The organism is Rathayibacter sp. AY2B3 (genome assembly GCF_002931755.1).
In the GTDB taxonomy this organism is placed as follows: Bacteria; Actinomycetota; Actinomycetes; order Actinomycetales; family Microbacteriaceae; genus Rathayibacter.
The window spans coordinates 1-56,174 of sequence record NZ_PSUG01000005.1 but is presented as its reverse complement, the minus strand read 5'-3'; the positions used below and the strand labels follow the sequence as shown (position 1 = coordinate 56,174).

Below are 56,174 nucleotides of genomic sequence, written 5' to 3'. Positions count from 1 at the left end.
GGGCGCCGCCCTCCGTCCGGCTGATGTCCGAGAAGACCGGAGCCGCGACCGCGTGCGCGAGGAACACGGGCAGAGTGCCGATCGTCACGGCGACGGAGTAGAGGCCGGCCTGGTGCGAGCCGATCAGCGGCAGCATGATCACCTGATCGAGGCGCTGGTAGGCGGCGTCCGACGCCTGCGCGCCGTAGAAGGTGACGGAGCCGCGCACGAGCGGCCGCCAGGGCGCCGGAGCGGCTCCGCGCGGGCGGTCGAGCAGGGAGCCGATCAGCGCGGTCATCACGGAGCCGGCGAAGTTCGACCAGATCACGCCGGAGACGGTGATCGAGTCGAGCAGGAACAGCACGACGATCCCGCCGACGTAGACCAGCGGCTGCGTGGCCTGGAGCAGCGCGACCGCTCCGAAGCGGCGCTGCGCCCCGACGACGCCGATGTCGATCATCCAGCAGACCATGAGCGGAGTACCGGTGATCGCGACGAACACCGCGATCGTGGCCGCCTCGTCGAGCGCCGAGAGGAGGGTGGAGGTGAGCAGCCAGGCGATGAGCGCGGCCGGGATCGCGGTCAGCAGCGCGAGCCGCCGGGCCGTGCGCACCGCGCCGAGGTCGCCCGCCGCGGCGAGCACGCGCCGGCGGATCTCGAGGGGCATGCCGAGCGCGAGGACGATCGGGATCAGGTACATGGAGGCGAGGGCCGCGGCCGTCTCGCCCCGTCCGCTCGGGCCGAGGGCCTGCGCGATCAGCGGGGCGCTCACCAGGCCGAGCGCCGCCACCGAGAGGCGGCTCGCGAGCATGGTGATCGGGGAGTTCAGGAGGCGCAGCAGCCCGCTCACGAGGCCTCCGCGGCTCGGGCGCCGACAGCGGCGAGCAGCCGCTCCTCGAAGCCGTCGAGAGCGAAGGTGCCGGTCTCGTCGTGGACGGTCAGGTGCATGCTGTCGCGCATCGGCGCGACCTCGACCCAGACGCCGAGCGGGAAGCGCAGGTGGGCGGGCATCCCGCCGACCATGGTGTCCGGCTCGATCCGCGGCAGCAGCTCCTCCGGGACGGGCACCTCGGTCGAGGGCAGGGAGACGTGGATCTCCCACGGCACGCGGGGCGTCCCGCGCGGCGGGCGGAGGGGCGCCAGCGGGTGCTGCACGAGGGTCTTGACGCTCAGCAGCGCGCTCGCCAGCAGCCAGGTCGCGGGGAGGCCGGACCTGGTGGCCGCGGACAGCCGCTCGAGGAGCGAGGTCGCGGACCAGTCGTCGGCGCGGAGGCGGCCGAGCGGGAGGGAGGGAGAGAGGTTGCCGCCGACCTCCGTGCCCTTCGCGACCCAGCGGCGGCCGTCGACGGGGACGACGACGCGGAAGTCGAGGCCGTCGGCGGCGCAGTCCTGCAGGCAGCGGAGCACGAGGCTCGCGGTCTTGAGCGACACCGGCGGGCGGGCGGGGCGCCGGCCCTCGCGCGCCTGCTCCGGGGTCGCGGCGATCGCCCGCAGCGTCTCGGGGCCGAGCACGGCGGTCACGAGGCGCGCGCGGCGGTCCGACTCCTCCTTCGAGAGGGTCGCGTCGAGCTGGTAGCCGGTGCCGGTCGCGGCGGTCAGGGTGCGGAAGGTGTCGCGGGCCTTCCTGGCGCCGGCGAGACCGGTGAGCTCGAAGCGCTCCACGACCTCGCGGAGCGGTGCGGCGGCGAGCGGCTTCCGGGCGGTGCCGTCGGCCCCCGGAGCGCCCAGCTTCTCGATCACGAGCGCCACGACCGCGGTCGCCCCGGTCCCGTCGAAGAGGCTGTGCGGGAAAGTGAAGCCGACCGTCGCGCCGTCGAACAGGATCCGGAGCGGCAGCTCGCCCGGCGCGAACTGCGAGGCCAGCAGGCGGTGCGCCAGGTCCTCGCGCTCGAGGGGGCCGTCGACGACCCGCACCGCGCGCTCGGCCGCGTCCAGGGCGGCCGCCACGTCGATCCGGCGCCACCCGCGGAGCCGGGTACGGCGCCGCAGGAGCACGGCGCCGCGGGGCGAGAGGAGGACGTCGCGCAGCGCGGTCCGCACGCGCTCCGCCGTCACGCCCGTCAGCGGGCCGACGTGGTAGCCGATGAGGAGGTCGTCGTAGCCGAGGTCGCGCGGGGCCCTCACGCCCGGCTCCTGCTCGCTCCCGCGCCGGCCCGCTCGGCGATGACGCTGAGCAGCGAGCGCTCGTAGCCGGCGTTCACCTCGGCCCAGGAGTAGGAGTGCACGGCCCGCAGGTGCCCGCGGTACGAGAGCCGCTCCTGCTCGATCGGGTCGTTCAGCACGGCGAGGACGCCCTCGGCGATCGCGTCCGGGGTGGGAGCGACGAAGCGCCCCGCCTCCTGGAGCACCTCACGGTTGAAGACGGTGTCGCGGGCGACGACCGGGGCGCCGCAGGCCATGGCCTGCACGAGCGCCGGGTTGGTGCCGCCGACGCTGTGCCCGTGGAAGTAGGCCCCGGCGTGCTGCCAGAGGGAGTGGAGCCGGGTGTCGTCGCTGACGTGGCCGAACCAGTGCACCCGCGCGTTCTGCTGCGCGAGGGCGCTGACCGCCTGGTCGATCGGGCCGCCGTAGCCGGACGAGCCGACGATCACCACGTCGTGGGTCCGCGCGATCCGCTCGGCGGCCTCGATGAACTCGGGCACCGTGTTCTCGGGGACGAAGCGCGCCACGATCAGCGCGTAGCCGCGGTGGGTCAGCCCCGGCTCGACCGGGTGCTCCGGCGGGACGTCGCCGCCGTAGGGGATGACGTCGCCGTCGCGGCCGAACTCCCGCTTCCAGCGCGTCTCGATCGCCGCGGCGTCGTAGACCATGCGGTCGCCGTGACGGGCGGTCCAGACCGCGCCCTGGTGGAAGACGAACTTCGCGAACCGGCCCCACTTGGCGCGGTCCCACTCGATGCCGTCGACGTTGACGACGGTGGGGATGCCGCGCTGCCTGAGGATCGGCAGCCAGAAGCCGTTGGCGCAGTTGAGCACCAGGGCGACGTCGGGCTTGCGCTTGGCCGCGTCGAGAGCGGCCGTGAGTCCGTAGGAGAGGGTGCTGAGCGACTTGCTCTCGACACCCCGCGTCTGCCGGGTGATCACCCGCTCGTCGCGGTCCGGGTCCCGGAGAGCCGTGGTGCCCGGCCTCCCGTAGACCGTGACCTCCCATCCCTGCTCGGCCAGATATGGCGCGAGACGTCGAACCGCTGTCTCGAATCCCCCGTAGTAACTGGGATAGCCCCGCGTGCCGATAATGGCGATCGACCTGCCCATGTCCCGGTTCTCCCTTTGTCGTGCTTCGCCTCGACACAGGCGATCGCCGTATCGGATCTGCTGTCGCAATACCAGGCGTATGCGACGGTGCACAGCATTCATTCGACGGCCTACTCGCACCCCCGAAGGCGGGTATCGGCGCTCATACTAGCGGCGAACGTACCGCCGTCCGCCACCGCTGGAGGGACAGGATCGCGACACCCATCAGGAAGAAGATCGAGAGGATCAGGACAGTCATCCCGATGATGATCCGGTCCCCGCCGGAGAGTTCCGGGTCGAGGAACTCGTACACGTAGCGCGAGGTGAGAGCGCCCCGGACGAAGGTGTAGGCGAACCACAGGACGGGGAACACCATCACCGCCCAGACCAGCCGGAGGTCGACCGGGCGGGCGCCGGGGACGGCGAGCAGATCGACCAGCGCGAGCGCCGGCACGAGCACGTGCAGCACCACCGTGCTCGGGTTCAGCTGGGCCGGGTCGCCGAGAACGGTGGGCCCGTAGATCACCAGGAACAGGCCCGACATGCTCAGCAGCGTGGCGGTGTTGAGGGTGCGGATCGCGGTGACAGATCGCGACTCCCCGTGCGCCGCGGCGCTCCTCCTGCCCCCGGATCTCGCGGATCTCCAGGCGCTCCGGCCCGCGATCGCGAAGGCGGCCACCGAGAGGATGTTGGTCAGTGCGGTGACCGAGCTGAGGAAGTCGGCGGTCGCGTCGGTGCCCACCTGCGTCTGGGCGACCACGACCGCGTTGAGCACCACGACCGCCCCCAGCGCGGCGACGGCCCAGCGGACGAGTGCAGTGCGGCGTCGAGCTCTCATGGGGCCCTCTCCTCGGTGCGGCGGCCCTCGGGCCGGTACTCGTGGGCGTCCGGTGCAGGAGTCCGTTCGCTACAGTCGGGACGTCCACGAGAACCCATTCCCAGACAGGGGTCGAATGCCCGGCACAGGTTCGCACCGAGGATCCCTACGGGTCCTGCTCGATGGTAATTGGTGGATTCGCGGCCCGATCTCCAATCGTGAGGTCATGCGAGAGATCACCTTCTCCTGGGCGAGACTCTTTCCTGAGGATTCACTTGTCATTGCCGTCCCCCTGACGGGGGTGGAGACGGCGAGACGGGAATTAGCGGGACTCGCCCGGATAGTGCCGACAAGACTCCGGCCGCAGGGGATCAGCGCCGTTCTCGAACTCGCCCTTCTCTCTCTCCGGCTGCGTCCGGACATCACACTGGCGCACAACTTCACCCCCCTGACGGGGCGGTCCGCGGTGTTCATCCAGGACTTCCTCTTCCTCACGAATCCGGAGTGGTTCACCCGGAGGGAGCGCGCCTACTTCTCGCTCATGCCGCTCAGCGTCCGCCGCGCCGATGTGGTCATCGCGAGCAGCGTCGCGGAGTCGCGCCGCATCGTCCGCACGTCGGCCGCGACGAGCGCCGTGCCCGTCGGCCTCGGCCTCAACCGGGCGTTCGCCGCCGCGGAGCCCGTGGCGCCCGCCGGCGTCGACGGCCTCGACGGATTCCTCCTCGCCGTCGGCCGCCTCAACGCCCGCAAGAACCTCGCGACCACGATCGAGGCCGCTCTCGCCTCGGGGGTGCTCTCCCCCTCCTTCCCGCTCCTCGTCGTCGGCGAGGCCTCCGGCGTGCGCACCGAGTTCCCCCCGGCCGTGAGAGCCGCGCTCGACGACGGCTCGGTGCGCCTGCTCGGGCGGATCGAGACGGAGGAGCTGCGCTGGCTCTACGAGAACGCCGCGCTGTTCCTCTTCCTCACCCTCGACGAGGGCTTCGGCCTGCCGACCCTCGAGGCCCTGGCCTGCCGCACGCCGATCCTCGCCAGCGACATCCCCGTGTTCCGCGAGATCCTCGGCGAGCACGCCCGCCTGGTCGACCCGCGCGACGTGCCGGCGATCGCGGCGTCGATCCGCGAGCTCGTCGCCGACCCGCCGGAACAGCTCGATCCGGCTCCGGTGCTCGAGTACTACAGCTGGGACGCCGTGGTCGCCCGGCTGCGCGCCGCGATGGTGGCGGTGCTGCCGTGAGCGGGCCGTCCGTGTCGATCGTGATCGTCACCTACAACAGCATCGGCGTCATCCGCTCCTGCCTCGACGCGCTCGCCGGCCGCGACGAGAGCGTCGAGATCCTGGTGGTCGACAACCTCTCGCGCGACGAGACCGTCGCCGTGCTACGCGCCGAGTACCCGGACGTCCGGGTCGTCGAGAACACCGAGAACGCCGGATTCTCGCGGGCCGTCAACCTCGGCGCCGCCCACGCCACCGGCCGCCACCTGCTGCTGCTGAACCCGGACGCGCAGATCTCGGCGGAGGTCGTCGGCTCGCTCGCGTCACTCCTCGACAGCGATCCGACGATCGGCGCCGTCTCCCCCCTCCTCGAGAACGAGGGCGAGGACGTCGTGATCGTGGCCGCCGGCCACGCCCCCACGGTCCGCCGGATGCTCCTGCACCAGACCGGCCTCTCCCGCCTCGGCCGGCGCTTCCCCTCCTTCGAGGGCCACTACCTGTTCGCTGCCGACCTGCACGGCAGGCCGCGCGACGTCGACTGGGTGAGCGGCGGCTGCCTGATGATCCCGCTGGCCGTCTGGGACCGCATCGGCGGCCTCACCGACCGCTGGTTCATGTACGCCGAGGACGTCGAGATCTGCCTCCGCCTGCGCGCCGAGGGCCTGCGCGTGGTCCTGGATCCGCGCCTGCACGCCCTGCACGCGATGGGCGGCTCCTCGAGCGGCGTCGACGGCCGCGTCGGCACCGCCTGGATCGTGAACCTCTTCGACCTCTACGGCTGGCGGATGGCGCGCTCGGACCTGCAGCAGCAGTTCTGGCGGGCGGTCGTGCTCGCGGGCATGGCGTCGCGGATGCTGGTGTACCGGCTGTCCGGGCTGCGATCCGGGCGCGCCGCGGCGTCGGCCGGCCAGCTGCGGCGCTACGGGATCTACCTGCGCGCGCTGCGGGCCGCCCCGCTGACGCGCGACCGCGAGCCGCTCGCCTGACGACCCCGCTGCGCCCGGAGCTCCCCGCGCGCACCCCCGGCCCGCGATCGATCCGTCACGAACGGTCGCCTCCGGCCGCGCGTGGCGACCGTTCGTGGCGGATCGGATCCGGCACTCGCGGAGCGAGACGCGGCGGCGCGGTCGGCCGAAGGATGCGCGGGTGGCGCGCTGCGTGCGCCACAAGCCGGCCGGTCTCCGCAGGGGTGCGGCGCCCTGCGGTGGAACAGCCTTGTCCCCGACATGGCGTCAGCACTACGGTCGCGGGCATCACGTCCGCCGTCCTCGTGACCGCCGTCGGTGCGGGGCAGGAGGACCCGGTGGGCGTGATCCGGTGGGAAGCGACGGGCCTCGGGTCCACCGGCTCCCGCTCGGCGGATCACCTCGGCGGGGCCCGGATCGGAACGGCGATGAACGGACTCCTCCCGGCGCGGACGGCAGCGACCGGCGGCGTGGCTCCTCGCAGCCGGACGACCGCTCCCGGCCTCCGCTCATCGGCGCCTTTCTGATGTCGGAGGAGGAAGGGACTCGCCGCCTGCGCCCCTGGCTCCTGTTCGGGGCTGTCCTCGCCGCCGCACTCGTCGTCCTCTGGCTGCTGATGACCGCGTTCCCCGCGTCGTCGGACCGGCTCTTCCTGATCGGCAGCCCGATCCTCATCCTGGGCGCCGCGCTCGGAGCGAAAGGGCTGCAGCGGCGGGGTACCGGGCGGCGCGAGGAGGAGCCCTAACCGGGCCGGTGGCCGTCCTTCGGCGGCTCCCGCGACCGGGTGTGGCGCCCGGACGCGGTCTACGGACGCGCGATCCGGCAGCGGGCACGGAGAAGGGGGCGGCCGCCCCGGGTCGAGCCCGGAACCGCCGCCCCCTCCGTCGCCGCTACTCGCCGGTGCCGCGGTACGCCACCCGGAAGGTCTCCCGGGTCCCGTCCGGTGCGGTCGCCGTCACGCGGAACGAGCCCGACGGCACCCGCGAGAGGTGCGTGTCGACCGAGACCGTCTTCGTGCGGCCCGCCGCGAGCGAGGTGACCTTCAGCTCACCGAAGGCCGTCGGGATGCTGAGACGGACCGGCGTGCTCCCCTCGTTCGTCGTGGTGGCGGTCAGCACGACCGAGCCGCCGCGCTTCACGCCGGTGATCGTCACGTCGACGTCGACCCGGGTCGCCGGGGCGACGACGGTGACGGCGGGGAGGAGCCGGCTGACGCCTCCCGAGACCGCGGTGATCGAGACGGCACCCGTGCCGGGACCCGCCGTGGCCGCGGGGAGCGGAGCGGAGCCGTCGGCGCCGGTCGTCGCGGCCGCGGTCGTGCCTCCGTCGGCGAAGCGGGCCGGACCCTCGATCGTGTAGGCGACGTCCGCGCCCGCCACCGGCTCGCCGGCCGCGTTCGCCGCGGTGACTCCGAGGCCGATGATCGCCGCTCCGGTCTCGACGGTCTGCGCCGTGCCCGCGGGGGTCAGCGAGGCGACCGCCGCGGGGTCGGTGAACATCGACGGCGTGAGCGGAGTGACCGTCAGGCCCTCGAGGCGCGCCGTCCCTCCGGAGGAGAGGAGCGAGACTCCCGTGCTGCTCGGATCGGGGAAGACCTGGTCGGTGATCGTCGCGCGGCCGCCCTGCGCGAACGTCTCGACAGAGGCGTGATCGACGTAGAGCTCGAGGTGCAGCTTCCCGTCGTCGAGGGCCACCGGCGCGGTCTCGACCGACGGGAAGTCGGCGTCGAAGCCGACGTCGCCCGAGCGGGTGCGGTCGACGCTCAGCTGACCGGACGCGACGTCGTAGGTGATCGGCGTGCGCTGGGAGCCGTCAGCGGAGTTGCGGACCGAGAGTCCGAAGGAGTCCGCGTCCCCGGCGCCGAAGGTGGCGTCGAGCTTGTAGACGCTGCCCTCGGCCGCGGCCGGGAGTGCGGTCTCACCGTCGGCGATGTCCGTGGCGCCCAGCGTGAACGCCTCGTCGCCGCGCTCGAGGGCCGCGGTCTGATCGACGACCTTCTGCACGAGCTTCGGGGCGCCGTCGACGGTCTCGAGGGCGAGCTCGCGCGGGAGCGCCATCGCTCCCCGCCAGGTTCCGGTGGGGACGGCCTCGCCGTACTGCCAGTTGTTCATCCACGCGATCATGATCCGCTTGTCGTCGGGCGCGTTGTCGAAGGTGACTCCGGCGTAGTAGTCGCGGCCCCAGTCGAGCCAGTCGTAGTCGACGAGGCGGCTCTGCGCGGGCTCGCCGGACAGCATGAACTGGTCGGCGAGGACGTGGCCCCAGCCGGCGCGGTTGTTGTCGACGACCTGCAGGTGCGCCGTGCGGCCGGCGAGGTCGGCGACGTCCCAGCTCGTCCAGTCCAGCGACTCGCTGTCGCTGCCGGTCGCGGTGCGGACGATCTCCCCGTCGACGACGAGGTTCACGCTCGTCTCGTTCGAGCGGACCTGCGCCGGAGCGTCGGCGAGCACGATGTGGTCGACGGTGAGGTGGCCCCAGCCGCCGGTCGCGTCGTCGACGACGACGATCCGCGCCGCCTTCCCCTGGTAGGCCGAGACGTCCCAGCTCTTCCAGTTCAGGGCGCCGTCGTTCGTGCCGGCGGTGGTCTGCACGACCTCTCCGTCGACGACGAGCTGCACCTCGAGGGTCTGGGGGTCGCCCTCGGGGCGGAAGCCGCCGCCGACGAGCATGCTCACGTGGCTCCTGTCGATCGTGAACTCCGGCGAGGTCAGAGTGCCGAGGTTGTCGTCGCCCTTCGGTCCGCCGTCGAAGGTGTTGATCCGCTTCTGGCCGAGGAAGAACTCGCCGCCGCTGGTCGAGGGGTTGGTGCCGCCGGCGAGGTCGCCGGTCACTGCCCAGCCGTTGTCCGCGAGGCCCTGCTGGTCCGGGAACTCGAAGCCGTCGAAGAGCAGCTCGCTCCCGGCGGGCGGGTCGTTGGCGAGCTGCGTGCCGTCGACGTGCGGGTGGTTCCCGCCGCCGACGAGGAAGTTCAGGTGGTCCTGGTCCACCGTGAAGTCGGGCGACTCCATCGAGCCGACCGGCCAGTCGCCGTCGTTGAACCCGTTGATCAGTCCCGTCCCGGCGAAGCCGGTGACGGTCTGCTGGCCGTCGATCGGCCCGGTGGCGGGAGTGGAGGCGAAGGGCCCGTTCTTCCAGTTCCCGGGCTCGTTGTCCACGGTCCAGCCGTTGTAGGTGCCGTCGTCGAAGCCGGCGAGGGTCGTGCCCTCGGGGAGGGTGTCGGAGCCGACGGTCGACTCCGAGGTGAACGTGGTGCCGTCGAAGTCGCCGACGAAGTACTGCCCGCCGGAGCCGCCGCCCACCGCTCCCGGGTTGAGGTTGACGACCATCACCCACTTGACGTTCGTGGGGTCGCCGTCGACCGCCAGCGGGAAGAGGTCGGGGCACTCCCAGACGCCGCCGGTCGCGTTCGCCGGGCCGAACTCGCTGAGCTCGGTCCAGTTCTTCAGGTCTGTCGACTTGTGGAGGAGGACCTTGTGGTCGTCCGCCTCGACCGTGACGACGACCCAGTAGGACGACTCCGGGGTGCCGCCGTCGTACCAGAACACGTGCGGGTCGCGGAAGTCGTTCTGGTCGCGGTCGATGACGGGGTTGCCGTCGTACTTCGTCCAGGTCTGCCCGGCGTCGGTGCTGTAGGCGAGGGCCTGCGCCTGCTCCCCCGTCTTGTAGGCCGCGGTGTACATCGCGACCAGCGGCGGGTTCTCGGCGGTGCCGAATCCGGAGGTGTTGTCCTTGTCGACGACGATCGAGCCGGAGAAGATGTCCGACTCCGCGTCACCCGGGATCGCGAGCGGCTGCTCGGTCCAGTGCGTGAGGTCGGTGCTGGTCGCGTGGCCCCAGCTCATGTTCCCCCAGCGCGTGCCCTGCGGGTTGTACTGGTAGTAGAGGTGGTAGACGCCCTCGTAGTAGACGAGACCGTTGGGGTCGTTCATCCAGTTCTTCGTCGGCGAGTAGTGGACGGCCGGTCGGTAGGTCTCGGCGGCCGCGTCGAGTGCCGCGGCGCGGTCGAGCGGAGCCGCGGAGACGGCGGGGACGGAGAGCCCGCCGCCGACGAGGCAGAGCGCGGCGGCGACGGCCACCAGGCCGCTGCGCCGGGGGAGCGAGCGATGAGGAGAAAGCACGGAAGAACGCCCTTCGTTGCGCGTGTCACGAGTGACAACGTTGTCAATTGCTGGGCAATCTACGGACTGTCCTCCGGACAATTCAAGAGAGGCCTGCGAGAAAGATCAGATCCCGTCCCACCGCTTCTCAGTCGGGGCAGGGCACCTCGCCGGAGCCGCGGGCGATCAGCTCGGTGGGGATCACGAACGTCTGCGCCGGGTCGTCCTCGCCGTCGAGGCGGAGGAACACCCGCTCGGCGGCCGTCCGCCCGATGACCGCGGGGTTCTGCGCGATGACCGAGACGGCGGGCTCGAGCAGCTCGGCCAGGGGGATGTCGTCGAAGCCGATCAGGGCGACCCTTCGGTGCGCGCCACGACGGCGGAGCGCGGCGAGCACGCCGATCGTGATCAGGTTCTGCCCGCCGACGATGGCGGTCGGCGGCACCTCGAGGTCGAGCAGAGCGGTCGCCATCTCCTCCGCCGCGTGCTCGTCGTGGGCGCCGTGGCGCACGTACGCGGGCGGCACCGGCAGGCCGAGGCGGCTCATCTCCTCGAGGAAGCCGCGCTCCCGCTCCTGCGCGGTGAAGATCTCGGGCCGGTCGCCGAGGAACGCGATGCGGCGATGCCCGAAGGAGGCGAGGTGGCCCACCGCGCGGGCGATGCCGGCGGCGTTGTCGGTGATCACCGCGTCCGCCGTGATGCCCGAGGGGATGCGGTCGACGAACACGGCGGGCGTGCCGCGGTCGACCTCGACGCCCAGGTAGGCCTGGCTGGGCGCGACCGTGGTCAGGATGAGCCCGTCGACGCGCCGCGAGACGAACGCGTTCACCGAGGAGCGCTCGCGGGCGGGGTCGTCGTCGAGGCTCGAGGCGAAGACCGCGACACCGCGCTCGTTCGCGAGATCCTCGACGGCACGGTGGAGAGCACCCGAGAAGGGGTTCGCCACGCTGCCGACCAGCAGGCCGAGGGTGTTGGTGCGCCCGTTGGAGCGGCGGAGGTTCCCGGCGTGCAGATCCGGCTGGTACTGCAGCTGCGAGGCGGCGGCCTGCACCCGCTCGATCGTGGCGGCCGACACGTTCGGCTCGCCGTTGATGACCCGGGAGACCGTCTTGATGCCCACGCCGGCCAGAGCGGCGACGTGCTTCATGGTCGGACGGCGGCCTGCACCGGCGCCGCTTCGATCTGACAACGATGTCACGGTCTGGTCTCGCTTTCTGGAGGATCGCTTGACCTTAGCGCCAGCAACCCGATAGACCTACCTCTGACATCGTTGTCGGGAGGCTGCTCCCGCCTTATGAACAGGACTTTCAATGACGAACCGTTCCCCTCGCCTCACCCGGTACATCGGCCTCGGCTCCGTCGCGATCCTCGCGGCCCTGGGCATGACCGCCTGCTCCAGCTCCGGTCCCGGCTCGTCCGACGCCGGCTCCACCGCCGGCAGCGGAGACGGCGTCGGCGTCACCCTCATCGTCAAGACGACGACGAACCCCTTCTTCGTCGCGATGGAGGACGGCGCCAAGGAGGCGGCCACCTCCGCCGGCGTGAACCTCACGCTCGCCGCGGGCAAGGAGGACGGCGACGAGGACACCCAGATCCAGGCCATCGAGAACGCGATCTCGAAGGGCGACAAGGGCATCCTGATCACCCCGAACGGCCCCTCCGTCGTCGACGCCATCCAGAAGGCGCGCGACGCCGGTCTCTTCGTGATCGCCCTCGACACCGCGCCCGACCCCGCCGACGCCGTCGACATCACCTTCGCCACCGACAACTTCAAGGCCGGCGAGGCCATCGGCGAGTGGACCGCCGCGCAGCTCGACGGGAAGAAGGCGACCATCGCGATGCTCGACCTCTTCGACGACAAGGTCGTCTCGGTCGACTACAACCGCGACCAGGGCTTCCTCACCGGCATGGGGATCGACGTCGCCGACGACCAGACCAACGGCGACGAGGCGAAGACCGGCAGCTACAGCGGCGGCGACTACGAGATCGTCGGCAACGAGGCCACTCAGGGCGCCGAGGACGGCGGCCGCACCGCCATGGAGACGCTCCTGTCCAAGAACCCCGACGTGAACGTCGTCTACACGATCAACGAGCCCGCCGCCTACGGCGCCTACCAGGCCCTCCAGGCCGCGGGCAAGGAGAAGGACGTCCTGCTCGTCTCGATCGACGGCGGCTGCGCCGGCGTGAAGAACGTCAAGGAGGGTCTCATCGGCGCCACCGCGCAGCAGTACCCGGTGAAGATGGCCCAGCTCGGCGTCGAGGCGATCGCCCAGCTCGCCGAGGACGGCACCAAGCCCAGCACCAGCGAGGGCCTCGACTTCTTCGACACCGGCTCGCAGCTGGTGACCGACACCCCCGTCGACGGCCTCGACAGCATCACCTCCGACGACGCCGCCGGGATCTGCTGGGGCGAGTAGCCCACCGCGGACGGGGCGCTCCGGCGCCCCGCCCTCCTCCTCCCGCTCCCAGCGACTCCAGAAAGGCCATCGTGGCTCAGAAGACCACCGACCCGAATCCGCCGACCTCCGCACTCGACCTCGCGAGCGAGTTCCTCGACCGCCGCACGCCGCTGGACCGCGTCCGCGGAGTCCTGCACCGCTATCCGGCCGTCAGCCCGGCGGTCGTCCTCGTCCTGGCGGTCATCGTCTTCGGGCTCCTGAACGACCGCTTCCTCGACCCGTCGAACCTCTCGCTCATCACGCAGCAGGTCGCGGTGGTCGGCACCCTCGCCGTCGCGCAGACGCTGATCATCCTCACCGCCGGCATCGACCTCTCGGTCGGCGCGGTCATGGTCCTCACCTCGATGGTCATCGCGCAGACCGCGACCGAGAACGGGCTCCCGGCGGTCGTCGCCCTGCTCCTGGGCCTGATCGTCGGCCTCGCGGCCGGCGCCTTCAACGGCCTGCTCGTGACGAAGCTCCGGCTCCCTCCGTTCATCGTCACCCTCGGCACGCTCAACATCTTCGTCGCGCTGACGCTCCTCTACTCGAGCGGCTCGACGGTCCGCGGCACCGACATGCCGGCCCTGCTGCCCTCCACCGGCGGCACCTTCGACATCCTCGGCGTCCGCATCAGCTACGGCGTCCTGCTGATGCTCCTCGTCTACATCGTGGTCGCGTTCATCCTCGGCAAGACCGCCTGGGGCCGGCACGTCTACGCGGTGGGCGACGACAAGGAGGCCGCCCGCCTGGCCGGCATCAGCGTGAACCGCGTCCTGATGAGCGTCTACCTCGCCGCCGGCGCGATCCTCGCCATCGGCGCATGGATCCAGATCGGCCGCACCAACGCGGCGAGCCCGAACGCCGGAGCCGACCTCAACCTCGACTCGATCACCGCGGTCGTCATCGGCGGCACCAGCCTCTTCGGCGGGCGCGGCACGGTCTGGGGCACGCTCCTCGGCGCCCTCATCGTCGGCGTCTTCCGCAACGGGCTCTCGCTCGCCGGGCTCGACGTCCTCTACCAGACGCTCGCTGTCGGCGTCCTCATCATCGTCGCCGTCTCGGTCGACCAGTGGATCCGGAAGGTTCGCAAGTGACCCTCATCGATGCCGCGGGCACCGCTCCCGCCGCCGCCCGCACCCCCGTCCTGCAGGCCAAGCGCCTCGTCAAGACCTTCGGCCGCGTGGTCGGGCTCGACGGCGTCAGCCTCGAGCTCTACCCCGGCGAGGTCCTCGCCATCATCGGCGACAACGGCGCCGGGAAGTCGACGCTGATCAAGTGCCTCACCGGCGCCGAGATCCCCGACGAGGGGGAGATCCTCCTCGACGGCCGCCCCGTCTCGTTCAAGCGCCCGCAGGACGCCCGCGGCGCCGGCATCGAGACGGTCTACCAGAACCTCGCCGTCTCCCCGGCGCTCGACGTCGCCTCGAACCTGTACCTCGGCCGCGAGAAGCGCAAGAAGGGGATCCTCGGCTCCGTCTTCCGGATGCTCGACACCGCCGGAATGCGCAAGGAGGCGCGCGCCGAGCTGACCGAGCTGGGCATCTCGACGCTCCAGGACGTCACGGTCCCGGTCGAGAACCTCTCCGGAGGACAGCGCCAGGCCGTGGCCGTCGCCCGCGCCGCCGCGTTCGGCTCGAAGGTCGTCGTCCTCGACGAGCCGACCGCCGCCCTCGGCGTCCGCGAGTCGAACCAGGTGCTGCAGCTCGTGCGCAACCTGCGCGACCGCGGCATCCCGGTCATCCTGATCAGCCACAACATGCCGCACGTCTTCGACGTGGCCGACCGGATCCACATCCAGCGCCTCGGCAAGAAGGCCGCGACGATCACCCCGCAGTCGCACTCGATGACCGACGCGGTCGCGATCATGACCGGGGCGGCGACGGCATGAGCGCCCGCATCCTCTACGCCGAGTTCACGGCGAAGCCCGGCCACGAGGAGACGGTCGCCGGCATGATCGCCGACCTCGCCGTCCTGGTCCGCCGGGAGCCGGGGAACGTCGAGTTCACGCCCTACCGCCGGGAGGACGATCCGGCCCGGTTCTTCGTCTACGAGGTCTACCGCGACGAGGACGCCTTCCAGGCGCACATCTCGGCCGACTACGGAGCCGAGTTCAACAGGGAGCTGGGCCCGCTGATCGTCGAGCCGCACTCGCAGCTCACCTGGCTCGTCGCGGTCTGATCCGCCGCAGAAGCGCACCGTCTCTCCGGGGGCGGTGCGCTTCCGCGTGCCTCGGCTTCTTCCACGCCGACGGGAGCGCCCTCGAGTCCCCCGGCAGCGACCGGATGGTCCGCGTCTCCCGCGAGGACCTGGCGGCCGTGCTGCACGCCGTGGGCGTGGCGGTCGGGGCCGAGAAGACCGCGAGCATCATCGGCGCCGTCCGCGGCTCGCTGATCGACACGCCCGTGACGGACGCCGCCACGGTGGCGGCGGCGGCCATCCTCGCCACCCTCTGAGCGCCGGCCGTCGCTCCCCACTGTCCAGAAGTCGTCGCACTCGACGCCGAATGCGACAACTCCTGGAGGGTCGAGGAGGACGGCCGGCCCGAGACCTCAGAAGTTGTCGCACTCGACACCCGAGTGCGACAACTTCTGGAGAGTCGAGGAGCGGCCGTCCCGCAGCGGCCCGCGTCAGGGCTGCGTGAACGCGACCTTCTGCACGCCGGTGCGCCCGTCGAGAGTCGTCGTCGTGATGCGCATGCTGTACGACCCGGCCGGGGCGACCGCGCCGTTCGTCAGGCGTCCGTCCCAGGCGAGGGTCTGCCGGCCCGCGAGGTGGCGGATCGACGAGGTCAGCTGCTTCGCGACTCCGCCGGACGCCGTGAGCACCGCGACGCTGGTCGTCGCGCCGTCGCCGGTCATCCAGTCGAGCGTCGTCGTGCCGCCCGGGCGGGTGATCCCCGGCGCCGAGACCACGAACGTCGGCGTCCGGCCGAGTGCCGCCGTCGCGTGAGCGTCGGCGACGGTCAGCGGCGTGCTTCCCGCGGTGGTCCGGATCGACGCCGTCGCCCCCGAGACCTGCACCGAGGCCGTCGACGGGCCCGCGGTGAAGAGCGCCTGCACCGTCTCGGTCGGCGTCTGCAGCACCGTCCCGTGCAGGTTCACCCCGTAGTCGGCCGTCACGTCGTCGATCGAGACCGTGCCGGAGGAGATGCCGGACATCGCCTTGTAGACGAACGCGTCCACGAGCTTCACCGGGTAGTCCCACACTCCGTCGCCGTCGCCGCCCGCGTGCGTGTAGTTGGCGTTCAGACCGTCCGAGAACAGCGTCATCTTCTGCCACGGCGAGCCGCCGACGTTGCCGACGAGGCCCTGGAAGGTCTCCCCGGTCGCGTCCTGCAGCTTCAGGTAGACGGGGCTGGTGCTCGCGTCGCCGCTGACCCGGACCGAGACCGCCGTGGGCGACCCGGGGAGGGTGCGCGAGGTGTGCAGCTGCGCGCCCTTCGAGGCGCCGGAGAAGTCGTAGGTCAGCTTCAGCGCGCCCGAGCCGGAGTAGCCGGTCGAGGTCGTGGCGAGCGAGGCGGACCCGCCGCCGATCGGAGCCACGGCCCATCCGCTCGTGGAGGAGAGGTCGTCGACCGTCACCGGGGAGGCGGAGGCGGTCGCGCTCGCCCGGCCGACCGCGGTGCCGGTCGCGAGGACCGCGCCGACCTCCTTCAGCGCCGCGTAGGCGGGCTTCTGCCGTCCGGAGCGCTCGGTCACCGAGAAGGTGTCCAGCGGCGCCTGCGGGTCGGGGCCGCCGACGAGGTTGTACCAGGCGATCGCCTCGATCCCGCGGGCCGCGGCGTCGAGGTAGGAGCGCGAGAGGTACGACGCCTGGTCGGCCTCGCTGGTGGCGCCGGTGCAGGTGGTGCACGTCGCCCAGCTGACCTCGGTGATCCACAGGCTCCGGCCCGGCGCGCTGCGGGCGAGGAAGTTCTGCGCCGCGTCGAGGTAGGTCGGGATCGCTCCGGTCTCGGGCGCTCCGTCGACCGTGTACGTGTGGATCGCGAGTCCGTCGAAGGAGTCGCCCGCTCCGGCCGCCAGCACGCCCGCCATGAACGGGTCGCTGAACTGGTCGAGCCCGCCGACCAGCACCGTCGCGGTCGGGTCCACGGCCTTGATCGCCGTGTAGGCGGCCTTCAGCATCTCGCCGTACTGGCCGGCCGTGGCGCCTCCGCGCCAGTAGTAGTCGGTGTTCGGCTCGTTCCACACCTCCCAGACGTGCACGCGGTCCTTGTACCGGGCCACGGTCGCCGCCGCGTACGCCGCGAAGTCGGCGTTGCTGCGGGGCGGGTAGTACTGCGCGTCCTCCGCCGCGGTGCCGGCCGGAGCCGAGGAGGCCCAGGGCGCCGAGTAGGCGAGCTTGGCGATCATGTCGACGTTGCGCGCCTGGCTGATCGCGACGGCCTGGTCGAACTTCGCCCAGTCGAAGAAGCCCTTCCGCGGCTCGACGCGCTTCCACTCGAACTCCTCGCGCGCCCAGCGCACCTGCGCGTCCTCGAGGAGGGCGGCCTGCCGGTCGGCCTCGACGGGCGAGTCCTGCTCGGTGAGGAAGCTGTTGATGCCGCTGATCGACGTGGGCGACGCCTCGGTGACGCGGGCGCTCACTCCGGTGAGGTAGGGGCGGGTCGCCGTGGCGGCTCCCGAGAGTGCGCCGTCGGCGGTCGTGTCCCAGGTGAGGCGGCCGGCGATGCTGCCGGCCATCGCGGCTCCGCTGTCGTCGGTGCCGTCGTAGGTCGCGGTGATCTCGCCCGCTGCGGCGGCGGTCCCGCCGAAGGTGCGGGTGCGGCCGGCGCTGTCGCGCAGCACCAGGGCGTAGTCGCCGGGCCCGCCCGCGGTGAAGCGGACGGTCGTGGTGGCCGCGTTCTCGCGCGAGAAGCGCGGGGCGCTCGCGGTCGGCAGCGTCCAGTCCTTGTCGAGCACGCGCAGGTCGTCGAGCACGACGGTGCCGGTGGCGGGGGCCGAGGCGCCGTTCCGCACCACGTTGATCCGCACCAGCGAGACCGGGTAGTCGAGCACGCCGTCGTCGTTGCCGAGGTGGGTGTTCGCGGCGGGCGACCGGAGGTCGATCGTCGCGGTCGTCCACCGGCTGAGGCTCATCGCGTCGACCCGGTAGAAGAACATCTCGCCGGTGGCGTCCCGCAGCTTGAGGAACACGGTGTTCCAGCTGCTGTCGCCGAGCAGGTCGACCTTGAGCGCGGTCGCGGGCTGCGTCAGCAGCGGCACCGGAGTCGTCGCGGTCTCGATCTCGGCGTCGGCGCGGGAGAGGTCGTAGGCGATCCTCAGCGCGCCCGAGCCCTCGGTGCGGGTGGCCGAGGTCGAGGGGGTGGCAGTGCCGGCGGCCTGCACCCAGTCGGTCCCGGCGGAGTCGAAGGACTGCGCGAGGCTCGCGTCCGCGTCGATCTCGGCGAGGGTCAGCAGGAGCGGGATCCCGCTGCGGGTGGCGTTCGAGGCGAGAGCGCCGTCGTCCGTCCCGTCCTGCGAGAAGACGCCGCTGACGTCGCCGCGCATGCGGGTCCCGGAGTCGTCCGAGCCGTCCCAGGTCAGGGTGACCGGTCCGGCCGCGGCCGCACGCCCGGTGATCGTCTTCACGCGCCCCTCCTTGTCGCGCAGCTCGAGCCGGTGGTCGCCCGGGCCGGCCGCGGTGAACGAGAACGAGGTGGTCGCCGAGGAACCGGGGGTGAAGAACGCGGTCGCGGCCGCCGGCAGCGACCAGCCGGTGGCGAGGGTGCGCAGGTTGTCGAGCACGACGGTCCCGGTGGCGGGCTGGCTGCCGTTGCGCACGATGATCACGCCGGAGAGCTTCACCGGGAAGTCGAGCACCTGGTCGCCGTCGCCGCCCTCGATCAGCGCGGCCGGGGCGGTGAGGTCGACGTCGATCGTCGCCCACGCCGTCGAGCGCATCGCGTCGAGACGGTAGGTGAAGGTCTCGCCCGAGGCGTCGCGGAGGCGCGTGTAGACGGTGTTGTAGGTGCCGTCGCCCTTGAGGTCGATCCGGAGCGACGAGGCCGGCTTCGCGATCACGGTCGCGGGGGTGCTCTGCACCGTCTCGACCAGGCCCGACGAGACGTCGTAGTCGATCCGCTGGGCGTAGGAGCCCTGGGTCTTCTGCGCGCTGGTGCGCGAGACGGCCGCCGAGCCCATCGCGACGCTCCAGCCCGACGCCGCGCCCTCGAAGCCCTCGACCACGCTGGTCGTCGACGGCTGCGCCGCGGCGACGGTCAGCAGGGTCGGAGTCGCCGAGCGGGTCCGCGTCGCGGCGAACTGCCCGTCCGGGCTCGAGTCCTGCAGGAAGGTGCTGCGGATCGGGCCGTCCATCTCCTGGCCGTCGTCGGCCTTGCCGTCCCACTGCACGGCGGTCTCGCCGGGCTCCGCGAGGGTGCCGGTGAGGGAGCGGCTGCGGCCGGTGCCGTCGCGGAGGACGATCATCCAGTCGCCGGCCGTGGCGGCCGAGAACGCGAGGCTCGCGACTCCGCCCTCCGACGGCACCAGGAACTCCGTGTCGGCGACGGGCATCGTCCACCGGCTGCTCACCGCGCGCAGGTTGTCGAGCACGAGGGAGCCGGTGGCGGACTGCTCGCCGTTGCGCACGACGGAGAAGCCGGTCAGCGTCAGCGGCATGTCCAGCACGGAATCGGCGTTGCCGCCCTCGGCGAGCACCGGGTCCTGGGTGAGGTCGATGGGCACCGTGGTCCAGGTGGTCTGCCGCATCGCGTCCATCCGATAGGTGAACGCCTCGCCGCTCGCGTCGGCGACGCGGAGGTAGACCGTGTTGTAGCTGCCGTCGCCCTTGAGGTCGACCTTCAGCCCCGTGACCGGGCCGGTGGCGACGTCGAGCGGAGCGGTGCGGGTGATGCCGGCCATGCCGTCGGTGAGGTCGTAGTCGACGGCGAGCGCGTCGATGCCCTCGGTGCTGGTCGCGCCGCCCTTCGCCTCGGCGGCGGAGGCGCGGCGCAGGGTGGCGGATCCGGTGGCCACTCCCCAGCCGGCGTCTCCGCCGTCGAAGGCCTCGACCACCGAGGTCGCGTCGGGGTCGTCGGCCGCGGCCAGGGTCAGCAGGAACGGGACGCCGGTGGTCGTCGCGGCGCCGAGGGAGCCGTCGGCCGAGTCGTCCTGGCGGAGCACCGCGCGCACGTCGCCGGTCATCGCGGCTCCGGAGTCGTCGCGTCCGTCCCAGTCGACGGCGACGGGACCCGCCGCGGCGGCCGTGCCGGTCAGGGTGCGCGAGAGGCCGGCGGCGTCCGCGAGCCGCAGCTCCCAGTCGCCGGCCGCGCCGGCGTCGAACGAGAGCGCGGCGCTCTGCCCGGCGGCGAGATAGGTCGACGCGGCGACGGGGAGGGTCCAGCCGGTGGTGTCCGCGCGCAGATCGTCGAGGGCGAAGGTGCCCGCGGGCGGCTGCTCGCCGTTGCGGACCACGAGGACGCCGGCGACGGTGAGCGGCGCGTCCATGACTCCGTTGCCGTCGCCGCCGTCGCGGGCCGCCGGCTCCGCGGTCAGGTCCACGGTGAGCGTCTGCCACTGGGTCGAGCGCATCGCGTCGACGCGGTGGACGAAGGTCTCGCCGCTCGTGTCGCGGAGCCGCAGGTAGACCGTGTTGTACGAGCCGTCGCCGCGGAGGTCGACGGTCAGGGCCGAGGCCGGAGCGGGGATGACGGGCGCCTCCAGCGGCTCGAAGCCGAGCTCGGCGAGCCCTCCGGTCACGTCGTACGAGACCTCGAGCGACGAGTCGCCCTCCGTGCTGTCGTCGGAGACGGCCGTGGAGGCCGTGCCGGTCACGGCCGTGAGCGCGGGCGAGCCGCTCTCGAAGCCCGTGACGGGAGTGGTGCCGGGAGCCGCGGCCAGCGCGGTGCTCGGCACCGTGAGCAGGCCCGCGACGAGAGCGGCGGTGACGAGGAGGACGGTTCGGGCACGGGACATGGGGCACTCCGCTGGGCGTCGGATCGAGGATCGAACGCTCGCCTGGGGGTGGTGGCGAGCCGGTCGCATCGACGACCTGCGCGTCACGCTAGGACCGGCTGAGGGGCTCCGAGGGGGCGCAGAGGAAAGCTCGATTCAGCCGCACTCGAAGAGGGGTGGCGGGCCGGGGCGGATCCCCTCGGGCGATATCACGAGGGCCGATCCGCGCGCCAGCCCTCGCAGAGAGGGCAGACGGGGTGCTGAGGGGAACGCTATCGGGTGCGGCGCCGGAACGCACGCATTCCTTCGTGCGAGTGCTCTCAGGTCCAGTCGAGGGCGGAGCGCTCGGCCCAGTAGCCGGCCGGATCCACGGCGAGCGCCGGGAGGTCCGCGAGCTCCAGGGGCCGCGCGCGCAGGTTGGCCCGCAGCTGCTCCGGAGTCGCCGCGCCGCTCAGCACGACGCCGGCCCAGGGCTGCGCGAGGGCGGCACCCAGGGCGACGGCGTCGGGCGCGGCACCGGCGTGCTCGATCGGGTGCGCGACGAGTCTCCCGTTGGCGAGGGCCTCCTTGACCACCACCAGCCAGCCGTCGTCGTGCGCCGCGGCGAGCGCCGGGCCCGCGGACTGCTCGAGCGGGTTCCAGGTGCTCTGGACCGCGCTGAACGGCGACTCCGGGATCGCGCGAGCGAGCTCGATCACGCGCGCCTGCTCGGGGCCGCTCGTCGAGAGGCCGACGCGCACTCCGGAGCCCGCGAGGCCGCGCAGGCGGTCCAGCAGCGGGCGGTCGGTGAGGGCCGGGCTCTCGGGAGTGATCGAGTGGACGAGGTAGGAGTCGGGCGCCGAGCCGAGCGCGTCGAGCGTGAGCGGCCACTGCCGGTCGAGCATCGCGACCGAGTGCTCCTTGCGCTCGTGGACCGGCGCGTCCATCGCCCACCCGCCGACGTACTCGTAGCCCCACTTCGACTCGATCGTGAGCTCCGCCCGCCGCTCCGGATGCCGGGCGAGCCAGCCGCCGAGGAACTCCTCCGCCCGCCCGTAGGAGCGCGCGGCGTCGAGGAAGCGGACGCCGGCGTCCCACGCCGCGTCGAGCAGCAGCTGCGTGCGCTCGCGCAGCGCGTCGACGCTCCGCTCGGCGGCGGGGCCGAGGTCGTCGTCGCGCCCGGCCGTGATGTACGCCGGCCGGCCCACGGCCGCCAGCCCGATCCCGAAGCGCTGCATCCCGCCCACGGTACGCCCGTCCCGGAGCCGCGGCAGCCGCTAGCGTCGAGCGGTGACCTCCGCCCTCGACCGCAGCATCCTCCGGCTCGCCGTCCCGGCGCTGGGCTCGCTGGTCGCCGAGCCGCTGTTCCTGCTCACCGACTCCGCCCTGGTGGGCCACCTCGGCGCCGTCCCGCTCGCCGGGCTCGCGCTGGGCGGCACGGTGCTGCAGACCATCGTCGGCCTGATGGTCTTCCTCGCGTACAGCACCACTCCGCGGGTGGGCCGGGCCCTCGGCGAGGGCGACGAGCGGAGGGCCGTGGCGGCCGGGATCGACGGCGGCTGGCTGGCCCTGCTCCTGGGCGCGGGCATCGCGGTGGCGGGCGCGCTGGCCGCTCCGGCCGTCGTGGCGCTCTTCGGCGCGGAGCCGGCGGTGGCCGAGGCGGGCGTGCGGTACCTGGCGGTGAGCATGGCCGGGATCCCCGCCATGCTCGGCGTCTTCGCGCTCACCGGGCTCCTCCGCGGCTTCCAGGACACCCGCACTCCGCTGGTGATCGCAGCCGGCGGATCCGCCCTCAACGCCGCTCTCAACGCCGTGCTGATCTACCCGGCCGGCCTGGGGATAACCGGCTCCGCGCTGGGGACGGTGATCGCGCAGTGGGCCATGCTCGCGGCCTACGCGGGAGTCGCGCTGCGGCTCGCCCGGCGGGTCGGCGCACCGCTGCGGCCGCACCTCGCGGGCCTGGCCTCCTCCGCGGGATCCGGCGGCTGGATGCTGCTGCGCACCGCGAGCCTCCGCGCGGCGATCCTGCTCGCGGTCGCGACCGCCACCTCGCTCGGGGCGGAGGAGCTGGGCGCCTTCCAGGTGGCGATGACGCTGTTCTCGACGGTCGCCTTCGCCCTCGACGCGGTGGCGATCGCCGCGCAGGCGCTGCTCGGCCGCCTCCTCGGCGCAGGCGACGCCGCCCAGGCGCGTGCGGTCACGAAACGCTGTGTGACCTGGGGAATCGGCGCCGGCGTGGTGCTCGGAGCACTGGTCACCGGTCTGAGTGGTGTCCTGCCGTACGTCTTCTCCAGCGACCAGGAGGTGCTGCGGCTGCTGCCCGCGGCGATCGCGGTCGTGGGCCTCACCGCCCCGCTGGGCGGCTACGTCTTCGTGCTCGACGGCGTGCTGATCGGCGCCGGCGACGGCCGCTACCTGGCGTTCAGCGGCCTGTCGAACCTCGCCGTCTTCGTCCCGCTCGCCCTGCTCGCGCCCGCCGCGCCCGCCGAATGGCGCCTCCTCGCGCTCTGGCTCTCCTTCGCCGTGGGCTTCCTCGGCGCCCGCGCGATCACCCTCGGCCTCCGGGTCCGCAGCGACGTCTGGCTCCGCTGACCCCGCCCTCCCCCCTGTGGAGAAGCCTGTGGACAACTCCGCTCAGCGCGGCGGAGCGCTCGTGTTCCCGCGGTGGAAGACGGCGTGGAAGCAGACCGCCTCCGCCTCCTCGTCGGCGAGGAGAGCGACCGCCGCCCGACCCGCCGCGCGGCCCTTCTCGACCGCCGGCTGCGCCATCGTCGTCAGGTCGTACTCGGCCGCCAGCCCGGGCACCTGGACGCCGTCGAAGCCGACCACCGAGAGGTCCTCGGGCACGCGCAGCCCGCGCTCCTCGGCCGCGAGGATCACGCCCGCGGCGAGCAGGTCGCTCTGCGCGACGACCGCGGTCGGCCGCTCCGCTCCCTCGAGCAGAGTGCGCCCCGCGGCGACCCCCTCGTCGACCGAGCTGGCGGCGGCCGCGACGACCGACGCCTCCGGGAAGACGTCCTGCACGCCCAGGAGGCGGTCGACCGGAGTGATGCTGGGGCTCGCGCGCCAGCCGGCCGGGATCGCGCCGCGGCGGCGGTCCTTCGCGAACGGGAGCGAGACCACCGCGACCCGCTCGTGGCCGAGGTCGCGGAGGTGCTCGGCCAGAGTGCGGCTGGCCTCGCGGTTGTCGAGCGAGATCACGGCGCCGCCCAGCTCCGAGAGGCCCTCGACCACGACGACCGGCACTCCCCGGCGGCGGAGCACGGCGACGGAGTCGTCGACCGACGGGCTGCAGCCGACCAGGATCATCGCGTCGACCGGGGCGGTCGCCAGCAGGCCCGCGCCGTCGCCCGTCTCGGTGAGCAGCAGGATCCCGGCGTCGACCCCGCCGAGCACGTCGGCGATCCCGTCGAGCATGGCGATCTTGATCGGGTCGCGGAACGCGTGCAGCATCCGCTCGTCCACGACGACCCCGACGATCCCCGAGCGGCCGCGGCGGAGCGAGCGCGCCCGCGGGTCGGGGCCGGCGTAGTCGAGCTCGGACGCCGCGCGCAGCACCCGCTCCTTCGTGGCCTCCGAGACGGGGCCGGAGCCACTGAAGACCAGCGAGGCGGTGGAGGGCGACACTCCGGCCCGGCTCGCGACGCGGGCGAGCGTCGGCCGGGGGCTCTTGCGGGGTTCCACGTTCCTCCTCGTGGGGGCGGCGCGCTCGTCGTCGGTTGACCGTCCCCGGGGTTCCGGATAGCTTAGACCGGCTCGCTTCGAATCGATTCGACCGTGCCTCTCGATCCGGTGTCCGGATCCCGCCCGCACCAGGAGAACCGCCATGACCTCGACGTCCGCGCTCACGCGCCCGCAGCTGGTCGCCTGGCGCAACGCCGTCTTCACGATCTTCGTCCTCAGCGGGATCTCGATCGCCACCTGGGTCTCGCGCACCCCCGCCATCCGCGACGAGCTCCAGCTCTCGACCGCCGGAGTGGGCCTGCTGATCCTCTCGATGTCGATCGGCGCGATCGTCGGACTCGCGTTCTCGACGCCGGTCATGGGCGCGATCGGCGCCCGGCGCGGCATGGCGCTCGGCCTCACCGTCTCGGCGGCGGGCCTCGCGGTGCTGGGCGTCTCGGCCGACGTCATCGGCGTCCTCCCCGCCGCCTTCGCCGGCATGGCGATGCTCGGCTTCGGCAACGGAGCGGTCGACGTGATGATGAACGTCGAGGGAGCGGCCAACGAGAAGGCCTTCGGCAAGACGCTCCTGCCGCTGTTCCACGCCTTCTTCAGCCTCGGCACCGTGGCCGGCGCGCTGATCGGCGCGGGCGCCTCCGCCCTCGCCGTCCCCGTCGCCGTCCACCTCGGCGCGATCGCCGTGGTGATCGCCGTGACCGCGGTGATCGCGATCCGCTTCGTCCCGGTCCGCGAGGAGCTCGACACCTCCGGCGCGGCGACCACGGTGAAGCCGCCGGTCCGCGAGCGCGTCGCCGCCTCCCTCGGCGTCTGGCGCGACGGCCGCCTCGTCCTCATCGGCCTGATCATGCTGGGCATGGCCTTCGCCGAGGGCTCCGCGAACGACTGGCTGACTCTCGCGATGGTCGACGGCCACGGCACCGACAAGACCACCGCCGCCGTCGTGTTCGGCGTGTTCGTCGCCGCCATGACCGTCGGACGCGTGATCGGCGGGCCCGTGCTCGACCGCTTCGGCCGTGTCCCCGTGCTGCGCGCCTCCGCCGGGCTGGCGATCGTCGGCATCCTGCTGTTCATCCTCGCCCCGGTCGACGCGCTCGTCGTCGTCGGCGCGGTCGCCTGGGGCCTGGGCTGCTCGCTCGGCTTCCCGGTGGGCATGTCTGCCGCGGCGGAGGGACCGCACTCGGCCGCCCGCGTCAGCGCGGTGGCGATGCTCGGCTACGTCGCGTTCCTGGTCGGACCGCCGGCGATCGGCTTCCTCGGCGAGCACTACGGCCTGCTGAACGCCCTCTTCCTGGTGCTGGCCCTGGTGGTCGTGGCCGGGCTCGCCTCCCCCGCCGCCCGCAGCCGGAGGAGCTGACCGCCGCGCTCCACCCGCCTCCGCAAGCCCCCGTGGGGCCGAGGCGCCCCGGCGCGCCTCCCCCTAGGCTTCCCAGCACGACGGCGGAGGGGGAGCGGATGCGGTATCGAGCGCGCGACGGCGCCCTGCTCCACGTCGACGAGCACGGAGCCGGTCAGGGGCGGCCCCTGGTGGTCGTCCCCGGCGAGCCGGAGCGCCACCCCTCCTACCTCGGCTCGTTCGCCTCGATCGCCTGCACGCGCCGCGTCCTCGTGCTGCACCCGCGCGGAGTGGGCGGCTCCGCGGAGCTGCCTCCCGCTCCCCCGGCCACGACGGCCGCCGACGTGGAGGACCTGCGCCGCCACCTCGGCGTCGACGAGCTCGATCTGGCCGCGCACGACTCCGGATGCCGCGCCGTTCTGCTCGCCGCTGTGGACGCGCCCGAGCGCGTCGCCCACCTGCTCCTGATCGCCCCGGGCACCGCCTGGCTCGGGATCGACGACCGGGCTCCCGGCCCCCGCGCGGAGCACACGGCTCCCGCGGGCTCCCACGGCACCGCGGCGATCCGCGACGCTCTGCAGCGCCTCGACTGCCCCGCGGTCGTCCTCGGCGGTGAGGACGACCCGGTGACCGGCGTCGCCGCCCTCGAGGCGCTCACCGCGCTCCTGCCGCAGGCGAGCCTGGCCGTCATCGAGTCGAGCGGCCACCACCCGTGGGCGGAGGCGCCGGCCGAGTTCGCCGTCGCGCTGCGCGCCGCGCTCTCGGTGCCGCCGCCCGCTCCTCCGCTCGGCCGCCGGCCTCCCGTCGCCGCGCGCTGAGCCGGGAGCCCGCCGGAGCCGCGCCGTCTATCCTCGACGGGTGCGTCTCGTCATCGCGCGCTGCTCCGTCGACTACACCGGCCGTCTCAGCGCCCACCTCCCTCTCGCCACCCGCCTCCTGCTCGTCAAGGCCGACGGGAGCGTCCTCATCCACTCCGACGGCGGCTCCTACAAGCCGCTGAACTGGATGAGCCCGCCCTGCACGCTGATCACGGGCGAGCCCGACGAGGAGGCGCGTGCCGCGGGAGTCGCACAGCAGTGGACCGTCGCGCACCGCAAGACCGGCGACGCTCTCGTCGTCTCGATCCACGAGGTGCTGCACGATTCGGCGCACGAGCTCGGCGTCGATCCGGGACTCGTGAAGGACGGAGTGGAGTCGCATCTCCAGCGCCTTCTCGCCGAGCAGATCGGCCTCCTCGGAGAGGGGCACACTCTCGTGCGGCGCGAGTACATGACCGCGATCGGCCCGGTCGACATCCTCGCCCGCGATTCCTCGGGAGCCGCCGTCGCCGTCGAGATCAAGCGCCGCGGCGAGATCGACGGAGTGGAGCAGCTCACCCGCTATCTCGAGCTGATGAATCGCGATCCGCACCTCTTCCCGGTGACGGGAGTCTTCGCGGCTCAGGAGATCAAGCCGCAGGCGCGGACCCTCGCCGAGGACCGCGGAATCCGCTGCGTCGTGCTCGACTACGAGGCCATGCGCGGCACCGACGACTCGCACACGCGCCTGTTCTGACGGGCTCGGCGACAGGCACAGCGAAGGCCCCCGCGATCGGATCACGGGGACCTTCCGCTCACCGGGTGCGAGGCCCGGGAGCGCGGCGTCTCACCGGGCCGGGGCCCGGCGGCCGCTACTTGTGGGCGGCCTGGTAGGCGGCCTGGACCTCGGAGGGGATGCGTCCGCGGTCGGAGACGGGGTGGCCGTTGGCGTTCGCCCACTCGCGGATGGCCTTGAGCTGCTTGGGGTCGCTCTTGGAGGCGGTGGCGACGCTCGTGGCGGCCGCGGGGCGCGAGCCGACGCGGCGGGCGCTCGAGACGAACTTCTCGAGGGCCGAGTGGAGCTCGGCGATGTTGTCGGGGCCGAGATCGATCTCGTAGTTGGCGCCCTCGATGCTGAAGCGGACGGTACCTCCGTCACCGGAATCGATAGGGGTTCCGTCGATATCGTCGACAAGCGTGATCTTCTGGGCCACTTTTCCTCCTGGAGTTCGTGGGACCGGACTGTCTCGACCCGGACCGGGAGAGACATTACCCCTTTTCACAATCGTGTGCGCCATGAATGGCGCCATTCGTCGCTTTCTCGCGCCATGTCGAGGGGAATGTTCAGGATAAGCGGAGGCAATCACGACGGAATCGAGCTCTTCGCCATCAGCCGTCGAATAGAGGACACGGTGTCCGTACGCGGCCGTAACGATTCCGGACACCGATCGCGCGCATTCCCGGGAACCGGTCCCGGCGATTCCGATCACGCCCCGGTCTTCGTTAGCGTGGAGTCATGGCACGACGAGGCGGACCCCCTGCACGCCCGGCGCGACCCGGTCCGTACCGCAATGCCCGGGCCCGGGACGCACTGGAGGCGCTCGTCGCCGCTCCCACCGCCGAGGCCGTCGACCGGCTGCTCGAGGCCTGCCTCGACGGCTCCCTCGTGGTCGACGTCACGGGATCCCGGCCCGGAGGCGTGCCGCACGTCCGCACCGTCGCGACGACCACCGGCGAGCAGGTCCTGCCGCTGTTCACCTCCACGGACGAGGTGCGCACCGCGGTCCCCCGGCAGCAGCATCCGCGGGTGCAGATGCTGGTCCTCCCCGGGCGCGAGGCCTTCGCGCTGATCCGCACCGCCGACTTCGTCGCCGTGCAGCTCGACCCCGGCTCGATCGCCCAGGTCGTCACCCGTTCGTTCGTCGAACGGGCTCTGGACGCCGAACGGCCGTAGAGTGTGGCCCCCGGCGGGGCAGCGCCGGCGTCACCCCGTCCTCCGAGGTCAGGAGCCCGCCATGTCCGACACGACCCTCGCCGCCACCGGCCTCGACGCGCGCGCCGGCACCTGGTCCTGCATCCTGTTCGACCTCGACGGCACGATCACCGACTCGGCCCCCGGGATCACCGGGACGCTCGTCGAGACCTTCGTCGAGCTGGGCCGCCCCGTGCCCGCTCCGGCCGAGCTGCTGGCCTACGTCGGCCCTCCGCTGCTCGAGGCGTTCCGCGAGCTCGGCGGGATGACCGTCGAGGAGGCGCAGGCCGCGCTCGTGGTCTACCGCCGCCGCTACAACGCGGGCGGGCTCTTCGACTCCTCGGTCTACCCGGGGCTGCCCGAGGTGCTGGCGCGCATCGCCGAGGCCGGCGTGCCGCTCTCGCTCGCGACCTCCAAGCCGGAGTCGGCCGCCACGCGCATCCTCGAGCACTACGGGCTGGCGCAGTACTTCACCGTGATCTGCGGCGCCTCCGAGGACGAGGTCCGCAGCGCCAAGGCCGACGTCGTGGAGGAGGCGCTGCGCCGGCTCCGCGAGCTCGGCGTCGACCTCTCGGCGCCGGTGATGGTCGGCGACCGCGAGCACGACGTGCAGGGCGCCGCCGCTCACGGCGTGCCGACGATCATGGTCGAGTGGGGCTACGGATCGCCGCTCGAGGCGGTCGGGACGATCGCGCTGGTGTCCGGTGCCGAGGAGCTCGCGGACCTCCTGCTCCCGTGACCTGCGTACGATGAGGGCATGACTGGTCTGGGCGTCGTCCTCTCGTTCGTGCTGTTCCTCGGCGGGATCCTCGTTCTCGGCAACTCGTTCCTACTGCCCGACATCGCCGGATTCCTCTTCGTCGGCGGCATCCTGATGATCTCGGGATCGCTCGCGGTCGCGTTCCACGTCCTGCCGAAGTCGCAGTAGCCGGGTCGCGACCGGCCGGGCGGCCGCCCCGGAGGCCCGCCGCTCCACTCAGCCCAGCGTGCTCGCGTCGAGGTTGACGACGGCGTCGATGTACACGGCCTCGCCGGCCCCGGCGATCCTCGGGTTCATCCGGAGCAGCTGCTGCACCGGGATCCCGAAGCGCTGCGCGATGTCGAAGAACGTGTCGCCCTGCACCACGGTGTAGCTCACGATGTCGCCCTCGCCGTCGCGAGTCGGCTCGCCGTTCGCCCCGGGGACCGCGCCGTTGTCGACGGCGAAGGCCGTCTCGGGGATGTCCGGTGTCGCGTTCGGCGTGAAGGTGACCGTCGCCTCGGGGACCGGCGCGAAGACCGTGGCCGTCGACTGCGGGAGCGCCGCCGTGACGGTCGGGTCCGGCACCGGGGTCGGCGTCGCCGTGGCGAACACGGTGACCGTGACCGTGGGAGCCGGAGCGGGCGCCGAGCACCCCGCGAGCGCGAGCACCCCGGCCAGTGCCGTCGCTCCGATGACCGTCCTGCGCATGTCCCCCGCCCTCCGCGCGCCCCGCGGCGCCTGCTCCACCCTAGGAGACGCACGCGGCTGCGGACCGCGTCAGGACGGAGGCTCGGTGAGCAGGCGCAGCCCGCCGCCGCTGTTCGCCGCGTCCATCAGGAGCTCGACCCAGGTCGGGTTGATCGTGGGCTGGCGGCTCCCCGCGAAGTGGAACTGCAGGGCGATGTTGGGGTTCATCCAGAAGGAGTGGCGGCCTCGCGCCCCCTCGGGCATGGAGTCGAGGGTGAGGCTGAAGCGCTCGTCGCGGCGGAACTTCGCGTAGATCACGATCTGGAGGTGGGCCAGGGTCCGGTCCTCGATCTCGATGACGGCGGGAGGAGTGCCGTAGAGGAATTGACCCATGCCGCCAGACTATAGGTCCCTCGGCTTATTACTAGTCCGTCTAGCTATTTTGCTGCGGAGGGTTCCGCCCGTCCCGCGTCGTCCGTATCGTGCCCGTCGCCGTGCTCCGCGTCGATCTCGTCGACGGCCGCGCTCATCCGGCGGAGGAAGTTGACGACGACCTCGGCCTCGGGGGCGTCCAGGTCCTCGGCGATCGCGAGCATCCGGCGGTGCATCTCCTGGAGCGTCGCGCGCACCTCGTCGTCGCTGTCGACCGTCGCCTCCACGACGATCCCGCGTCGGTCGGTCGGGTTGGGCTTGCGCACGAGGTGGCCGCTGCGGACCAGGCGGTCGATGAGGACCGTGGTCGACGCGGAGGAGATGGAGAGGTGCGACGCCAGGTCCTTGCCGGTCACCAGCTCGCCCTTGCGCTGCTGGCGGAGCAGGTACTGGATGGCGATCAGGTCCGTCTCGCCCATCGCCATCCGCTCGCGCGTGCGGCGGCGCATCGAGACCTCGGAGACGCGGTACGTGCGCATGGCGCTCAGCACCTCGACAGCGCGGCGGGTGGACGACTCGTCCGGGTACCAGTACCCGGCGCCGCTCCGCAGGCTCGTGTCGCTCATCAGAACATTCTAGACCGGCTGATCACCAGACCGTCTAGCGAGTCGCCCGCGCCTACGCTGGACCGGTGACCGCCACCCTCGTCGCCAAGGGCCTCTCCGGAGGCTATGCGCATCGCACCCTGTTCGACGGACTCGACCTGACGGTCGCCCCCGGGGACGTGGTGGGCGTCGTGGGGGCGAACGGAGCCGGCAAGTCGACACTCCTGCGCATCCTCGCCGGCGAGACGGCCCCGCTCGAGGGCTCCGTCGTGCTCTCGCCGGGCGACGCGTTCGTCGGCTGGCTGCCGCAGGAGCACGAGCGCCGCGAGGGCGAGACCGTCGCCGGGTACATCGCACGCCGCACCGGCTGCGCCGAGGCCTCCGCCGAGCTCGACGCCGCCGCCTCCGCGCTGGCCGACCCCGATCCCGACGGCTCGATCGCCGACCGCTACGCCCTCGCGCTCGACCGCTGGCTCGCGAGCGGAGCAGCCGATCTCGACGAGCGCACCCCGGTCGTCCTGGCCGACCTGGGCCTGTCGCTCGGCGCCGCGGCGGCCTCCTCGACGATGACCTCCCTCTCCGGCGGGCAGGCGGCGCGGGTGGGCCTCGCGGCGCTGCTGCTCTCGCGCTTCGACGTGGTGCTGCTCGACGAGCCGACCAACGACCTCGACCTCGACGGCCTGGAGCGCCTGGAGGCCTTCGTCCGCGGACTCCGCGGCGGCGCGGTGCTCGTCAGCCACGACCGCGAGTTCCTCGCCCGCAGCGTCACCCGCGTGCTCGAGCTCGACCTCGCGCAGGGCACCAACCGGGTCTACGGAGGCGGCTACGACGCCTTCCTGGAGGAGCGCGAGACCGCGCGCCGCCAGCGCCGCGAGAAGTACGAGGACTTCGCCGAGCAGAAGGCCGACCTGGTCTCCCGCGCCCGCACCCAGCGGGAGTGGTCGAGCCAGGGCGTGCGCAACGCGATGAAGAAGGCCCCCGACAACGACAAGATCCGCCGCAAGGCCTCGGTGGAGTCGAGCGAGAAGCAGGCGCAGAAGGTGCGCCAGATGGAGAGCCGGATCGCGAGGCTCGAGGAGGTCGAGGAGCCGCGCAAGGAGTGGCAGCTCGCCTTCACGATCGGCAGCGCCCCGCGCTCGAGCTCGGTCGTCTCGACGCTGAACGGCGCGGTCGCCCGCCGCGGCTCCTTCACGCTCGGGCCGGTGTCGCTCCAGGTCGACGCGGGCGACCGGATCGGCATCACCGGGCCCAACGGCGCCGGCAAGTCGACGCTGCTGTCGCTCCTCCTCGGCCGCGCAGAGCCGGAGGAGGGCGGCGCCTCACTCGGCGCGAGCGTCGCGATCGGCGAGATCGACCAGGCCCGCGGGATGCTCGCCGCCGAGGTGCCGCTCGCGGACGCGTTCGAGGCGCTGGTGCCCGAGTGGCCGACGGCCGAGGTGCGCACGCTCCTGGCGAAGTTCGGGCTGAAGGCCGACCACGTCGGCCGCCGCGTCGGCGAGCTCTCGCCGGGCGAGCGGACGCGGGCCGCCCTGGCGCTCCTGCAGGCCCGCGGCACGAACCTGCTGGTGCTGGACGAGCCGACGAACCACCTCGACCTCGTCGCCATCGAGCAGCTGGAGGAGGCGCTCGAGGCGTACGAGGGCACGCTGCTGCTGGTCACCCACGACCGGCGGATGCTCGAGACGGTGCAGCTGACGCGGCACTGGCACGTCGAGGCGGGCGTCGTCACCGAGGCGTGACGCCCGCCGCGGCGTCAGTCGCCGGAGGCGCGGGCCGCCTCGTCCTCGCGCCAGCCGGCCTCCTTCTGCACGTACTCGTTGTCGGCGAAGTCCGCGAAGTCGCTCTCGTCGGTGATCCGGCGCACCTCGAGGCGGTTGCCGGGCACCAGGGGGCAGCGCAGCGCCCACTCGCGGGCCTGCTCCTTGGAGTCGACCCCGATGATCCAGAAGCCGTTGAAGAGCGACTCCGTCGGGCCGTAGGCGCCGTCGACGACGGTCGGCGGCTCGGAGGAGAAGTCGACCACGAAGCCGGAGGAGGCGATGTCGTCGGCCAGGCCGTCGCCCGAGAGCAGCACGCCCGCCTCGATCATGGCCTCGTTGTACTGACCCATCCGGGTGATGATCTCGTCGAACGGGATCGCGGCGTAGGCCTCCTTCGCCGCATCGGTCGCGCGCATGATCAGCATGTACTTCATCGGGTCTCCCTGGGGGTCGGTGCGCGGGGGCGCTGGGCCCACTCTGGCCCATCCGGGGCACCGGCGGAACGGCGGATCCCGAGCGTCTCCGCCGCGGGGGCGAGCGCGGAGCGGCGGACCTTGCCCGCGTCGCTCCGGACGGGCTCGTGCACGATCCGGAGAGCCCGGAGGCGCCGCTCGGCGCCCAGCTCGGCGTTCGCCCGAGCGAGCAGGCCGGCCGGGTCCGCGTCCGCCTCGCCCACGTCGACGACCGCCTCCACCGCCTGCCCCAGCTCCGCGTCCGGCACGCCGAAGGCGACCGCCCCGCGGACTCCGGGCAGTGCCTCCAGCACCCGCTCGACCTCCGCCGGCCAGACGCTCACTCCGCCCCGGAGGATCAGGTCGTCGGCGCGGTCGACCACCCAGAGCCACCCGTCCCCGTCAACGCGGCCGACATCGCCGAGGGTGTCCCAGCCCTCCTCCGTCCGCCGCGAGCCGGCGCCGAGGTAGCGGTAGGCGGGGGCCTCCCCCCGGTGCAGCCAGATGCGGCCGAGCTCGCCGGTCGGAGCCTCCGTGCCGTCCTCCCGCAGAATGCGGAGCGTCGTCCCGCCGATCGGCCGCCCGACACTGCCCGGACGCTCCAGCCACTCCCGCCCCGTGATCATCGTCAGCCCGTTCGACTCGCTGCCCGCGTAGACCTCGACCACCCGCTCCGGCCCGAGCCAGCCGATCAGCGCCCGCTTGTCGGCGGGCGCGCAGGGCGCTCCGAGGTGCAGCACCGTCGCGAGTGAGGACACGTCCGTCCTCGACCGCTCGGGCGCGGCCAGCAGGCGGCGGATCGTGGTCGGGACGAGCAGGGTCCAGGTCACGCGGTGCTCCTCGATCGCCGCGAGGACCCGGGCGGCGTCGAATCGCGGCAGCAGCACCAGGCGCTGCCCGGTCATCAGCCCGCGGAAGGCGTAGGTGAAGGTCGCCGAGTGCATCAGCGGACCGCTCACCAGCTGCACGCCCTCGCGCGGCAGGAACGGCGCGACCGGCGCCTCCGGGTCCAGCAGCGCCGGGCCCGCGGCGAGCACCACCTTCGGCCGCCCGGTGCTGCCGGAGGAGGTGGGCGCCTTCCAGGACGAGGCCCACCGGTCCTCGAGCGGGCCGGCCGGCACCTCGGGCCCGGGCCGCCAGTCGCCCGCCCGCCACGGGACGGCGGCGGAGGAGGAGGGTGCGCCGATGACGAGTGCCGGCCGCGCGATCCGCTCCACCTCGGCGCGCTCCGCCGCCGACAGCCCGGTCGAGACCGGCTGCGGCACGGCGCCCGCCTTCCAGATCGCCGCGCAGACGACGAGCGCGTCCAGCGAGTTCGGGAGCGAGACGGTGACGAGGTCGTCGGTCCGGACGCCGAGCTCGCGGTAGGCGCGGGCGAGGCGGGCGCTCTCGCGGTCCAGCTCCCCCGCCGTCAGCGCGCCCTCGTCCGCCACGGCGACGATCCGGTCGGGATCGGCGTCGGCGAGGCCGGTGACGATGCGCGAGATCGACCGGCGGGTCACCGGCGGCGTCCGATCGTGTCCACGCTGCAGGACGGAGTCATCCGGGGGCGCCCGCTCTCGCGGATCCCGGCCCGTCCGGAGGAGTTCCTCCCGAGTCCTGGACCGAGCCGTCGAGCACGCGCTCGTAGAACCGCAGGTGCGCGGCCGCGACGTCGTTCCAGGAGTGCGAGGCGGCCAGGGCCCGGCCGTCCGGCGAGGGCAGCGTCAGGGCCTCCTCCAGTGCGTCGGCGAAGGAAGCGGGGTCCCGCCCGTAGCGGACCGCGTCCCCGAACACCTCGCGGATCACCGGCAGCTCCCGCGCCACGACCGGCACCCCCGCGGCGAGCGCCTCCATCGCCGCCAGCCCGAACCCCTCCTTCACCGAGACGAAGCCCAGCGCGGAGGCGCCGGCGACGAGCGGAGCGAGCCTCTCCTCCGCAACGGTGCCGAGGATCACCGGGGCGACCCCGAGCTCGAGAGCCCTCCGGTCGAAGGCGGCCCGGTACTCGCGGTAGTCGAACAGGGTCTCGCCGCCGCCGAGCACCAGCGCGACGTCGTGGCCGCGCTCGCGCAGCAGAGCCCACGCCTCGAGCAGCTCGATGCTGCCCTTCCGCGGCTCGATGCCGCCGAGGGCGAGGAGGTACGGGCCGAGCTCGGCGCGCCAGGCCCCGGTGAGCGGATCGTCGACGGCGGCCGCGAACCGCGCCGCGTCGACACCGTTCGGGATCACGTCGGGCAGCAGCCCCCAGCCCGCGCGCACCTCCTCGGCGACGGCGGCGGACACGCACAGCCGGGCCCGGGGGAGCCGGACGGCGCGGTCGTGGCAGGCCCGCAGCTCCGGGGTGGTGAAGTCGTCCAGGTGGTGGATCGTGCGGATCGGCGCGAGTCCGGCGGCGAGTGCCGCATTGGCCGAGATGCAGTCCTGCGCGTGGACGACCGCGGCGTCCTCACCCCGCAGGGCCTCGGCCATCGCCGCGATGGACCGCACGATGCGGGCGCCGACCGGCTCGCCCTCGCGGTGCGGGAAGGGCACCACCCGCACGCTCACGGACGGATCGACGGGGCGGAAGAAGGAGGCGTCGCCGCCTCGGGCGAGGGTGTGCACCGTGACGTCGTGTCCGGCGCGCGCGAGCGCCTCAGCGAGGGCGAGGGTGTGCACCACCCCGCCGCGCGGCCGGGTGGAGTAGGTCAGCAGGCGGATCCGCATCTCAGCTCCGGTAGGCGTGCTCCGCGCGGTCGCGGAGGTGGTGCATCGTGCGGCGGGCGCGGGCGACGGAGCCGGCGACGTCGGCGGAGGCGAGCGCGAGCCCGCCCTTCGCCCAGGTCTTCGCGACGATCTCTCCCGCCGGGTCCACGACTTTCGCCTGCCCGAGGAACCGCAGGCCGCCGAGCACGCCGGTCTGGTTCGAGGAGACGAGGTAGACCTGGTTCTCGGCGGCGCGGGCGCAGTCGTAGAGATCGAACAGGTGGGCCTGGCGGTCGTTGCGGATCCGATCGGAGCGGTCGGTCACGCTCGCGGGCCACGCGCTGAGGCAGGCCAGCACCTCCGCGCCGTCGAGGGCCAGCGAACGCGAGGACTCCGGGAAGGTCTTGTCGAAGTCGATCAGCATCCCCATCCTCCCGATCGGCGAGTCGAAGGCGGCGAAGCCGCTGCCCGGCAGGTACGCCTCGGACTCGCCCAGCGGCAGGTGGACCTTGCGGTGGGTGCCGATCACGCGCCCGCCGTGCACGCAGACGGCGGTGTCGTAGCGGAGCTCGCGCCCGCCCTCGAGCGCGCGCTCCGCGATCCCGAAGCACACGGTGAGATCGCCCGCCAGCTCGGCCACGCGGGCGACCTCCGGCCCGTCGAGCTCGAGGCTCGGCGGCAGGTCCGGCCCGGGGTGCTGGAGGTCGAGCAGGTAGCCGCCGAGGGTCGCGTCCGGGAGCACCAGCAGGTCGACCGAGCGCTCGCGCGCGTGGGCGATGATGCCGGCGAGCTTGGCGAGGGTGCGGTCGATGTCGCGACCGAAGTGCGCTGCGACCGCACCCATCACCGTCTCCGTCATGCGAGGAGGCTATCCGGCGAGATCCGGCTCGCGCTCCCGCGTGAAGCGCCCCGCCTCGCGCACGCGCCGGACCTCCTCCGCCAGGTGCCCCGCGTCGCGGGCGATCGCCTCGAAGCGGCCGGACCCCCAGGTGTGCAGCCACGGCAGCCCGAGGAACGACAGGCCCGGCACGCTCGTCACTCCGCGCTGGTGGGTGGGGTGGCCGGCGCCGTCGAACACGCCGATCTCGACCCAGCGGTAGTCGGAGCGGAACCCGACCGCCCAGACGACGCTGCCGATGCCCGCGAGGTCGAGCCCGGTCGCCTCGGACTCCGGCCGCCAGACCGGACGGTAGCGGGCCTCCTCGGGAGCGTCGATGCCGTGCGCCGCGATGTAGCGGTCGATGTCGTCCTTGATCGACTCCGCGACCGAGTCCGCGTAGTCGAGCGACGCCTCCGCCGTGGGGGCGAAGCGCAGCCGCGACCCCTCCACCTCGGCCAGCCGGCCGTAGAGGTGCATCCCGTCGCGGGCGAAGGTGCGCAGGTCGATGTCCCGCCCGCCCCCGCGCCCCGTCACGTAGTGGTTGGTCGACTCCCGCTTGGTGAGCCCGCCGACCTGCGCGTGGACGGGCACGTCGTACACGCCCATGTCCTGGAGCCAGGCGACGCAGTCGCGGCCCCGGTAGAAGCGCGCCACCCGCGGCGCGCTGCCGAGGGCGAGGTGGACGTCGCGCCCGGCGAGGAAGAGGTCCTCGGCGATCTGCGCGCCCGACTGCCCGGAGCCGACGACGAGCACGCCGCCGGGCGGGAGCGCCTGCGGCGAGCGGTAGTCGGCGGAGTGGAGCTGCAGCACGTCCGCCGGCAGCCGCGCGGCGACGGCGGGGAGGACCGGGCGGTGGTAGCCGCCGGTCGCCACGACGACCTGGTCGGCCGTGATCGAGCCCGCGCTCGTGACCAGCTCGAACCCTCCCCCGGCGCGCTCGCGGAGTCGGCTCACCTCCACGCCCTCCACCACGGGGGCGTCGAAGCTCTGCGCGTAGCGGCGGACCCACGCGTGCACCTCGTCGCGCGTCATGAAGCCGTCCGGGTCCGGCCCGTCGTAGGCGTACCCGGGGAGGCGGCACTGCCAGTTCGGCGTGACGAGGGTGAAGGCGTCCCAGCGGCGGTCGACCCAGTCGTGGCCGATGCTCGCGCGCTCGAGCACCAGGTGCTCGATGCCGTCGTCGACCAGGTGCCGGCTGATCGAGAGCCCGGCCTGCCCGCCTCCGACCACCGCGACCTCGACGTGGCGCCCGGGCTCGATCACGGCGCTCACGGCCGCACCCGCTGCCCGGCCGGGGCCGGCGGCTCCATCGCGAGCACCCTGACCGTGCCGCCCTCGAAGCGCTGCGCCGTGCGGAGGATGTCGGACTCCTGCTGCATCGCGGAGGTGCAGGCGAACCCGAACCGCTCCCGCACCCGGTCCGACGCGATGCGCAGCGCCTCGCTCGAACGGGCGACGAAGTCCTCGATCGAGTAGGCGGTCCCGGTCCCGAGGAACTCGTGCACGACCAGGCTCGGCGAGTAGCAGCGCTCCTCCGAGCCGTCCGGCCAGCGGACGTGGAAGGTCATCTCAGGCATGGACGAGTCCTCCATTCCAGACGCGGTCGATGTCGTAGGCGTCGGGCCGACGGTCGCGCAGGTGGAACATCCCGCCGCGCATCGCCTCGAACGTGCCGCGCACATCGATGTCGGCGACGGCCGTGCCTGCTCCGAGCAGCGTCGTCGCGAGCACGTTGCCGCCGGGATCGACGACCTTCGCGTTCCCGACGTAGCGGAGCGAGCCGAAGGTCCCCGACTGGTTCGAGGCGAGCCAGAACACCTGGTTGTCGAGGGCGCGGGCGATGTCGAACTGGTTGAACCGGTAGGTCCAGCGGTCCTCCTGCAGGTTCTCGGCCGTCGCCGTCCGAGCGGCCGGCCACGCCGAGAGCGAGGCGATGATCTCGGCGCCGTCCAGCGCCATCGACCGGGCCGCCTCGGGGAACGCCTTGTCGTAGCAGATCTGCAGGCCCACCCGGCCGACCGGCGTCTCGAAGGTGCCGTAGCCCGGGCCCGGCGAGTACGAGAGGTGCTCGCCCAGCGGCTGGTGCACCTTGCGGTAGCTGCCGTACACCTGCCCGCCGTCCAGCAGCGCGGCCGCGTTGTAGCGGGTCTGGCCGTCGTCGTCGAGCTCGCAGAAGCCGATCGCCACCATCAGGTCGCCGACGATCTCCTGCACCCGCCGCAGCTCCGGCCCGTCCAGGCGCACCGCCGGCGGGAGGGAGCGGCGGGTGGTGGCGACCGTGTCGCCGTGGTTGCCGAGTGAGGAGAGGTAGCCGCCGATCGCGGCCTCGGGGAGCACGAGGAAGCGCACTCCCCTCTCGCGGGCCTCCTCCGCCAGAGAGGCGATGAGGGCGTAGTTCTGCTCCAGGTCGCGGGTGAAGTTCGCCGCGACCGATCCGACGAGGGTCATCGCGATCGCCTACAGGTTGTAGGTGGAGTTGATGATCGCGCCCTTGCGGGCGTAGTGGATGAGCGCGTCCTGCACGTCGAGCGGGTGGCAGGGGATGCAGCCCTCGATCAGGTCCTCCTCGCGGAGGCCGTGCAGCGCCATGCCGAACCGGCAGACGAAGACGCGGTTGCCCTCCTGGATGAAGGTCTCGATCGCGTTGTTGAGGTTCTGCTCGCCGGGGAATCCGGAGTCGCCGACCGTCGGGAAGCCGCGGGTGGCCATCGCGTTGATGGTGCCGGGCCCGTAGAAGTAGAGCGCGGACTCGTAGCCCTTGCGCGCCGCGCGGGTGGCCTGGAGCACCGCGACGAAGCTGACCGAGGACTCGTGGGCGATGCCGTGCACGAGGGTCAGGTACGACTCCCCGGGCTCGGCCTGGTAGTCGGGGAAGACCTTGGTGGAGCCGTAGAGGTTGCTGCCCTTCGGGAGCGCCGGGTGGGCGATCTCGGAGCGCGACTTCTCGATGTTGGCGCTGACCTGGTCTTCGATCTCCTGGGAGACGGACATGGTTCCTCCTGGTGTCGGTCCGCCGAAGCGGCGTGCGAGTGCATGGCTCCGGCGGGATGCGCTGAGACGACGCGGGAAGACGTCCGCCGGGGTGGAGCAGTGGTGCGGAGTGGAACGCGTCCAGTCAACGGCCGGGATGTTTCGGAGTGGTTTCCACCGGAAGAAGCTCCCGTGACGGCGCATCCGTAACGAGACCGCGTTCCTCCCGTCACGAGGGCGAAACACGATGCGCCTTGACTGGGGGGCGAGACGACCGCACCGACATCCCGGCCGCCGCTGTGCGCGGCCCGTCCGGCCCGCACCGCGGTGCCACGAAGGAGTCCTCGTGACCGATCTCCGCAGTCCCTCCCCCGCGTCCTCGCCACCGGCGACGGGCGGGGCGCACTCCGGCCCGCACTCGACCGGGATCCGCCGCACCGGCCCCTCCGCCCTCCGCACCCGCGTCGACATCGCCCTGCAGGGCATCCGCGTCGAGGCACCGGTGCACCGCGAGGCCGGCGCCGGCCCGAGCGACGACGGGCACGTGATGCTCGGCGGCCTGGGCGCCGCGATCCCGGTGAACCCCGACAGCCCCTACGTGGTGAGCGGGAACCGCCTCCTGCTCGAGGGCGCCGACATCGGCCTGGACGTGACTCCCGTCCGCCGCCCGCGCTTCTACGACCTCGACACCGCCGACGGCGTCTCCTACGAGAAGATCGCCCGGCTGCACGGCCGCGACATCCTCGCGACCACTGTCGTGCAGACCTGCATGCGCTACGACGAGGCGGAGCGCTGCCGCTTCTGCGCGATCGAGGCCTCGCTCGAGGCCGGCGCGACCATCGCGGTCAAGACCCCGGCCCAGCTCGCCGAGGTCGCGGAGGCGGCGGTCCGCCTCGACGGCGTGCGCCAGATGGTGATGACCACCGGCACTTCCAAAGGCCGCGACCGCGGAGCGGCCCACCTCGCGCGCTGCGTCCGCGCGGTGCTCGCGGCGGTCCCCGGGCTGCCGATCCAGGTGCAGTGCGAGCCGCCGTCCGACGTCTCGGCGCTGCAGGCGCTGAAGGACGCGGGCGCCGTCTCGATCGGCATCCACGTGGAGTCGATGGACGACGCGGTGCGGCAGCGCTGGACCCCGGGCAAGGCGCGGGTGAGCCTGGACGAGTACCGCTGGGCGTGGCGCGAGGCGGTGCGGATCTTCGGCCGCAACCAGGTCTCGACCTACCTCCTGGTGGGCCTGGGCGAGGACCCGGACGAGCTGGTCGCGAGCGCCCGCGAGCTGATCGGGATGGGGGTCTACCCCTTCGTGGTGCCCTTCCGTCCGCTGCGCGGGACACTCGCGACCGAGGTCGACCACGTGCTCCCGCCGGCCGGGTCGCTCCTGGAGCGGGTCAGCGCCGAGGTCGCCGCGCTCCTGATCGAGGCCGGGATGCTGAGCAGCGGTCAGAGCGCGGGCTGCGCGGCGTGCGGGGCGTGCGGCGTCCTGAAGACGGCCGGCGCCTGATGGTGGAGCTCTCGATCCTCGAGGGCGTGCGCGTCGCCCCTCCGTTCACGGTGGTGCGCGCGGAGGAGCGCGAGCTCGCCGCGCACCGGGCCCTGCGGCGCGAGGTCTTCGTCGCCGAGCAGGGGATGTTCGCGGGCGACGACCACGACGACTCCGACGACGATCCGCGCTCGGTGGTGCTCGTCGCGGTGGCTCCGGACGGCGCGGTGGTCGGCGGGGTCCGTCTCGCGCCGGTCGGCGGCGGACGCGACCTGGGCTGGTGGACCGGCAGCCGCCTGGTGGTGGCGCGCGAGGCGCGGGGCGGCTCCGGGATCGGCGCCGCCCTCGTGCGCGCGGCCTGCGCAGAGGCGGAGGCGCGCGGGGTGCTCCGCTTCGAGGCCTCGGTGCAGCTGCGCAACGAGGTGCTGTTCCGGCGGCTCGGCTGGCGGAGGATCGGCACGAGCACCGTCGCCGGAATCGAGCACGCCCGGATGCGCTGGCCGATCGACCGGCTCGACCGGGCGGCGACCGCGGCCAAGGCGGCCCTCGGCGCCCTGCTGGCTCCGCTGGCGGCCGACGGCGGCCTCGGCGGGGCGGGCTTCGTCGGCGACGACGGAGCACCGGTGCCGGGCAGCGACCTGGTCGCCGTCTGCGACGCGATCGTCCCGTCCATGGTGGAGCGGCACCCGGAGTGGGCGGGGTGGTGCTCCGTGCTGGTCAACGTCAACGATCTGACCGCGATGGGCGCGACCGGGATCGGGCTGATGGACGCGATCGGCGCTCGCGACGCCGCCGCCGCCGCGCGCATCGTCAGCGGTCTGCGGGCCGCGTCCGCCGCCTGGGGCGTCCCCGTGCTCGGCGGGCACACCCAGCTCGGAGTGCCGGCGGCACTGAGCGTGACCGGTCTCGGCCGTGCCGCGCAGCCGGTGCCGGGCGCCGCCGCTCCGGGCGACGAGCTCTCGCTGACGGCCGACCTCGGCGGCGGCTGGCGGCCCGGCTTCGCGGGCGCCCAGTGGGACTCGACCTCGTCGCGGCGCGCGGAGGAGCTCCGGGCGATGGCCGCCTCCGTCGGACTCGCGCGGCCGAGGGCTGCGAAGGACGTGAGCATGGCCGGGCTGGTGGGGACGGTCGGCATGCTCGCCGAAGCCAGCGGAGGAGGAGCGGTGCTCGACCTCGCGGCGGTCCCCGTCCCCGAGGCGGCCGGCACCGCCGACTGGCTCGGCTGCTTCCCCGGCTTCGCGATGATCACCGCCGACCGGCGGGGGGAGTCGCGGATGGGCACGCCCTGGACCGCGACGGCCGTGGTGGGCGGCGTCGTCACGGAGCCGGGCGTGCGGCTGCGCTGGCCGGACGGCGAGGAGACGACGGCGATCGCCGGTGCGGTGACGGGGCTCGGCGCAGCGGGCTGACGGGGCGGGTCGGGCCGAGCCGGTCGGGTCGGGTCGGGTCGGCGGTGCATCCTCCTCGCGGCGGCCCTGCGCCGCAACCCCCGCGCCGACCCTCCGCGATCGGCGGAGACTGGCGACGGCCCGCCGCTCGACGGGCGCTCATCGACGGAAGGAACGACCCCATGGTGGATCTCGGAGGACTCGCGGACAAGGCGAAGAACGCCGCGAACAGCGACAAGGGCGAGGAGCTGACCGACAAGGGACTCGACAAGGCGGGCGACGCCGCCGACTCCGCGACCGGCGGGAAGTTCGCCGGCCAGGTCGACAAGGCCCAGGAGGCCGGCGACCAGCACGTCGGCAACGACTGACCCCGCGGGGCGGCCCTCCCGCGCTGTCGCGGAGGGCCGCCCGTCCGTCAGTTCCGGTCGCCGAGCCCGCGCAGCAGCGCCCGCACCACGGCGACGGAGCGGTCGGCCGCGTCGTCGACGTGCGCCTCGAACTCGCCGGGGGCGCAGAGGTCCGAGATCCCGCGGACCGAGACGAACGGCAGCCCGTGCACGTGCGCCGTCTGCGCGAGTGCGACCGACTCCATGTCGGTGGCGAGCGCGCCGGGAAAGTCGCTCCGCACGCGGTCCACGTGGGCGCTGGAGACGAAGACGTCGCTCGAGACGATCAGGCCGCGGCGCACCGGCGGCCCCTCGGGCAGGTCGAGCTCCGCGGCGAGCGCCGCGTCGTCCCCGGAGTAGCGGGCGGGCATTCCCGGGACCTGCCCGAGCGCGTAGCCGAACGCCCGCGCATCGGCGTCGGTCTGCACGTGCTCGGCGCCGATCACGACCTCGCCCACGCGGACGTCGGCGCCCAGGCCGCCGGCGGTCCCCGCGCTCACCACGAGCGGCCGCTCGCCGGCCTCCCGCAGGATCGCCGCGGTGAGACCGCCGGACGCGTTGACGAGACCGATGCCGGTGCGGACGAGCAGCACCGCCCGGGAGTCGAGCTCGAGCTCCCACTGCAGCGCGTTGCCGACGGCGCGGGGCTCGGAGGCGCTGGTCGCGGCGGCGAGGAACGGCACGGCCTCCTCGTCCATCGCGACCAGGACGATCGCCGTGCTCACGCGGTGACCGTCTCCCACTCCGAGCGGTGCGCGAGGAACGTGCGCGCCGCCTCCTGCGCCCCCTCGAGGGAGTGGTTGGCGCCCCAGCCGCACTGGGTCTCGTTGGCCGCCGGGACCTCGTCGGCCTCGGTGATGTCCTGGAGCGTCGCCTCGACGAGGCCGAGCACCTCGGAGAGCTCGGGCTCGCCCGAGAGGAGCAGGTAGAAGCCGGTCTGGCAGCCCATCGGCGAGAAGTCGATCACGCGGTCGGAGTGGTTGCGGGACTTCTCGGCGAACAGGTGCTCGAGCGAGTGCACGGTGGGCATCTCGAGGTGCCCGCGGTTGGGCTGCGTGAAGCGCACGTCGTACTTGACGAGGTGGTCGCCTCCGGGCAGCGTCTTCGCGTCGGCGAGGCGCACGTACGGCGCGGCGACGGTGCGGTGGTCGAGGTTGAACGACTCGACGTTCATGCGCGGCTGATCCACGGTGGTCTCCTTCGCTGGGGGTCCCTCCATTGTCCTCCGCTGCGCGGAGCGGAGGCGGACCCCGGCGGATCCCGCTACTTCTTCTCGGGCGGAGCGTTCGGGTGAGAGGGCGGGTAGTAGACCCCTGAGGGCGAGGTCGGAGGGACGGCCGGGGCGGAGCGCCCCCAGACGGGCCGACGGCCCCTGGCGACCGATCCGAACTTCCAGACGATCTTCTCGGTCACGTCGCGCTCCTCCTGTCGGTTCCCGCCTCGGGGGCGGTGCGCCACTCCACGAGGGAGTGGTCCGGCAGCGAGATCCAGACTCCAGCCGTGTCCTCGATCCGCTCCCCGAGAGTCCCATCCTCGCGGACGGTGAACTGCTCTTCGATGTACATGTCGCGAGATCGCGTCGAGGTCGACACGAAGCTGTCGGACGAGAACCAGCCCCCGACCCGGCGCCCATCCGGCAGCTCAGCGCACACCCAGCTGTCCACTCGCCCCGCCGCCACCTTGTCCCCTGCGGTCGGCACGCTCTCGTAGGCCGTCGCCCGCCCCGCCGGGACCCGCACCCAGCCGAGCCCCCGCCTCCGGAGCACCGGCCACGGCGGCCGCCACCACCGCAGCCGCACGTGCAGCGCCGAGCCGAGCGACGCCGGCACCAGCACTCCGAGCACGAGGATCCACCAGCCCACGGCCCTCGGCTCCTGCAGCACCGCCGCACGGGGATCGGCCGCCAGGCGCATCAGCTCCTCGCCCGCCACGACGAGGTACGCCGCGTCGAGCGCGATGCTCACCAGGACCGCCTCGAACAGGCGCGCGGAGACCGTGTGGTCCGTCCAGCGGAACCCCGCCGCCCAGACCCGCACGGAGGCGTAGAGCACCCCGGGCAGCACCAGCGCGACGAGCGCCATCACTCCGAGCACGCTGTCCGGGACGACCATCGCCACCACCTCCTCCGTCGACGGGTCGAGCCTGTCGTCGCGCCCGGCGCGGCGGGGAACCGGACCCCGGATCGGTGGAGGACGGGCCGCTCCTACGCCTGGGGAGGAGCCTCGGCCGCTCCTCAGAACAGGTCCGCGAAGCCCATCGCGACGAGGTTCGCGTGCGAGGTCCGCAGGCAGTCGAGCGCGCTCCGCCCGTAGCGCTCGTCCTGCTCGACGAGGAGGTGCTCGACGCCGAGCGCGAGGCTCGTCCCGATGATCCCGGGGAAGTCGAGGTTGCCCTCCCCCACCTCGGCGAACTGCACGTTCGAGGTGAAGGCGTGCACGGACCACCCGCCGGACACGTCGGCGGGCGGCCCGACCCGGTAGTCCTTCAGGTGCACCAGGGCGATGCGCTCCCCGTACCGGCGCAGCGTCGTCACGGGATCGAGCCCGCCCCGCTGCACCCAGTGCACGTCGAGCTCGAGCCCCAGCAGCGGAGCACGCTCGGCGACGACGTCGAGCAGGAGCCGGCCGCCGTGCCGCGCGAACTCCAGGTGGTGATTGTGGAGCAGCAGCCGCAGCCCGTCGTCGCGGAGCCTCGCCGCGGCGACCTGGCAGCGGTCGGCGAAGTCGAGCAGAGCGGTCGGCGAGGCCGCCGCGGAGGCGGGCAGCATGCCGATCCGGACCGTGTGCGCGCCGAGCGCGCGGGCGTCGGCGACGATCCCGGCGAGCCCGCCCTCGAGCGCCGCGCCGGGGGAGTCCCCCGGAGCCAGGCCCGCCGAGATCGCCGCGATCTCCACGCCGAGCTCGTCCCGAGCCCGCCGCAGCTCGGCCACCGTCGCCGCCGTCAGCGGGATCTGCGAGATCTCCACCGACCGGTAGCCGATCGCGCGGACCTCCCGGAGCGTCGCGAAGGCGCCCGCCGAGGCGAACTCCTCCTTCAGCATCATCGCCTGCACACCGATCCTGGTCACGGCAGTCCTCCCCGTCGCGGTGGGGCCGACGTCGACGCGGCCCGGAACGCCACCGACGGTAGAGGCGCGCCTCCGATCTTGTCAATCGGTTGCCAATACACGTATGGTCGTGGCACGGCGGCGCTCCTGTCCGCCGGTTCCCGACGACGAGAACGAGGCACGCACCGTGACCACCGCATCCGCGACCACCGCATCCGCGACCACCGCATCCGCGACCCCCGCACCCTGGACCCTCTCCGGCTTCGGCGACGAGATCGACCCGGACCCGGACGTCCAGGTCGCCGTCCTCCGAGCACTCGGCGCGCACAGCATCGAGGTGCGCAGCGCCTGGGGCGTGAACGTCGTCGACCTCGACGACGAGCGCCTCGCCCGCCTCGCCGCGGTGCTCGAGCGCGGCGGCCAGTCCGTCTCGGCCGTCGCCTCGCCCATCGGCAAGGTCGACGTCGCCCTCGACCCCGAGCTCGAGGTGGCGCGCCTCGACCGCGTCATCCGCGTCGCACACGCCCTCGGCACGCCGAGCATCCGCGTCTTCTCGTTCTACCGGGGCGAGGGAGTCCCGGTCGACAGCATCCGCGACGACGTCCTGCTGCGCATGCGCAGGCTCGCCGACCGTGCCGAGCGCGAGGGCGTGGTGCTCCTGCACGAGAACGAGAAGGAGATCTACGGCGACGTCCCCGAGCGGATCCTCGACCTGGTCGAGTCCGTCGGCTCGCCCGCCCTGCGCCTCGCCTGGGACAACGCGAACTTCGTGCAGTGCGGGGTGCGCCCCTTCGACGACGGGTGGGCGGCGCTGCGGCCCTACGTCGACTACCTGCAGGTGAAGGACGCGGTGGCCGCCACCGGCACCGTGGTGCCCGCCGGCGAGGGCGACGGACAGCTGCGCGAGACCCTCACCGCCCTGCGCGACGACGGCTGGACGGGCGTCGCCTCGCTGGAGCCGCACCTCGCGATCACGGACGCCCTCGGCGGATTCTCCGGCCCCGAGGCGTTCGGAGTGGCCGCTCGGGCCTTCCGGGGGCTCGCCTCCTCGCTCGGGATCGACCTGCGATGACCGTCCGCGCGGCGGTGATCGGCTGCGGCGACATCTCCTCCGTCCACCTCGCGGCGATCGGCACGGCGCCCGGCGCGGAGCTGGTGGCGGTCTGCGACACCGACCCGGGCCGGCTCGCCGCGGCGGCCGAGAGGCACGCGGTGCCGGGCTTCCCCGAGGCGGTCCGGATGCTCGACTCCGTCCGCCCCGACGTCGTGCACGTCTGCACTCCGCACAGCACGCACGCCGCGCTGGCGGTCGCGGCCCTCGACCGCGGCGTCGCGGTGCTCCTCGAGAAGCCGCTCGCCTCCTCCGTCGCGGAGGGGGAGCAGGTGATCGCCGCGGCCGAGCGGGGCGGGGCGCGCATCGGCGTCTGCTTCCAGAACCGCTACAACCCGCCCGCGCAGCGCCTCCGCGAGCTGCTGGCGTCCGGCTCCCTGGGCGCGGTGACGGGTGCGGTCGCGACCGTGCTCTGGCACCGCACCCCCGGCTACTACCTCGACCGCCCCTGGCGCGGGACGTGGGCCGAAGGCGGCGGCGGGATGCTGATGAATCAGGCGATCCACACCGTCGACCTCCTGCAGTGGCTCGTCGGCGAGGTGGTCGCGGTGAGCGGCTCCGCCTCCACGCGCCTGCTGCCGATCGAGGTCGAGGACACCGCCGACCTGGTGCTCACCCACGCCTCCGGTGCGCGCAGCGTCCTCTACGCGACCGTGGCCAACACGTGGGACGAGCCGGTCGAGCTCCGCCTGCGCACCGAGCGCGCCACCGTCTCGCTGCGCGGTGCCCTCACCGTCCGGCACGACGACGGATCCGTCGAGGTCGTCCCGGACACGGAGCGCCGATCCGGCGGGCGCTCGTACTGGGGCGCCTCGCACGAGCTGCTCGTGCACGACTTCTACGCCCGCCTCGGCGAGGACGAGCCCTTCTGGATCTCGCCCCGCGAGGCGGCGAGGTCGCTCGCGATCGTCCAGGCCGCCTACGCTCCGAGCGCACCCGGGCGGACACCCCACTCCACCTCGAACGAAGGACTCCTCCCATGACCACCGTCCGCCTCGGCATCATCGGATTCGGCGCCCAGGGCTCCTCCTACGCCCGCTTCCTCGCCGACGGCCGGGTGCGCGACGTCGTCGTCACCGCCGTCGCCGACGTCGACCCCGCCCGGGAGGCGGCGGCCGCCGCGCTCGCGCCCGGAGCGTCCTTCCACGCCGACCACCGCTCCCTCCTCGCGAGCGGAGAGGTCGACGCCGTCGTCGTCTGCACTCCGCACTACCTCCACCCCGGGATCGGCATCGATGCGCTCGAGCACGGGCTGCACGTGCTGGTCGACAAGCCGGCGGGCGTCTACGCCGCGCAGGTGGCGGAGCTGAACGAGGCCGCCGCCGCCCGCCCCGGGCAGCGCTTCGCGATCATGTTCAACCAGCGGGCGAACCCGCTGTACCGCCGGCTCAAGGAGATCATCGACGAGGGCGGGATCGGCCGGATCCTGCGCTCGAACTGGATCATCACGACCTGGTGGCGACCCCAGGCCTACTACGACCAGAGCGACTGGCGCGCGACCTGGGGAGGCGAGGGCGGAGGCGTCCTGGTCAACCAGGCGCCCCACCAGCTCGACCTGTGGCAGTGGCTGTGCGGAGTGCCGGAGTCGGTGGTCGCGAAGGCCGGCTACGGGCGGTGCCGCGACATCGCGGTGGAGGACGAGGTGACGGTGCTCGCCGACTTCGGCGGGGGCACGACCGGGGTGCTGGTCACCACGACGCACGACCCGATCGGCACCGACCGCCTCGAGATCGTCGGCGACCGCGGCCGGATCGTCGTCGACGACTCCCGGGTCGCGACGATCACCCGTCTGAGCGCCCCTGAGCGCGAGCTCAGCGCCGCCCTCAGCGCCGAGGACGTGGGCCTCCTGCTCACCGGCCGCTACGACACCGCGGATCTCTCCACCACGGAGCGGATCGAGTCGGGCTCCGTCTGGGGCGAGCAGCACGCGGCCGTCCTGCAGGACTTCGCGGACAGCATCGTGCACGGCACGCCGCTGCTCGCGCCCGGGGCGGAGGGGATCCTCGGGGTCCGGCTCGCCAACGCGATCCACTACTCGAGCTGGACGGGACGCGAGGTGCCGCTCGACCTCGACGAGGGCGTGTTCCTGGCGGCGCTCAACGAGCGCATCCGCGAGGAGGGGGCGTTCCCGGAGCGGGGCTGACGCGGCGGAGCTGCGCGGAACCGCGCTGGACGGGACCGGAGCGGCGGGCGGCCGGCCGGACACGACGGCCTCCCGGAGCGCGGCCCCTCCCCTCCGGCCCGACCCGGACGAGAGGGACGGCCCGGGCGGGCTTCTCGCCCCTGTGGCAACATGGGCGGCGGGCGGCGCCCCGTCCGCCGCCGTGCCCCTCGAGAGAAGACCGCGATCGTGCCCAGCGAAGACGCGCCCACCGGCCCCTCCGCCCCGAGACGCCGCGGCCGCTCCGCGACGACGATCTACGACGTCGCCCGGCTCGCCGGCGTCGCCCCCTCCACCGTCTCCCGCGGGCTGAGCACGCCCGGACGGCTGAACGCCGCGACCGAGCAGCGGATCCGCGCCGCCGCGAAGGAGCTCGGCTACCGGCTCAACCCGATGGCGCGCGCGCTGCCGACGGGCCGCACCTCGACCCTCGGGCTGCTGGTGGCCGACATCACCAACCCGGCCTTCTTCCCCGCCGTGCGCGGAGCGGAGCGGGCGGCGTCGCTCCGCGGCTTCACGATGATCCTCGCCGAGTCGCAGGAGTCCGGGGAGCGCGAGGCCGAGGCGGCCGACCGCATCGCCGCCTCCACCGACGGGCTCGTCCTCGTCAGCACCCGCCTTAGCGACGAGGAGATCATCGCGCTGGCCGGGCGCATCCCCGTCGTCGTCCTCAACCGAGTGGTCCCCGGCGTCGCGGGGATCGTGCCCGACCTCGGTCCCGGGATCGACGCCGCGCTCGACCACCTCGCTGCCCTCGGCCACCGCTCCCTCGCCTTCATCGCCGGTCCGCCCGACTCGTGGATGAGCGCCGCACGGTGGGACCTCCTCCTCGAGCGCGCCCCGCAGCGGGGCATGACGGTCGTCGAGATCGGGCCGGGCGTCTCGACCCTCGAGGGAGGGAGGGGCGTCCTCGCCCGGGTGACGGCCTCCGGCGTCGGCGCGGTGATCGCCTACAACGACCTGGTGGCGATCGGCCTGATGCGCGCGGCTCAGGAGTCGGGCGTCGCGATCCCGGAGCAGCTCAGCATCATCGGCTTCGACGACATCTTCGGGAGCGACTTCACCTCGCCGCCGCTGTCGACCATCAGCGCGCCGCTGGGCCGGATGGGCGAGCGGGCGGTCCGCCGGGTGCTCGGCGACGAGGAGCCTCCGGAGCGGGCCGACGACCTGCCGACGGAGTTCGTGCCGCGGGCCTCGACGGGGCCGCGCCGCGACGCCTGACCCCGGTCCACGCCCCGCGCGCCACGCTCTGCGACAGCCTTGGCAATCGGTTGACACCGTCGGCAACCCATACTTGGATGGCCCCGTGCCGACGAAGCTGCTGAACGATCCCGACCGACTCCTGCCGATCGACCCGACGACCCGGGCGATCGCCCGCGACCTCCACGCGAGCGTCGCCGACCTGCCGATCCTCTCCCCGCACGGGCACGTGGATCCGCGCCTCCTGCTCGAGGACCGCCCCTTCGCCGACGCGGCCGAGCTCTTCCTCCGGTACGACCACTACGTCACCCGGCTGCTCCACTCCGCCGGGATCGACCTCGGCGACCTCGGCATCCCGGGAGGCGAGCGCCTCGCCGGGCCGGAGGAGGTGTGGCGCACGTTCTGCGCGCACTGGCGGATCTTCGCGGGCACCGCGTCGGGCTACTGGCTCCAGTCGATCCTCGCCGAGCAGTTCGGCGTCACCGAGCAGCCCGACGCCGCGAACGCCGACGCCCTCTTCGCGACGATCGGGGCCCGGCTGGCGTCCGACGCCTTCCGCCCGCGGGCGCTCTTCGAGCGGTTCGGGATCGAGGTCCTGGCGACGACCGACGACCCGCTGGACGACCTGGCCGTCCACCGGGCGCTGGCCGAGGATCCGGCGTTCCCGGGCCGCGTGCTGCCGACCTTCCGCCCCGACGCCTACCTCGATCCCTCCACCCCCGGCTGGCCCGAGCGCGTCGCCGCCCTGGCCGCCGCCACCGGCACGAAGGAGTCGAGCCTCCCCGGATTCCTCGAGGCCCTCCGCGCCCGGCGCCGGCACTTCCTCGACCACGGCGCCGTCTCCGCCGACCACGGCGTGCTGGAGCCGCTGACCGTCGACCTCGACCCCGTCGAGGCGCAGTCCCTCTTCGCCCGCGCCCGCGCCGGCACGATCGACGCCGAGGGCAGCCGCGTCCTGGCCGCCCACCTGCTGCTGCAGTCCGCCCGCATGAGCGTCGACGACGGCCTGGTGATGACCGTCCACGCCGGCGTGCTGCGCAACCACGACCGGCCGACCTTCGAGCGCTTCGGTCCGGACACCGGCCACGACATCCCCGTCGCGACCCGGTTCGCCGAGCCCCTCCGGCCGCTGCTGCAGGAGCTCGGCAATGCGCCGGGCTTCCACCTGGTCCTCTTCGGGATCGACGAGAGCACCCACTCGCGCGAGCTCGCTCCCCTCGCCGGCTACTACCCGTCCGTGTTCCTCGGAGCGCCGTGGTGGTTCCTCGACGCGCCCGACGCGGTGCTGCGCTTCCGCGCCGCCGTGACCGAGACCGCCGGCTTCTCGCGCAGCTCCGGCTTCATCGACGACACCCGCGCGTTCCTCTCCATCCCGGCCCGTCACGACATGGCGCGGAGGCTGGACGCCGCGTTCCTCGCGCGCCTGGTCGCCGAGGGGCGGATCGACTCCGAGACGGCGAGCGCCGTCATCCTGGACCTCGTCGACGCCCAGCCGCGGAAGGTCTTCAAGCTGTGAGCGGGCACGGCGGAGGAGGTGCTCTCGACCGCGCGTCCGCGGGCCTGCCGGCGGCTCCCGTCCGCATCGTCCACCTCGGCCTCGGCGCCTTCCACCGAGCGCACCAGGCCTGGTACACGCACGCCGTCGACGACGAACACGAGTGGGGCATCGCCGCGTTCACCGGCCGGAGCCCCCGGGCGGCCGAGGAGCTCGCCGCGCAGGGCGGCCTGTTCACCCTGATCGAGCGCGGACCGGAGGGCGACTCGGCGACGATCGTGGGCAGCATCGTCGAGGCGGTCGACGGCGCGGACGTCGCGCGTCTCATCGAGCTCGTCGCGGCCCCGGCGACGGCGATCGTCACGCTGACGATCACGGAGGCCGGGTACCGTCTCGCCGCGGACGGCGGCCCCGACCTGGACGACCCCGTCGTCCGGAGCGACCTCGCCGCCCTCCGATCGGGAGGGGCGCCGGTCACCGCGCTCGGCCGCCTCCTGCTCGGCCTCGCCGCCCGGCGCGACGCCGGCTCCGGCTCGCTCGCCGTCGTCCCCTGCGACAACCTCTCCGGCAACGGCCCCCTGGTGCGCGGCGGACTGCTCCTGCTCGCCGAGCGGCTCGACCCGTCGCTCGCCGACTGGATCGACCGCACCGTCTCGTTCGTGTCGACCTCCGTCGACCGGATCACCCCGGCCACCACCGCAGCGGACGTCGCGGCGGCGGCTCGGCTGATCGGCTCCGCCGACGCCGCGGCCGTCGTGACCGAGCCGTTCCGCGACTGGGTCCTCTGCGGCCGCTTCCCGGCCGGCCGACCCGCCTGGGAGCGCGCCGGAGCCCGTTTCGTGGACGACATCGAGCCCTTCGAGCGGCGCAAGCTGCGACTCCTCAACGGGGCGCACACGCTCCTCGCCGCCACCGGCCGCCGGAGGGGCCTCGCCACCGTCGCGGAGGCGATCGCCGACCCCGCCTGCCGGAGCGCCGTCGAGGCGTTCTGGGCGGAGGCGGCGGCCGGCCTCCCCGCCGGTCTCGACGCCGACGACTACTGCGCCGCCCTCCTCGAGCGCTTCGGCAACCCCCGGATCGAGCACCGCCTCGAGCAGATCGGCGCCGACGCGACCGCCAAGCTCCGCATCCGGATCGCGCCCGTGCTCCTCGCCGAGCGAGCGGCCGGACGCGACGGGGCCGCCTCCCTCCGCGCCGTCGCCGACGGGATCGCGCTGCTGCTGCGGGGAGACCGGCTGCCCGACGCGCAGCGCCCCGCCCTCGACCGCGCCCTCGGCTCCGCCCGGCCCGTGGAGGCGCTGCTGCGACTCGTCGACCCGCGCCTCGCCGACGACCCGGCCCTCGTCGCCGCGGTCGCCGCTCAGGCGGCCTAGACCTCCCCTCGCCTCTCCACACGGCGCCTCCCGGCGCCGTCGGCAACCGTTTGCCACCCTTCGCACCGTCTCGACGCGGCGCGGATCCCCGACGGGTCCGCGCCCGGGTAAAGGAGCCCGCATGACCCCCCGCACCACCACCGCGCCCGGAGCGCCCGCCACGCAGAAGCTCTCGAAGCTGAGCATCGTCGGCTACGGAGCCGGCGACACGGCGAACAACCTCGCCTTCACCACCGCCACGATGTTCCTGCTCGTCTACTACACCGACGTCGCCGGGATCTCCGCGGCCGCGGCGGGCACGCTGCTGCTCGTCGTGCGGATCTTCGACGCGTTCGCCGACGTCTTCGCCGGCCGGGTCGTGGACCGCACCTACAGCAAGCGCTTCGGCAAGTTCCGTCCGTTCCTGATGTTCGGGTCGGTCCCCCTCCTCCTGCTCTCGGCCGCGACCTTCTCCGTCCCGCAGATCGGCGAGAGCGGCACGCTCCTCTACGCCTACCTCAGCTACGCCGCGCTCGGCCTCGCCTACAGCCTCGTCAACATCCCTTACGGCTCGCTCGCCGGAGCGATGACGCAGGTCGGCACCGAGCGCGCGAAGCTCGCCAGCGCCCGCGCCATCGGCGGCGCGATCGTGGGGGCCGGGCTCGGCACCTTCATGGCCCCGCTGGTCGTCCCCGGCGCCGATCTGCAGTCGCTCTTCTCGATCGTCACGCTGAGCTTCGTCGTCGTCGGATCCGCCCTCTACCTCTTCACCGTGCTGACCGCCAAGGAGCGCGTCCAGCGCGACGTCGCGCACGTCACGTTCCGGCAGAGCATGACGACCCTCCGCTCCAACCGGCCGCTGCTCTTCCTCTGCCTCAGCTCGTTCCTGTTCCTCACCGGGACGCTCGCGCTCCAGACCGTGCAGCTCTACTACCTGCGCGACGTGCTCGGATCGGTGAGCCTCTACGCCGCGATGTCGCTGATCCAGCTCGCCCTGACCTTCGGGCTGGCCGCCCTCGTCCCGACGATCGTGCGGCGGTTCGGCAAGCGCAACGCCTACATGGCCGGAGTCGCGGTCATGATCAGCGGCGGAACGGTCGTCTTCCTCGCTCCGGGCGACGCGGTGGCGGTCGGCTTCGGCGGACTGGTTCTCGCCTACGTCGGCATCCAGCTCGTCAACATGCTCGTCTGGGCCATCGAGGCGGACACCGTCGAGTACGGGGAGTGGAAGACCGGCATCCGCTCCGAGGGCACCATCTACGCCCTGTTCTCCTTCACCCGCAAGACCGGTCAGGCGGTCGGAGGCGCCCTCGCCGCGTACGCACTGGCCTGGGGCGGCTACGTGGCCGGTGCCGCGGAGCAGAGCGAGCACGCCGAGTGGGGCATCCGCGCCGCGGCCGGCCTCATCCCGGCCGTCGCCGCCCTGCTCGCGGTGCTGATCATGGCGTTCTACCCGCTGACCGACCGCCGGCACGCGCAGATCGTCGCCGAGATCGCCGAGCGCCGCGAGGCCACCGGCCAGGCCGCGCCCGTGGCGCCCGGCCTCTCGACCGCCGCGTTCTCGATGGACCGCGCTCCCGGCCGGAACCCCTGACCCGATCCCCACCACGAAAGGCACCCCATGAAGATCGACAAGGCCGAGGTCGTCGTCACCAGCCCCGACCGCAACTTCGTCACCCTCAAGCTCACGACCGACGACGGGCTGACCGGCCTCGGCGACGCGACCCTCAACGGCCGCGAGCTCGCCGTGGTCTCCTATCTCGCCGACCATGTCGTGCCGCTGCTCCTCGGCCGCGACGCCTCGCGCATCGAGGACACGTGGCAGTTCCTCTACCGGTCGTCCTACTGGCGCCGCGGACCGGTCACGATGGCGGCGATCGCGGCGGTCGACACCGCCCTCTGGGACATCAAGGGCAAGGCCGCCGGTATGCCGCTCTACCAGCTGCTCGGAGGCGCGTCCCGCACCGGCCTGCTCGCCTACGGCCACGCGTCCGGGCGGACGGACGCCGAGCTGTTCGACAGCATCCGCGAGCACCAGGAGCAGGGGTACCGCGCGATCCGCGTGCAGACCGCGGTGCCGGGGCTGCAGTCGATCTACGGCATCGCCTCCAACGCGGTCCTCGAGGGCAACGAGGGCGTGCGCTACGACCACGAGCCGGCCCAGCGCGGCGGCCTCCCGACCGAGGAGGACTGGGACACGCGCGCCTACCTGCGCCACGTCCCCCGCGTCTTCGAGGCCGTCCGCAACGAGTTCGGGCCGGGGCTCCCGCTCCTGCACGACGGCCACCACCGGATGACCCCGATCCAGGCCGCGGCCCTCGGCAAGTCCCTCGAGCCGTACGACCTCTTCTGGCTCGAGGACTGCACGCCCGCCGAGAACCAGGAGGCCCTGCGCCTCGTCCGGCAGCACACCACCACGCCGCTGGCCATCGGCGAGGTCTTCAACACCGTGTGGGACTACCAGCTCCTCATCCGCGAGCAGCTGATCGACTACATCCGCAGCGCGGTGACGCACACCGGAGGCGTCTCCCATCTCCGGCGGATCCTCGACCACGCCGCGCCGTACCAGATCAAGTCGGGGATGCACGGCCCGACCGACGTCTCCCCGGTGGGCATGGCGGCCGCGATGCACCTGGGCCTGGCGATCCACAACTTCGGGATCCAGGAGTACATGAAGCACGGCGAGCGGACCGACAGCGTCTTCCAGCAGTCGTTCACCTGGAGCGAGGGGCGTCTGCATCCGGGCGACGCTCCCGGCCTGGGCGTCGAGCTCGACGTCGACGAGGCCGGGAAGTACCCCTACGTCCGCGCCTACCTGCCCTTCAACCGCCTCGCCGACGGCACCGTCCACGACTGGTGACCTGCGGCCGCCCCTCCTCCGCCGAGGGAACCCCGGACCGTCGAGGGAGCCACGACCAGCGGGCTCCCTCGACGGTCCGGGGTTCCCTCGGTGGGCGAGGAGGGGCGGCCGCAGGTCACCAGTCGTGGACGGTGCCGTCGGCGAGGCGGTTGAAGGGCGAGGTGCTCGCGCGCATC

General features: G+C 73.2%; 53 protein-coding genes (1 of these 53 running past the window's edge). 27 read left to right on the top strand and 26 right to left on the bottom strand.

Features of this window, described 5'->3' with window-relative positions:
* The 4 genes from C5C24_RS03005 to C5C24_RS17825 form a co-directional block, all read right to left on the bottom strand.
* On the bottom strand, positions 1 to 829 hold the 5' portion of the coding sequence (locus C5C24_RS03005) for a lipopolysaccharide biosynthesis protein (protein WP_104281271.1). Its footprint begins 449 nt before the window's first position; 829 of the gene's 1,278 nt are visible here — the first part of the coding sequence; it begins with the start codon at positions 827 to 829; its stop codon lies beyond the left edge, outside the window.
* Positions 826 to 2,103 (bottom strand): hypothetical protein, encoded by a 1,278-nt coding sequence (locus tag C5C24_RS03000; protein ID WP_104304264.1) that lies wholly within the window; start codon positions 2,101 to 2,103, stop codon positions 826 to 828. Before C5C24_RS03000 ends, C5C24_RS03005 begins: the two co-directional genes overlap by 4 nt.
* The gene (locus tag C5C24_RS02995) at positions 2,100 to 3,233 is read right to left on the bottom strand and encodes a glycosyltransferase (RefSeq protein WP_104281273.1); all 1,134 of its coding nucleotides are present in this window, start codon (positions 3,231 to 3,233) and stop codon (positions 2,100 to 2,102) included. Before C5C24_RS02995 ends, C5C24_RS03000 begins: the two co-directional genes overlap by 4 nt.
* Positions 3,234 to 3,375: 142 nt before the next feature.
* On the bottom strand, positions 3,376 to 4,050 hold the full coding sequence (locus C5C24_RS17825; protein WP_181135465.1) for a Pr6Pr family membrane protein: 675 nt from the start codon (positions 4,048 to 4,050) through the stop codon (positions 3,376 to 3,378).
* Between the two features lie 445 nt (positions 4,051 to 4,495).
* Between C5C24_RS17825 and C5C24_RS17820 the strand changes: the two genes are divergently transcribed.
* The 3 genes from C5C24_RS17820 to C5C24_RS02970 all read left to right on the top strand — a co-directional run bounded on the left by C5C24_RS17820 (position 4,496) and on the right by C5C24_RS02970 (position 6,952).
* Entirely contained in the window at positions 4,496 to 5,263 is a 768-nt protein-coding gene (locus C5C24_RS17820; RefSeq protein WP_181110129.1) for a glycosyltransferase family 1 protein, read from the top strand.
* Complete coding sequence (locus C5C24_RS02980) at positions 5,260 to 6,228, top strand: glycosyltransferase family 2 protein (RefSeq protein ID WP_181135464.1); 969 nt, start codon at positions 5,260 to 5,262, stop codon at positions 6,226 to 6,228. The genes C5C24_RS17820 and C5C24_RS02980 overlap by 4 nt, the downstream gene beginning before the upstream one ends.
* 505 nt (positions 6,229 to 6,733) lie before the next feature.
* Positions 6,734 to 6,952 (top strand): hypothetical protein, encoded by a 219-nt coding sequence (locus C5C24_RS02970; RefSeq protein ID WP_104281277.1) that lies wholly within the window; start codon positions 6,734 to 6,736, stop codon positions 6,950 to 6,952.
* 145 nt (positions 6,953 to 7,097) lie between these two features.
* Here the strand turns inward: C5C24_RS02970 and C5C24_RS02965 are convergent, their stop codons facing one another.
* On the bottom strand, positions 7,098 to 10,325 hold the full coding sequence (locus tag C5C24_RS02965; protein WP_258065026.1) for a GH32 C-terminal domain-containing protein: 3,228 nt from the start codon (positions 10,323 to 10,325) through the stop codon (positions 7,098 to 7,100).
* Between the two features lie 127 nt (positions 10,326 to 10,452).
* Positions 10,453 to 11,451, bottom strand: coding sequence for a LacI family DNA-binding transcriptional regulator (locus C5C24_RS02960; RefSeq protein WP_104275537.1), 999 nt, complete (start codon positions 11,449 to 11,451; stop codon positions 10,453 to 10,455).
* A gap of 163 nt (positions 11,452 to 11,614) precedes the next feature.
* Between C5C24_RS02960 and C5C24_RS02955 the strand changes: the two genes are divergently transcribed.
* From C5C24_RS02955 to C5C24_RS02935, 5 genes are all read left to right on the top strand, one after another.
* Positions 11,615 to 12,721 (top strand): substrate-binding domain-containing protein, encoded by a 1,107-nt coding sequence (locus C5C24_RS02955; RefSeq protein WP_104238959.1) that lies wholly within the window; start codon positions 11,615 to 11,617, stop codon positions 12,719 to 12,721.
* Between the two features lie 71 nt (positions 12,722 to 12,792).
* Positions 12,793 to 13,839 (top strand): ABC transporter permease, encoded by a 1,047-nt coding sequence (locus C5C24_RS02950; protein WP_104275536.1) that lies wholly within the window; start codon positions 12,793 to 12,795, stop codon positions 13,837 to 13,839.
* A complete protein-coding gene (locus tag C5C24_RS02945) occupies positions 13,836 to 14,633 on the top strand; it encodes an ATP-binding cassette domain-containing protein (RefSeq protein ID WP_104250284.1) in 798 nt (265 codons plus the stop codon). The genes C5C24_RS02950 and C5C24_RS02945 overlap by 4 nt, the downstream gene beginning before the upstream one ends.
* Entirely contained in the window at positions 14,630 to 14,923 is a 294-nt protein-coding gene (locus C5C24_RS02940; protein ID WP_104250283.1) for a putative quinol monooxygenase, read from the top strand. The genes C5C24_RS02945 and C5C24_RS02940 overlap by 4 nt, the downstream gene beginning before the upstream one ends.
* Entirely contained in the window at positions 14,905 to 15,198 is a 294-nt protein-coding gene (locus C5C24_RS02935; protein ID WP_104304262.1) for a sugar-binding domain-containing protein, read from the top strand. The genes C5C24_RS02940 and C5C24_RS02935 overlap by 19 nt, the downstream gene beginning before the upstream one ends.
* Before the next feature lie 174 nt (positions 15,199 to 15,372).
* Here the strand turns inward: C5C24_RS02935 and C5C24_RS02930 are convergent, their stop codons facing one another.
* Together C5C24_RS02930 and C5C24_RS02925 are read right to left on the bottom strand one after the other, a co-directional pair.
* Entirely contained in the window at positions 15,373 to 20,640 is a 5,268-nt protein-coding gene (locus C5C24_RS02930; RefSeq protein ID WP_104304261.1) for a FlgD immunoglobulin-like domain containing protein, read from the bottom strand.
* Positions 20,641 to 20,939: 299 nt separating this feature from the next.
* Complete coding sequence (locus C5C24_RS02925) at positions 20,940 to 21,836, bottom strand: aldo/keto reductase (RefSeq protein ID WP_104304283.1); 897 nt, start codon at positions 21,834 to 21,836, stop codon at positions 20,940 to 20,942.
* Between the two features lie 52 nt (positions 21,837 to 21,888).
* On the opposite strand from C5C24_RS02925, the gene C5C24_RS02920 reads away from it, so the two are divergent.
* Positions 21,889 to 23,190 carry an MATE family efflux transporter gene (locus C5C24_RS02920; protein ID WP_104304260.1) on the top strand — a complete coding sequence of 434 codons (1,302 nt, stop codon included), beginning with the start codon at positions 21,889 to 21,891 and terminating at the stop codon, positions 23,188 to 23,190.
* Positions 23,191 to 23,232: 42 nt separating this feature from the next.
* On the opposite strand, the gene C5C24_RS02915 is transcribed toward C5C24_RS02920, so the two are convergent.
* Positions 23,233 to 24,282 carry a LacI family DNA-binding transcriptional regulator gene (locus C5C24_RS02915; protein ID WP_258065025.1) on the bottom strand — a complete coding sequence of 350 codons (1,050 nt, stop codon included), beginning with the start codon at positions 24,280 to 24,282 and terminating at the stop codon, positions 23,233 to 23,235.
* Positions 24,283 to 24,424: 142 nt separating this feature from the next.
* Between C5C24_RS02915 and C5C24_RS02910 the strand changes: the two genes are divergently transcribed.
* The 3 genes from C5C24_RS02910 to nucS all read left to right on the top strand — a co-directional run bounded on the left by C5C24_RS02910 (position 24,425) and on the right by nucS (position 27,169).
* Positions 24,425 to 25,636, top strand: a complete 1,212-nt coding sequence (locus tag C5C24_RS02910; protein WP_104225755.1) for an MFS transporter — start codon at positions 24,425 to 24,427, stop codon at positions 25,634 to 25,636.
* Between the two features lie 98 nt (positions 25,637 to 25,734).
* Complete coding sequence (locus C5C24_RS02905) at positions 25,735 to 26,433, top strand: alpha/beta fold hydrolase (protein WP_104275532.1); 699 nt, start codon at positions 25,735 to 25,737, stop codon at positions 26,431 to 26,433.
* A 40-nt stretch (positions 26,434 to 26,473) separates the two neighbouring features.
* Positions 26,474 to 27,169 carry an endonuclease NucS gene (gene nucS / locus C5C24_RS02900; RefSeq protein ID WP_104275531.1) on the top strand — a complete coding sequence of 232 codons (696 nt, stop codon included), beginning with the start codon at positions 26,474 to 26,476 and terminating at the stop codon, positions 27,167 to 27,169.
* A 115-nt stretch (positions 27,170 to 27,284) separates the two neighbouring features.
* On the opposite strand, the gene C5C24_RS02895 is transcribed toward nucS, so the two are convergent.
* Positions 27,285 to 27,626 (bottom strand): Lsr2 family protein, encoded by a 342-nt coding sequence (locus C5C24_RS02895; RefSeq protein ID WP_181110125.1) that lies wholly within the window; start codon positions 27,624 to 27,626, stop codon positions 27,285 to 27,287.
* Between the two features lie 302 nt (positions 27,627 to 27,928).
* Between C5C24_RS02895 and C5C24_RS02890 the strand changes: the two genes are divergently transcribed.
* From C5C24_RS02890 to C5C24_RS17815, 3 genes are all read left to right on the top strand, one after another.
* A complete protein-coding gene (locus C5C24_RS02890) occupies positions 27,929 to 28,366 on the top strand; it encodes an SseB family protein (RefSeq protein WP_104275530.1) in 438 nt (145 codons plus the stop codon).
* Positions 28,367 to 28,427: 61 nt separating this feature from the next.
* Positions 28,428 to 29,123 carry an HAD hydrolase-like protein gene (locus C5C24_RS02885; protein ID WP_104222626.1) on the top strand — a complete coding sequence of 232 codons (696 nt, stop codon included), beginning with the start codon at positions 28,428 to 28,430 and terminating at the stop codon, positions 29,121 to 29,123.
* 18 nt (positions 29,124 to 29,141) lie between these two features.
* Positions 29,142 to 29,312 (top strand): hypothetical protein, encoded by a 171-nt coding sequence (locus C5C24_RS17815; RefSeq protein ID WP_159911733.1) that lies wholly within the window; start codon positions 29,142 to 29,144, stop codon positions 29,310 to 29,312.
* A 48-nt stretch (positions 29,313 to 29,360) separates the two neighbouring features.
* On the opposite strand, the gene C5C24_RS02880 is transcribed toward C5C24_RS17815, so the two are convergent.
* The 3 genes from C5C24_RS02880 to C5C24_RS02870 all read right to left on the bottom strand — a co-directional run bounded on the left by C5C24_RS02880 (position 29,361) and on the right by C5C24_RS02870 (position 30,811).
* On the bottom strand, positions 29,361 to 29,834 hold the full coding sequence (locus C5C24_RS02880) for a LysM domain-containing protein (protein WP_104275528.1): 474 nt from the start codon (positions 29,832 to 29,834) through the stop codon (positions 29,361 to 29,363).
* Positions 29,835 to 29,903: 69 nt separating this feature from the next.
* Positions 29,904 to 30,206, bottom strand: coding sequence for a hypothetical protein (locus tag C5C24_RS02875; protein WP_068250131.1), 303 nt, complete (start codon positions 30,204 to 30,206; stop codon positions 29,904 to 29,906).
* 44 nt (positions 30,207 to 30,250) lie between these two features.
* Positions 30,251 to 30,811 (bottom strand): MarR family winged helix-turn-helix transcriptional regulator, encoded by a 561-nt coding sequence (locus C5C24_RS02870; protein WP_104275527.1) that lies wholly within the window; start codon positions 30,809 to 30,811, stop codon positions 30,251 to 30,253.
* 65 nt (positions 30,812 to 30,876) lie between these two features.
* On the opposite strand from C5C24_RS02870, the gene C5C24_RS02865 reads away from it, so the two are divergent.
* Positions 30,877 to 32,529 (top strand): ABC-F family ATP-binding cassette domain-containing protein, encoded by a 1,653-nt coding sequence (locus C5C24_RS02865; RefSeq protein WP_104275526.1) that lies wholly within the window; start codon positions 30,877 to 30,879, stop codon positions 32,527 to 32,529.
* Positions 32,530 to 32,543: 14 nt separating this feature from the next.
* On the opposite strand, the gene C5C24_RS02860 is transcribed toward C5C24_RS02865, so the two are convergent.
* The 8 genes from C5C24_RS02860 to C5C24_RS02825 are packed head-to-tail and all read right to left on the bottom strand — an operon-like array spanning position 32,544 to position 39,540.
* Complete coding sequence (locus C5C24_RS02860; protein WP_104281283.1) at positions 32,544 to 32,984, bottom strand: YciI family protein; 441 nt, start codon at positions 32,982 to 32,984, stop codon at positions 32,544 to 32,546.
* A complete protein-coding gene (locus C5C24_RS02855; RefSeq protein WP_104304259.1) occupies positions 32,981 to 34,504 on the bottom strand; it encodes an AMP-binding protein in 1,524 nt (507 codons plus the stop codon). The genes C5C24_RS02860 and C5C24_RS02855 overlap by 4 nt, the downstream gene beginning before the upstream one ends.
* 37 nt (positions 34,505 to 34,541) lie before the next feature.
* Positions 34,542 to 35,690 carry an MSMEG_0565 family glycosyltransferase gene (locus C5C24_RS02850; RefSeq protein WP_104304258.1) on the bottom strand — a complete coding sequence of 383 codons (1,149 nt, stop codon included), beginning with the start codon at positions 35,688 to 35,690 and terminating at the stop codon, positions 34,542 to 34,544.
* Position 35,691: 1 nt separating this feature from the next.
* Positions 35,692 to 36,528: a carbon-nitrogen hydrolase family protein gene (locus C5C24_RS02845; protein WP_104275522.1), complete on the bottom strand. Its 837-nt coding sequence runs from the start codon at positions 36,526 to 36,528 to the stop codon at positions 35,692 to 35,694.
* 9 nt (positions 36,529 to 36,537) lie between these two features.
* Positions 36,538 to 37,821: an MSMEG_0569 family flavin-dependent oxidoreductase gene (locus C5C24_RS02840; protein ID WP_219812819.1), complete on the bottom strand. Its 1,284-nt coding sequence runs from the start codon at positions 37,819 to 37,821 to the stop codon at positions 36,538 to 36,540.
* A complete protein-coding gene (locus C5C24_RS02835) occupies positions 37,818 to 38,126 on the bottom strand; it encodes an MSMEG_0570 family nitrogen starvation response protein (RefSeq protein WP_104281286.1) in 309 nt (102 codons plus the stop codon). The genes C5C24_RS02840 and C5C24_RS02835 overlap by 4 nt, the downstream gene beginning before the upstream one ends.
* Positions 38,119 to 38,997 carry a carbon-nitrogen hydrolase family protein gene (locus C5C24_RS02830; RefSeq protein WP_104275520.1) on the bottom strand — a complete coding sequence of 293 codons (879 nt, stop codon included), beginning with the start codon at positions 38,995 to 38,997 and terminating at the stop codon, positions 38,119 to 38,121. Before C5C24_RS02830 ends, C5C24_RS02835 begins: the two co-directional genes overlap by 8 nt.
* Positions 38,998 to 39,006: 9 nt before the next feature.
* Entirely contained in the window at positions 39,007 to 39,540 is a 534-nt protein-coding gene (locus C5C24_RS02825; protein WP_104275519.1) for an MSMEG_0572/Sll0783 family nitrogen starvation response protein, read from the bottom strand.
* Between the two features lie 325 nt (positions 39,541 to 39,865).
* Here C5C24_RS02825 and C5C24_RS02820 point away from each other — a divergent pair, with 325 nt between their 5' ends.
* From C5C24_RS02820 to C5C24_RS02810, 3 genes are all read left to right on the top strand, one after another.
* Complete coding sequence (locus C5C24_RS02820) at positions 39,866 to 41,020, top strand: MSMEG_0568 family radical SAM protein (protein WP_258065024.1); 1,155 nt, start codon at positions 39,866 to 39,868, stop codon at positions 41,018 to 41,020.
* Positions 41,020 to 42,408 carry an MSMEG_0567/sll0787 family protein gene (locus C5C24_RS02815; RefSeq protein ID WP_104304257.1) on the top strand — a complete coding sequence of 463 codons (1,389 nt, stop codon included), beginning with the start codon at positions 41,020 to 41,022 and terminating at the stop codon, positions 42,406 to 42,408. The genes C5C24_RS02820 and C5C24_RS02815 overlap by 1 nt, the downstream gene beginning before the upstream one ends.
* A 161-nt stretch (positions 42,409 to 42,569) precedes the next feature.
* Complete coding sequence (locus C5C24_RS02810) at positions 42,570 to 42,755, top strand: antitoxin (protein WP_104275516.1); 186 nt, start codon at positions 42,570 to 42,572, stop codon at positions 42,753 to 42,755.
* A gap of 47 nt (positions 42,756 to 42,802) precedes the next feature.
* On the opposite strand, the gene mtnN is transcribed toward C5C24_RS02810, so the two are convergent.
* The 5 genes from mtnN to C5C24_RS02790 form a co-directional block, all read right to left on the bottom strand.
* Entirely contained in the window at positions 42,803 to 43,498 is a 696-nt protein-coding gene (mtnN, locus tag C5C24_RS02805; protein ID WP_258065023.1) for a 5'-methylthioadenosine/S-adenosylhomocysteine nucleosidase, read from the bottom strand.
* On the bottom strand, positions 43,495 to 43,992 hold the full coding sequence (locus C5C24_RS02800; protein WP_308470742.1) for an S-ribosylhomocysteine lyase: 498 nt from the start codon (positions 43,990 to 43,992) through the stop codon (positions 43,495 to 43,497). Before C5C24_RS02800 ends, mtnN begins: the two co-directional genes overlap by 4 nt.
* A 44-nt stretch (positions 43,993 to 44,036) precedes the next feature.
* On the bottom strand, positions 44,037 to 44,186 hold the full coding sequence (locus tag C5C24_RS17810) for a hypothetical protein (protein WP_181135463.1): 150 nt from the start codon (positions 44,184 to 44,186) through the stop codon (positions 44,037 to 44,039).
* On the bottom strand, positions 44,183 to 44,884 hold the full coding sequence (locus C5C24_RS02795; RefSeq protein WP_104281289.1) for a DUF6338 family protein: 702 nt from the start codon (positions 44,882 to 44,884) through the stop codon (positions 44,183 to 44,185). Before C5C24_RS02795 ends, C5C24_RS17810 begins: the two co-directional genes overlap by 4 nt.
* A gap of 122 nt (positions 44,885 to 45,006) precedes the next feature.
* On the bottom strand, positions 45,007 to 45,840 hold the full coding sequence (locus tag C5C24_RS02790; RefSeq protein ID WP_258065022.1) for a sugar phosphate isomerase/epimerase: 834 nt from the start codon (positions 45,838 to 45,840) through the stop codon (positions 45,007 to 45,009).
* 166 nt (positions 45,841 to 46,006) lie between these two features.
* Here C5C24_RS02790 and C5C24_RS02785 point away from each other — a divergent pair, with 166 nt between their 5' ends.
* The 8 genes from C5C24_RS02785 to manD all read left to right on the top strand — a co-directional run bounded on the left by C5C24_RS02785 (position 46,007) and on the right by manD (position 55,998).
* Positions 46,007 to 46,891, top strand: a complete 885-nt coding sequence (locus C5C24_RS02785; protein WP_258065021.1) for a sugar phosphate isomerase/epimerase — start codon at positions 46,007 to 46,009, stop codon at positions 46,889 to 46,891.
* On the top strand, positions 46,888 to 47,913 hold the full coding sequence (locus C5C24_RS02780; protein ID WP_104275512.1) for a Gfo/Idh/MocA family protein: 1,026 nt from the start codon (positions 46,888 to 46,890) through the stop codon (positions 47,911 to 47,913). The genes C5C24_RS02785 and C5C24_RS02780 overlap by 4 nt, the downstream gene beginning before the upstream one ends.
* A complete protein-coding gene (locus tag C5C24_RS02775) occupies positions 47,910 to 49,073 on the top strand; it encodes a Gfo/Idh/MocA family protein (protein WP_104304255.1) in 1,164 nt (387 codons plus the stop codon). The genes C5C24_RS02780 and C5C24_RS02775 overlap by 4 nt, the downstream gene beginning before the upstream one ends.
* Before the next feature lie 207 nt (positions 49,074 to 49,280).
* A complete protein-coding gene (locus tag C5C24_RS02770) occupies positions 49,281 to 50,312 on the top strand; it encodes a LacI family DNA-binding transcriptional regulator (RefSeq protein WP_181110123.1) in 1,032 nt (343 codons plus the stop codon).
* A gap of 85 nt (positions 50,313 to 50,397) precedes the next feature.
* Complete coding sequence (uxaC, locus tag C5C24_RS02765; protein ID WP_104281293.1) at positions 50,398 to 51,807, top strand: glucuronate isomerase; 1,410 nt, start codon at positions 50,398 to 50,400, stop codon at positions 51,805 to 51,807.
* Entirely contained in the window at positions 51,804 to 53,159 is a 1,356-nt protein-coding gene (locus C5C24_RS02760; protein WP_258065020.1) for a mannitol dehydrogenase family protein, read from the top strand. The genes uxaC and C5C24_RS02760 overlap by 4 nt, the downstream gene beginning before the upstream one ends.
* A gap of 121 nt (positions 53,160 to 53,280) precedes the next feature.
* Positions 53,281 to 54,732: a glucuronide transporter gene (gene uidB, locus C5C24_RS02755; protein WP_104275508.1), complete on the top strand. Its 1,452-nt coding sequence runs from the start codon at positions 53,281 to 53,283 to the stop codon at positions 54,730 to 54,732.
* Between the two features lie 27 nt (positions 54,733 to 54,759).
* Positions 54,760 to 55,998: a D-mannonate dehydratase ManD gene (manD, locus tag C5C24_RS02750; RefSeq protein ID WP_104304254.1), complete on the top strand. Its 1,239-nt coding sequence runs from the start codon at positions 54,760 to 54,762 to the stop codon at positions 55,996 to 55,998.
* Positions 55,999 to 56,174 lie beyond the last annotated feature (176 nt).

Coding starts and splice junctions, on each gene's coding strand:
- C5C24_RS02995 (WP_104281273.1), bottom strand. CDS start 3,233: ATGGGCAGGTCGATCGCCATTATCGGCACGCGGGGCTATCCCAGTTAC.
- C5C24_RS17825 (WP_181135465.1), bottom strand. CDS start 4,050: ATGAGAGCTCGACGCCGCACTGCACTCGTCCGCTGGGCCGTCGCCGCG.
- C5C24_RS02970 (WP_104281277.1), top strand. CDS start 6,734: ATGTCGGAGGAGGAAGGGACTCGCCGCCTGCGCCCCTGGCTCCTGTTC.
- C5C24_RS02960 (WP_104275537.1), bottom strand. CDS start 11,451: ATGAAGCACGTCGCCGCTCTGGCCGGCGTGGGCATCAAGACGGTCTCC.
- C5C24_RS02955 (WP_104238959.1), top strand. CDS start 11,615: ATGACGAACCGTTCCCCTCGCCTCACCCGGTACATCGGCCTCGGCTCC.
- C5C24_RS02940 (WP_104250283.1), top strand. CDS start 14,630: ATGAGCGCCCGCATCCTCTACGCCGAGTTCACGGCGAAGCCCGGCCAC.
- C5C24_RS02930 (WP_104304261.1), bottom strand. CDS start 20,640: ATGTCCCGTGCCCGAACCGTCCTCCTCGTCACCGCCGCTCTCGTCGCG.
- C5C24_RS02925 (WP_104304283.1), bottom strand. CDS start 21,836: ATGCAGCGCTTCGGGATCGGGCTGGCGGCCGTGGGCCGGCCGGCGTAC.
- C5C24_RS02910 (WP_104225755.1), top strand. CDS start 24,425: ATGACCTCGACGTCCGCGCTCACGCGCCCGCAGCTGGTCGCCTGGCGC.
- C5C24_RS02905 (WP_104275532.1), top strand. CDS start 25,735: ATGCGGTATCGAGCGCGCGACGGCGCCCTGCTCCACGTCGACGAGCAC.
- C5C24_RS02890 (WP_104275530.1), top strand. CDS start 27,929: ATGGCACGACGAGGCGGACCCCCTGCACGCCCGGCGCGACCCGGTCCG.
- C5C24_RS02885 (WP_104222626.1), top strand. CDS start 28,428: ATGTCCGACACGACCCTCGCCGCCACCGGCCTCGACGCGCGCGCCGGC.
- C5C24_RS17815 (WP_159911733.1), top strand. CDS start 29,142: ATGACTGGTCTGGGCGTCGTCCTCTCGTTCGTGCTGTTCCTCGGCGGG.
- C5C24_RS02880 (WP_104275528.1), bottom strand. CDS start 29,834: ATGCGCAGGACGGTCATCGGAGCGACGGCACTGGCCGGGGTGCTCGCG.
- C5C24_RS02875 (WP_068250131.1), bottom strand. CDS start 30,206: ATGGGTCAATTCCTCTACGGCACTCCTCCCGCCGTCATCGAGATCGAG.
- C5C24_RS02870 (WP_104275527.1), bottom strand. CDS start 30,811: ATGAGCGACACGAGCCTGCGGAGCGGCGCCGGGTACTGGTACCCGGAC.
- C5C24_RS02860 (WP_104281283.1), bottom strand. CDS start 32,984: ATGAAGTACATGCTGATCATGCGCGCGACCGATGCGGCGAAGGAGGCC.
- C5C24_RS02850 (WP_104304258.1), bottom strand. CDS start 35,690: ATGCGGATCCGCCTGCTGACCTACTCCACCCGGCCGCGCGGCGGGGTG.
- C5C24_RS02845 (WP_104275522.1), bottom strand. CDS start 36,528: ATGACGGAGACGGTGATGGGTGCGGTCGCAGCGCACTTCGGTCGCGAC.
- C5C24_RS02835 (WP_104281286.1), bottom strand. CDS start 38,126: ATGCCTGAGATGACCTTCCACGTCCGCTGGCCGGACGGCTCGGAGGAG.
- C5C24_RS02830 (WP_104275520.1), bottom strand. CDS start 38,997: ATGACCCTCGTCGGATCGGTCGCGGCGAACTTCACCCGCGACCTGGAG.
- C5C24_RS02825 (WP_104275519.1), bottom strand. CDS start 39,540: ATGTCCGTCTCCCAGGAGATCGAAGACCAGGTCAGCGCCAACATCGAG.
- C5C24_RS02815 (WP_104304257.1), top strand. CDS start 41,020: ATGGTGGAGCTCTCGATCCTCGAGGGCGTGCGCGTCGCCCCTCCGTTC.
- C5C24_RS02810 (WP_104275516.1), top strand. CDS start 42,570: ATGGTGGATCTCGGAGGACTCGCGGACAAGGCGAAGAACGCCGCGAAC.
- C5C24_RS02800 (WP_308470742.1), bottom strand. CDS start 43,992: ATGGAGGGACCCCCAGCGAAGGAGACCACCGTGGATCAGCCGCGCATG.
- C5C24_RS02795 (WP_104281289.1), bottom strand. CDS start 44,884: ATGGTCGTCCCGGACAGCGTGCTCGGAGTGATGGCGCTCGTCGCGCTG.
- C5C24_RS02780 (WP_104275512.1), top strand. CDS start 46,888: ATGACCGTCCGCGCGGCGGTGATCGGCTGCGGCGACATCTCCTCCGTC.
- C5C24_RS02775 (WP_104304255.1), top strand. CDS start 47,910: ATGACCACCGTCCGCCTCGGCATCATCGGATTCGGCGCCCAGGGCTCC.
- uidB (WP_104275508.1), top strand. CDS start 53,281: ATGACCCCCCGCACCACCACCGCGCCCGGAGCGCCCGCCACGCAGAAG.
- manD (WP_104304254.1), top strand. CDS start 54,760: ATGAAGATCGACAAGGCCGAGGTCGTCGTCACCAGCCCCGACCGCAAC.